Source organism: Brevibacterium permense, from assembly GCF_013280495.1.
Taxonomy (GTDB): domain Bacteria; phylum Actinomycetota; class Actinomycetes; order Actinomycetales; family Brevibacteriaceae; genus Brevibacterium; species Brevibacterium permense.
The window spans coordinates 57,672-113,723 of the sequence record NZ_JABSSX010000003.1; the positions used below are offsets into that span (position 1 = coordinate 57,672).

At 64.8% G+C, this 56,052-nt stretch carries 52 protein-coding genes and 2 pseudogenes (2 of these 54 running past the window's edge); 29 read left to right on the forward strand and 25 right to left on the reverse strand.

Going from position 1 to position 56,052, the window contains the following annotated elements; translation table 11 throughout:
* Nucleotides 1-416, reverse strand: partial view of a LysM peptidoglycan-binding domain-containing protein gene (locus tag HK353_RS05225; RefSeq protein ID WP_173153411.1) — the 5' portion only. It extends 478 nt beyond the left edge of the window; the window shows 416 of its 894 coding nt (coding positions 1-416); the start codon lies at nt 414-416; its stop codon lies off the left edge, out of view.
* Between the two features lie 149 nt (nt 417-565).
* Here HK353_RS05225 and HK353_RS05230 point away from each other — a divergent pair, with 149 nt between their 5' ends.
* Nucleotides 566-1,081 (forward strand): hypothetical protein, encoded by a 516-nt coding sequence (locus HK353_RS05230; protein WP_173153414.1) that lies wholly within the window; start codon nt 566-568, stop codon nt 1,079-1,081.
* A 37-nt stretch (nt 1,082-1,118) separates the two neighbouring features.
* Here HK353_RS05230 and HK353_RS05235 read toward each other — a convergent pair whose 3' ends face one another.
* Nucleotides 1,119-1,340, reverse strand: a complete 222-nt coding sequence (locus tag HK353_RS05235) for a helix-turn-helix domain-containing protein (protein ID WP_025780784.1) — start codon at nt 1,338-1,340, stop codon at nt 1,119-1,121.
* A 159-nt stretch (nt 1,341-1,499) separates the two neighbouring features.
* Here HK353_RS05235 and HK353_RS05240 point away from each other — a divergent pair, with 159 nt between their 5' ends.
* The 3 genes from HK353_RS05240 to HK353_RS05250 are packed head-to-tail and all read left to right on the forward strand — an operon-like array spanning nt 1,500 to nt 3,911.
* Nucleotides 1,500-2,147 carry an SAF domain-containing protein gene (locus HK353_RS05240; protein ID WP_173153417.1) on the forward strand — a complete coding sequence of 216 codons (648 nt, stop codon included), beginning with the start codon at nt 1,500-1,502 and terminating at the stop codon, nt 2,145-2,147.
* On the forward strand, nt 2,147-3,424 hold the full coding sequence (locus HK353_RS05245) for a CpaE/TadZ family protein (protein ID WP_173153421.1): 1,278 nt from the start codon (nt 2,147-2,149) through the stop codon (nt 3,422-3,424). The genes HK353_RS05240 and HK353_RS05245 overlap by 1 nt, the downstream gene beginning before the upstream one ends.
* Before the next feature lie 10 nt (nt 3,425-3,434).
* Nucleotides 3,435-3,911, forward strand: a complete 477-nt coding sequence (locus HK353_RS05250; protein WP_173153424.1) for a DUF6912 family protein — start codon at nt 3,435-3,437, stop codon at nt 3,909-3,911.
* 20 nt (nt 3,912-3,931) lie between these two features.
* On the opposite strand, the gene HK353_RS05255 is transcribed toward HK353_RS05250, so the two are convergent.
* Nucleotides 3,932-4,396, reverse strand: a complete 465-nt coding sequence (locus HK353_RS05255; protein ID WP_173153426.1) for a DUF2505 domain-containing protein — start codon at nt 4,394-4,396, stop codon at nt 3,932-3,934.
* A gap of 141 nt (nt 4,397-4,537) precedes the next feature.
* On the opposite strand from HK353_RS05255, the gene HK353_RS05260 reads away from it, so the two are divergent.
* The gene (locus HK353_RS05260; protein ID WP_342589822.1) at nt 4,538-9,418 is read left to right on the forward strand and encodes an NAD-glutamate dehydrogenase; all 4,881 of its coding nucleotides are present in this window, start codon (nt 4,538-4,540) and stop codon (nt 9,416-9,418) included.
* 203 nt (nt 9,419-9,621) lie between these two features.
* Nucleotides 9,622-11,136, forward strand: coding sequence for a sensor histidine kinase (locus HK353_RS05265; RefSeq protein ID WP_173154366.1), 1,515 nt, complete (start codon nt 9,622-9,624; stop codon nt 11,134-11,136).
* 212 nt (nt 11,137-11,348) lie between these two features.
* Here the strand turns inward: HK353_RS05265 and HK353_RS05270 are convergent, their stop codons facing one another.
* On the reverse strand, nt 11,349-11,597 hold the full coding sequence (locus tag HK353_RS05270) for a WhiB family transcriptional regulator (protein ID WP_009374875.1): 249 nt from the start codon (nt 11,595-11,597) through the stop codon (nt 11,349-11,351).
* A gap of 283 nt (nt 11,598-11,880) precedes the next feature.
* On the opposite strand from HK353_RS05270, the gene HK353_RS05275 reads away from it, so the two are divergent.
* The 4 genes from HK353_RS05275 to HK353_RS05290 all read left to right on the forward strand — a co-directional run bounded on the left by HK353_RS05275 (nt 11,881) and on the right by HK353_RS05290 (nt 15,195).
* Complete coding sequence (locus HK353_RS05275) at nt 11,881-12,432, forward strand: gamma carbonic anhydrase family protein (protein WP_173153429.1); 552 nt, start codon at nt 11,881-11,883, stop codon at nt 12,430-12,432.
* A gap of 127 nt (nt 12,433-12,559) precedes the next feature.
* Entirely contained in the window at nt 12,560-13,984 is a 1,425-nt protein-coding gene (locus HK353_RS05280) for an NAD(P)H-quinone dehydrogenase (protein WP_173153433.1), read from the forward strand.
* Nucleotides 13,985-14,087: 103 nt separating this feature from the next.
* Nucleotides 14,088-14,285 (forward strand): hypothetical protein, encoded by a 198-nt coding sequence (locus HK353_RS05285; protein WP_173153278.1) that lies wholly within the window; start codon nt 14,088-14,090, stop codon nt 14,283-14,285.
* Entirely contained in the window at nt 14,239-15,195 is a 957-nt protein-coding gene (locus HK353_RS05290; RefSeq protein ID WP_173153436.1) for an RNA polymerase sigma factor, read from the forward strand. Before HK353_RS05285 ends, HK353_RS05290 begins: the two co-directional genes overlap by 47 nt.
* 73 nt (nt 15,196-15,268) lie before the next feature.
* On the opposite strand, the gene HK353_RS05295 is transcribed toward HK353_RS05290, so the two are convergent.
* The 3 genes from HK353_RS05295 to HK353_RS05305 all read right to left on the reverse strand — a co-directional run bounded on the left by HK353_RS05295 (nt 15,269) and on the right by HK353_RS05305 (nt 18,960).
* Nucleotides 15,269-17,080: an acetyl/propionyl/methylcrotonyl-CoA carboxylase subunit alpha gene (locus HK353_RS05295; protein WP_173153439.1), complete on the reverse strand. Its 1,812-nt coding sequence runs from the start codon at nt 17,078-17,080 to the stop codon at nt 15,269-15,271.
* 123 nt (nt 17,081-17,203) lie between these two features.
* Nucleotides 17,204-17,932: a Maf family protein gene (locus tag HK353_RS05300; protein ID WP_173153442.1), complete on the reverse strand. Its 729-nt coding sequence runs from the start codon at nt 17,930-17,932 to the stop codon at nt 17,204-17,206.
* On the reverse strand, nt 17,929-18,960 hold the full coding sequence (locus tag HK353_RS05305; RefSeq protein ID WP_342589823.1) for an SGNH/GDSL hydrolase family protein: 1,032 nt from the start codon (nt 18,958-18,960) through the stop codon (nt 17,929-17,931). Before HK353_RS05305 ends, HK353_RS05300 begins: the two co-directional genes overlap by 4 nt.
* Nucleotides 18,961-19,024: 64 nt before the next feature.
* On the opposite strand from HK353_RS05305, the gene HK353_RS05310 reads away from it, so the two are divergent.
* On the forward strand, nt 19,025-20,437 hold the full coding sequence (locus HK353_RS05310) for an AI-2E family transporter (protein ID WP_173153445.1): 1,413 nt from the start codon (nt 19,025-19,027) through the stop codon (nt 20,435-20,437).
* 52 nt (nt 20,438-20,489) lie between these two features.
* On the opposite strand, the gene greA is transcribed toward HK353_RS05310, so the two are convergent.
* A complete protein-coding gene (gene greA / locus HK353_RS05315; RefSeq protein ID WP_173153447.1) occupies nt 20,490-20,984 on the reverse strand; it encodes a transcription elongation factor GreA in 495 nt (164 codons plus the stop codon).
* 250 nt (nt 20,985-21,234) lie between these two features.
* Nucleotides 21,235-21,660 (reverse strand): DUF4307 domain-containing protein, encoded by a 426-nt coding sequence (locus HK353_RS05320; RefSeq protein ID WP_139466807.1) that lies wholly within the window; start codon nt 21,658-21,660, stop codon nt 21,235-21,237.
* A gap of 124 nt (nt 21,661-21,784) precedes the next feature.
* On the opposite strand from HK353_RS05320, the gene mca reads away from it, so the two are divergent.
* Both mca and HK353_RS05330 read left to right on the forward strand, forming a co-directional pair.
* Entirely contained in the window at nt 21,785-22,795 is a 1,011-nt protein-coding gene (gene mca / locus HK353_RS05325) for a mycothiol conjugate amidase Mca (protein WP_173153450.1), read from the forward strand.
* Nucleotides 22,792-23,175 (forward strand): hypothetical protein, encoded by a 384-nt coding sequence (locus HK353_RS05330; protein ID WP_173153453.1) that lies wholly within the window; start codon nt 22,792-22,794, stop codon nt 23,173-23,175. The genes mca and HK353_RS05330 overlap by 4 nt, the downstream gene beginning before the upstream one ends.
* Before the next feature lie 106 nt (nt 23,176-23,281).
* On the opposite strand, the gene trhA is transcribed toward HK353_RS05330, so the two are convergent.
* On the reverse strand, nt 23,282-24,067 hold the full coding sequence (trhA, locus tag HK353_RS05335; RefSeq protein ID WP_173153467.1) for a PAQR family membrane homeostasis protein TrhA: 786 nt from the start codon (nt 24,065-24,067) through the stop codon (nt 23,282-23,284).
* Between the two features lie 103 nt (nt 24,068-24,170).
* On the opposite strand from trhA, the gene HK353_RS05340 reads away from it, so the two are divergent.
* Complete coding sequence (locus HK353_RS05340) at nt 24,171-24,932, forward strand: isoprenyl transferase (RefSeq protein WP_262775752.1); 762 nt, start codon at nt 24,171-24,173, stop codon at nt 24,930-24,932.
* A 211-nt stretch (nt 24,933-25,143) separates the two neighbouring features.
* Nucleotides 25,144-26,451 (forward strand): RNA 5'-3' helicase PhoH2, encoded by a 1,308-nt coding sequence (gene phoH2, locus HK353_RS05345; protein WP_139466815.1) that lies wholly within the window; start codon nt 25,144-25,146, stop codon nt 26,449-26,451.
* A 169-nt stretch (nt 26,452-26,620) separates the two neighbouring features.
* Here the strand turns inward: phoH2 and HK353_RS05350 are convergent, their stop codons facing one another.
* The 3 genes from HK353_RS05350 to glpX form a co-directional block, all read right to left on the reverse strand.
* On the reverse strand, nt 26,621-28,024 hold the full coding sequence (locus HK353_RS05350) for a class II fumarate hydratase (RefSeq protein ID WP_173153473.1): 1,404 nt from the start codon (nt 28,022-28,024) through the stop codon (nt 26,621-26,623).
* Nucleotides 28,025-28,115: 91 nt separating this feature from the next.
* Nucleotides 28,116-28,742, reverse strand: coding sequence for a carbonic anhydrase (locus HK353_RS05355; protein WP_173153476.1), 627 nt, complete (start codon nt 28,740-28,742; stop codon nt 28,116-28,118).
* Between the two features lie 60 nt (nt 28,743-28,802).
* Nucleotides 28,803-29,927, reverse strand: coding sequence for a class II fructose-bisphosphatase (gene glpX / locus HK353_RS05360; RefSeq protein WP_173153479.1), 1,125 nt, complete (start codon nt 29,925-29,927; stop codon nt 28,803-28,805).
* Between the two features lie 198 nt (nt 29,928-30,125).
* Between glpX and HK353_RS05365 the strand changes: the two genes are divergently transcribed.
* Complete coding sequence (locus HK353_RS05365; protein WP_245395811.1) at nt 30,126-30,695, forward strand: DUF4245 domain-containing protein; 570 nt, start codon at nt 30,126-30,128, stop codon at nt 30,693-30,695.
* A gap of 20 nt (nt 30,696-30,715) precedes the next feature.
* On the opposite strand, the gene HK353_RS05370 is transcribed toward HK353_RS05365, so the two are convergent.
* Nucleotides 30,716-30,955, reverse strand: coding sequence for an exodeoxyribonuclease VII small subunit (locus tag HK353_RS05370; protein WP_025778102.1), 240 nt, complete (start codon nt 30,953-30,955; stop codon nt 30,716-30,718).
* 52 nt (nt 30,956-31,007) lie between these two features.
* Entirely contained in the window at nt 31,008-32,315 is a 1,308-nt protein-coding gene (gene xseA, locus HK353_RS05375) for an exodeoxyribonuclease VII large subunit (RefSeq protein ID WP_173153486.1), read from the reverse strand.
* Between the two features lie 91 nt (nt 32,316-32,406).
* On the opposite strand from xseA, the gene HK353_RS05380 reads away from it, so the two are divergent.
* Entirely contained in the window at nt 32,407-33,423 is a 1,017-nt protein-coding gene (locus HK353_RS05380) for a 4-hydroxy-3-methylbut-2-enyl diphosphate reductase (RefSeq protein ID WP_173153489.1), read from the forward strand.
* 72 nt (nt 33,424-33,495) lie between these two features.
* Here HK353_RS05380 and HK353_RS05385 read toward each other — a convergent pair whose 3' ends face one another.
* On the reverse strand, nt 33,496-34,692 hold the full coding sequence (locus tag HK353_RS05385; RefSeq protein WP_173153492.1) for a DNA recombination protein RmuC: 1,197 nt from the start codon (nt 34,690-34,692) through the stop codon (nt 33,496-33,498).
* Between the two features lie 72 nt (nt 34,693-34,764).
* Between HK353_RS05385 and ychF the strand changes: the two genes are divergently transcribed.
* Nucleotides 34,765-35,850: a redox-regulated ATPase YchF gene (gene ychF, locus HK353_RS05390; protein ID WP_173153495.1), complete on the forward strand. Its 1,086-nt coding sequence runs from the start codon at nt 34,765-34,767 to the stop codon at nt 35,848-35,850.
* 514 nt (nt 35,851-36,364) lie between these two features.
* Here the strand turns inward: ychF and HK353_RS05395 are convergent.
* Complete coding sequence (locus HK353_RS05395) at nt 36,365-38,443, reverse strand: AAA family ATPase (RefSeq protein WP_173153497.1); 2,079 nt, start codon at nt 38,441-38,443, stop codon at nt 36,365-36,367.
* Nucleotides 38,444-39,131: 688 nt separating this feature from the next.
* Between HK353_RS05395 and HK353_RS05400 the strand changes: the two genes are divergently transcribed.
* The 4 genes and pseudogenes from HK353_RS05400 to HK353_RS17550 all read left to right on the forward strand — a co-directional run.
* Nucleotides 39,132-39,533 carry a hypothetical protein gene (locus HK353_RS05400; protein ID WP_173153500.1) on the forward strand — a complete coding sequence of 134 codons (402 nt, stop codon included), beginning with the start codon at nt 39,132-39,134 and terminating at the stop codon, nt 39,531-39,533.
* Between the two features lie 125 nt (nt 39,534-39,658).
* Nucleotides 39,659-40,519: a 3-hydroxyacyl-CoA dehydrogenase gene (locus HK353_RS05405; RefSeq protein ID WP_173153503.1), complete on the forward strand. Its 861-nt coding sequence runs from the start codon at nt 39,659-39,661 to the stop codon at nt 40,517-40,519.
* A 182-nt stretch (nt 40,520-40,701) separates the two neighbouring features.
* Nucleotides 40,702-41,181: pseudogene (locus HK353_RS17545) on the forward strand (DUF2254 family protein); the annotation flags it as partial.
* A 112-nt stretch (nt 41,182-41,293) separates the two neighbouring features.
* A pseudogene (locus HK353_RS17550) lies at nt 41,294-41,383 on the forward strand (hypothetical protein); the annotation flags it as partial.
* A 369-nt stretch (nt 41,384-41,752) separates the two neighbouring features.
* Here HK353_RS17550 and HK353_RS05415 read toward each other — a convergent pair.
* Both HK353_RS05415 and HK353_RS05420 read right to left on the reverse strand, forming a co-directional pair.
* Entirely contained in the window at nt 41,753-42,298 is a 546-nt protein-coding gene (locus HK353_RS05415) for a mismatch-specific DNA-glycosylase (protein WP_342589824.1), read from the reverse strand.
* A gap of 239 nt (nt 42,299-42,537) precedes the next feature.
* On the reverse strand, nt 42,538-44,295 hold the full coding sequence (locus tag HK353_RS05420; RefSeq protein WP_173153509.1) for an oleate hydratase: 1,758 nt from the start codon (nt 44,293-44,295) through the stop codon (nt 42,538-42,540).
* Nucleotides 44,296-44,382: 87 nt separating this feature from the next.
* Here HK353_RS05420 and HK353_RS05425 point away from each other — a divergent pair, with 87 nt between their 5' ends.
* The 3 genes from HK353_RS05425 to HK353_RS05435 all read left to right on the forward strand — a co-directional run bounded on the left by HK353_RS05425 (nt 44,383) and on the right by HK353_RS05435 (nt 47,329).
* Nucleotides 44,383-45,105 carry a TetR/AcrR family transcriptional regulator gene (locus HK353_RS05425; RefSeq protein WP_173153512.1) on the forward strand — a complete coding sequence of 241 codons (723 nt, stop codon included), beginning with the start codon at nt 44,383-44,385 and terminating at the stop codon, nt 45,103-45,105.
* Between the two features lie 986 nt (nt 45,106-46,091).
* The gene (locus HK353_RS05430) at nt 46,092-46,253 is read left to right on the forward strand and encodes a DJ-1/PfpI family protein (RefSeq protein ID WP_173153515.1); all 162 of its coding nucleotides are present in this window, start codon (nt 46,092-46,094) and stop codon (nt 46,251-46,253) included.
* 242 nt (nt 46,254-46,495) lie between these two features.
* Nucleotides 46,496-47,329: an aldo/keto reductase gene (locus tag HK353_RS05435; protein WP_173153518.1), complete on the forward strand. Its 834-nt coding sequence runs from the start codon at nt 46,496-46,498 to the stop codon at nt 47,327-47,329.
* 223 nt (nt 47,330-47,552) lie between these two features.
* Here HK353_RS05435 and HK353_RS05440 read toward each other — a convergent pair whose 3' ends face one another.
* Both HK353_RS05440 and HK353_RS05445 read right to left on the reverse strand, forming a co-directional pair.
* A complete protein-coding gene (locus HK353_RS05440) occupies nt 47,553-48,593 on the reverse strand; it encodes a methionine synthase (protein ID WP_173153521.1) in 1,041 nt (346 codons plus the stop codon).
* 17 nt (nt 48,594-48,610) lie between these two features.
* On the reverse strand, nt 48,611-49,603 hold the full coding sequence (locus HK353_RS05445; protein ID WP_173153524.1) for a putative oxygenase MesX: 993 nt from the start codon (nt 49,601-49,603) through the stop codon (nt 48,611-48,613).
* Nucleotides 49,604-49,726: 123 nt separating this feature from the next.
* Between HK353_RS05445 and HK353_RS05450 the strand changes: the two genes are divergently transcribed.
* Together HK353_RS05450 and HK353_RS05455 are read left to right on the forward strand one after the other, a co-directional pair.
* Nucleotides 49,727-50,674: a LysR family transcriptional regulator gene (locus HK353_RS05450; protein WP_173153527.1), complete on the forward strand. Its 948-nt coding sequence runs from the start codon at nt 49,727-49,729 to the stop codon at nt 50,672-50,674.
* Nucleotides 50,675-51,439: 765 nt separating this feature from the next.
* Nucleotides 51,440-52,399 carry an alpha/beta hydrolase gene (locus tag HK353_RS05455; protein ID WP_173153530.1) on the forward strand — a complete coding sequence of 320 codons (960 nt, stop codon included), beginning with the start codon at nt 51,440-51,442 and terminating at the stop codon, nt 52,397-52,399.
* A 311-nt stretch (nt 52,400-52,710) separates the two neighbouring features.
* On the opposite strand, the gene HK353_RS05460 is transcribed toward HK353_RS05455, so the two are convergent.
* Genes HK353_RS05460 through HK353_RS05475 form a run of 4 tightly spaced genes read right to left on the reverse strand, consistent with a single transcriptional unit; the run spans nt 52,711 to nt 54,916 of the window.
* On the reverse strand, nt 52,711-53,205 hold the full coding sequence (locus tag HK353_RS05460; protein WP_173153533.1) for a mycothiol transferase: 495 nt from the start codon (nt 53,203-53,205) through the stop codon (nt 52,711-52,713).
* 45 nt (nt 53,206-53,250) lie between these two features.
* Nucleotides 53,251-53,694, reverse strand: coding sequence for an alternative ribosome rescue aminoacyl-tRNA hydrolase ArfB (arfB, locus tag HK353_RS05465; protein WP_173154372.1), 444 nt, complete (start codon nt 53,692-53,694; stop codon nt 53,251-53,253).
* A 1-nt stretch (nt 53,695) separates the two neighbouring features.
* Complete coding sequence (locus tag HK353_RS05470) at nt 53,696-54,301, reverse strand: 1-acyl-sn-glycerol-3-phosphate acyltransferase (RefSeq protein ID WP_173153536.1); 606 nt, start codon at nt 54,299-54,301, stop codon at nt 53,696-53,698.
* A 33-nt stretch (nt 54,302-54,334) separates the two neighbouring features.
* On the reverse strand, nt 54,335-54,916 hold the full coding sequence (locus HK353_RS05475; RefSeq protein ID WP_173153539.1) for a hypothetical protein: 582 nt from the start codon (nt 54,914-54,916) through the stop codon (nt 54,335-54,337).
* A gap of 47 nt (nt 54,917-54,963) precedes the next feature.
* Between HK353_RS05475 and HK353_RS05480 the strand changes: the two genes are divergently transcribed.
* Complete coding sequence (locus tag HK353_RS05480) at nt 54,964-55,380, forward strand: hypothetical protein (protein ID WP_173153542.1); 417 nt, start codon at nt 54,964-54,966, stop codon at nt 55,378-55,380.
* A 97-nt stretch (nt 55,381-55,477) separates the two neighbouring features.
* Nucleotides 55,478-56,052, forward strand: the 5' portion of a protein-coding gene (locus HK353_RS05485; protein ID WP_173153545.1) for an SDR family oxidoreductase. It continues 112 nt past the right edge of the window; the window shows 575 of its 687 coding nt (coding positions 1-575); the start codon lies at nt 55,478-55,480; the stop codon falls past the right edge of the window.

A 56,052-nucleotide genomic window follows, 5' to 3' on the forward strand; every position in this document is an offset into this window, starting at 1 on the left:
GGCCAGCCGGGATCGGCCGGGGCGGACGGAGTATGCGCAGACGGTGCAGAGACGGAAGGAGCCTGCGTGGACGATGCGGGGTCAGGACCGGGACCAGCGATCGTTGCTGCTTGAGCGGAGTGGACCACGAGGCCGGCCGAGACGATGGCAAGAACGCTCGACGCGAGTATCCGTGGCATCGCCTTGACGACCAATCCGGCAAGCGCCGACCGGAAACGACCGGAGGGAATCACCTGCAGCAGCAGGGCCAGCAGAGAGACGAGCCCGATCCGTGTGAACAGAAACACTCCGGTGCCGATGATGACGATGACGACGACGTCGCTGGTCGACCACGGCTGAGGCAACTGCTCCCACGCAGTGACGAACGAACCGAGCAGAACCAACCACGAACTCGCACATGCAATCAAGAGATACATCTAGACATCCTCCATTGGACATTGAAGATAATGATGCCGTTAGATACAGTTTGGTGTCAATGGATATGCTCTAACTACATCGTTGTAGTTCGGTGCATCTTCATTTCAAGTCTTGAAAGTGGACTACAGCTGGGGCAGGCTTGGCGATTATGGACGATCGCATCGATGCACTCCTGGCGGATATCGAAGCCGCCGACACGGCGGCACAAGCGCACGTCAGAAGAGGCGAATTCGGCGAGGAGGTGACCGGTCAGGCGGCCGAGAGAACTCTGCTCGAACGGATGCGCGGGGCGCTGGGATCGACGGTGCAGGTGACGCTGCCGGGGCGAAGCATCACAGGAACGGCGTGCTTCCTCGGTCGGGACATCATCGTCCTGGCCGGTGCGGAGGCCTCCGTGATCGCGATCAGGGCAGTTCGGGGATTCAGGCTGATCACGAGAGTGCATCGATTCGACGCCGGCGGGCTGGAGAGATTGGGCCTAGGATCGGCGCTGCGCCGCTGGTCAGCCGCCTATGAAGAGGTGTCGATCGATGTCGCCGACAGTGCGGGCAGCATTCGGGGACGCTGCGCACTCGTTGCTTCCGACTATGTCGAGATCGCCGGCAGGATCATTCCCTTCGCGGCGATCAATGCTGTCCACGCTCGGACGAATCCCTTCGGATGACTCGTCCATGATGGAGATCAGAACTGAATCGAGTGGCTCAGTCCTCGATGGAACCGGTCTTGATCTGGTACTCGGTGCGCTCGTACATGCGCTGGATATACGCTTCGATCTCGGACTTCTCGACCCGCCACTGGCCGCGCCCTCCGACTTTGATGGCGCGGAGATCGCCGGAGCGGACCAGGGCCCGAGCCTGTGCGATCGAGACATTGAGCAGCTCGGCCACATCGGTCAGCGGCAGGAAGCGACTTTCGACGGCCATGAGGTGACTTCTCCCATTCCAAATGTCCATCTGCCACCAGATGTCCATCTGCTTGTTGGTGCATTTGGCCAAAAACCTTGCTTTGGCATCGTTTGATGCCCAATATTATCACTGAGAAGCAGTTTCTGTCAGCGAAACTTCTGCGAATCTGGAGATGCAATGGAGCTCTCGAAAAGAATCCGACGCCCCCGCTGGACCGATGCGCGCCTCCTCGTCGGTGCGATGCTCGTCGTCCTCGCGGTCGTCGGAACCTACCTGCTCGTCACCTCGGCGAACTCGACCACCCGGGTCTGGGCGAGCGCACGCGCACTCGTCCCCGGTGAGATCCTCGAACCGGCCGACCTCACAGTGGCCGAGGTCAATCTCGCCGATCTCGGCAAGAAGTATCTCTCTGCCGATTCCGAACTGCCGACGAATACGAGCGTGCGCAGCGTCGTGGCGGCAGGCGAACTGCTGGCTGCCTCGGCAGTGGCGCCAGTGTCAGAACTCGAGGGGCGAGTCGTAGCCATCGACATCGCCGGCTCAGTCCCGAGCGTCGTCGACTCGGGCAGCCTCGTCGACGTCTGGGCGCAGCCGGAGCAGAACGGGCTCGACGATGACGGCGCACAGCCGGAGCAGATCGTCGATTCGGCCCCGGTCGCTCATATCAATCGAGACGTCGGCAGCTTCGGGGCAGGTGACGGCGCCCGCATCGAAGTGTTCGTCGGCTCTGTGGACCTGCCCGGCGTGCTTGCCGCACTCGACGGACGCAGCGTGCTCTCCGTGGTCGGAGCCCCGTCCGTTCCTGCCGATGAAAGCGAGCAGTGATGACACAGGTCCTGCTGGCGGTCGACTTCGAATACGACCTCATCCTCTTCGAGCTGCTCAGTGAGATCAACGACGTCACGATCGTCGCGCGCCCCGCCGACGAGGTGGAGCTGCTGGCACACTGCCGCACCGGCGGAGCCGACGTCGTCATCATCGGCCGCTACTTTCCCGGCCTCGACGCGGAGGTGGTTGCCGCGATCACGGCCTCCGGTGCGAAGGTGCTCGGATTCGGCGACGACGCGCACGCCCTCGAAGCAGTCGGCATCAGCGCAGTCGTCGCAACGGACGCCGACGCGACGGCGATGGCCGCGGCGATCGACGACCTCCGTGCCTCCACCGTGGTCCCGCCGCGCCCGATATCGCCGCCGGGGCCGGTCGGAGGAGCGGGAACGATCATCACGGTCTGGGGGACCGGTTCGTCGCCCGGACGCACTCTCACTGCCGTCAACCTCGCTGATCAGGCCTCCCGTCAGGGCAAGCGCAGCGTCGTCGTCGACGCTGACACGGTCTCCGGCATGGTCGCGTCCACCCTCGGGCTGACAGAGGAATCTTCGCATCTGGCCAGCCTCTGCCGGTCGCAGTCGGACCCGGTCGGGCGCTTCGGCGCGCATGCGGTGCCGCATGCATCGATCCGTGAGAGCTTCCATGCGGTGACCGGGCTGACTCGGCCCGAGAGGTGGCCGGAGATCCGTGCCTCCGTCCTCGAGTCTGTGCTCAAACGCCTGGCCAAGGTCTACGATGTCGTCATCGTCGACGTCAGCGACCGCATCGATCCCGATGACGACCTCGCCGACCCCTTCTACGATCGACACTGCGCCACCCGTGCCGCGCTCGAGGCCGCGGATATCGTGCTCGTCCTCGCGGCAGGGGAGCCGATCGGCCTGCAGCGACTGGTCAAACTCCTCGGCACACCACGGGCCGAGGCGGTTCGCGAGAAGATGCGGCTGGTGATCACGAAGGTACGCTCGAGTGCGGTCGGCCATCCCGCTGAGACGCGGATCAGTGAAGTCCTCGACCGATTCGTCCGGATCACTCCGGACTTCATTCTCAGAGATGACCGGCCCACGGCCGATGCGGCGATGCTCGCCGGCCACACCCTGCACGAGCAGAATCCCCGGTCCGTCCTCGTCGGGGACCTTGCGGCGATGATCGACGAGCTGCTGCCGGGTCGCCGCCGTTCCCGCAGATCCGTCGGAGGCCGTGACCGTCGCGGCGCCGCCCGCCGCGGACGCCCACAGAAAGTCAGGGTGAGCCAGGGGAGCGGACCACAGGACTAGGATGAGGGGCATGGCCATTCGCTGCTACATTCCCACCACCCTGACCGCGCTGCGTTCGACGCTGACCGACGTCCGCGCCGTCGCCCCCGACGCTCAGGGGCGCAGCCTGCGCGGTGAGGAGTTCGAATCCGCTGAATTCGACGCCATGTGCATCGCCGCGGCCCTGGCCGCGAACGCGGTGTTCGCTCCCGTTGAAACCGAGACCGGCGCCGAGGCGGCTCCCGAGCGGCGTGTCATCGTGGCCTATGACGCCCCCGAGCCCAGCCCGGCCGCGCCGCTGACCGAGGGCTTCGAGCTCATCACCCTTGCCGATGTCGACATGGCCCGGGTTGCGAGCTTTCACCTCGATGAGGACGCCGTCTGGGATGAGGCGGTGCAGCTGGCCGAGGACACAGACTCCAGCGCAGCAGAGGACCACCTGGGCGCTTCCGATCTGCTGTGGTACGACTCTTCCGAACTGGAGCAGCTGCTCGGCGACCAGGCCTGAACCGACGCCGGCCCCCGGGATCAGGCGGATTCGAAGCGGCGCAGCCGGTCGCTCAGGCGCTTCTTCAGGATCGGGACCACAGCCTGTTCGATCATCGCCCCGAACATCGGGATCGACGAGCTGATCTCGGCATGAGCGGCCAACTTCGTCACTGACTCGACCTCGCGCAGCTCGAGGACCGCATCGATCTCGACCGGGACGCCTGCGGCGCGTGCAGACATGCGGATCTCTGCCTCGTCACCGAGGACATCCCCGGGAATCATGTACACCTCGACCAGCACCGTGTTGTCGGGAAGCCGAGAGGCCAGAGCCGACGGCAACTCGGCCTTGGGCATCGGGGTCCGCACGGTCATCTCCGTGTCGGGGTCGATGTATTCGGCACTGGCCTCGGAGCCGAGCTTCTCCCACACGTCGGGGTCGGCAAGTTTGGCCAGGAATGTCGACAGATCAACCGAATAGTCATGATTGAGAGTCAGAGATCGCATAGCTCCAGTTTGCCAGCCAATGAACCCTACTTCACCGTAGGCCGCTCGGCGTGCCTTTCTCGATATTTGGGCATAGTGTGGGGAATGACGATTCGACGTCGAATCGCGTGGCGAATGCTCGTTGATCATAGAGGTGAAGCAGTGACTCAGGTCTCAATTTCGAACGTTGCAGAAGAGTGGAGAAAACAGAGGGGGCAATCGGCTCCCGACAACTTCCTCGATGCGTATTATCCGCGGTTCGAAACAGGGGCGACCGATCCCGAGGCCTACGCGGCTGCGGCGGCCCGTCACTTCGCGCTCGGCACCGAATACGACGGGCAGAGACCGGCGATCGCGATCTACAATCCGAGCGTCGACTCGCCGGAGTTCAGCGACAACCACACGGTCATCGCCATCGTGCTCGCCGACATGCCCCATCTCGTGTCCTCGATCGTCAGTGACCTCGCCGCCAACGGCAGGGCGATCCGCCGCGTCCACCACCCGATCATCACAGTCACCGGCAACGGACCGGACGAGAAGATCCTCTCCCCGGCAGAAGCCCCCGCACTCAGTGCGGACACGGCGAGCATTCCGACGGTGTCCGAAGATCCTGCCGGCAGCGAGGACGGCGCCCCACAGCAGCAGTCCTGGATCCGCCTCGAGATCGACCGCATCTCCGAAAGCGACTTCGGTGCACTCGAAGAGCGCCTGCGCGGAGTCCTCGACTACGTGGCCGCGGCAGCGCGCGACGCCCAAGCGATGGCCGCGAAGGCCAAAGACATCGCCGCCGAGCTGAGCGCACACGCGCCGCGCCCGGAACTGGCTTCCGAAGCCGAATCCGCCGCCGCCCTGCTCACCTGGCTCGACGGACACTTCACTTTCCTCGGCTACCGCGAATACGACTACACCCACGACGCCGAGCACAGCAGCCTCGAACCGATCGAGGACACCTCGATGGGCATCTCGGCCCTGCGCCCTCTCGTGAAGTCACCGCTCAGCCGGGCGGTCGCCGACAAGGCGCTGGAACCGCATGTGCTCGTGCTGACGAAGGCGAACTCCCGCTCCCGCGTCATCCGATCCTCGTTCATGGACTACATCGGCGTGAAGACCTTCGATGCCGACGGTGAGATCGTCGGCGAGCGGCGCTTCGTCGGAGTGTTCAAACCCGAGTTCTACAACGACAGCGTCCTCAACATCCCGGTCATCGACAGGAAGGTCGCGAAGATCCTCTCGGCCAGCGGATTCCCCACAGGGTCCCACTCGGCCAACGAACTTCTCGGCGTTCTCGAGAACTATCCCCGCGAGGACCTGCTCCACGAGGACACCGAGGAGATCTATGACGTCGTCATGGAGATCGTCGACATGCAGGAGCGCCGGGAGTCCCGCGTGTTCGTCCGCACCGACCCGTACCAGCGCTTCGTCTCCGTCATCCTCTACCTCCCGCGCGACCTCTACAACACCGACGCCAGAGTGCGCGTGCAGGAAGTGCTGCGCGAGTTCTATAACGCCGAGAGCGTCGACTTCGATGTGCTGCTGAGCGAATCCGCGCTGGCCCGCATCCACTTCGTGGCCCGCGTCGCCCGTGACTGCGAACTGCCGCAGATCGGCGCCGACGAGGTCGAGGCACGCATCGTCGGAGCCGTTCGCTCCTGGTCCGAAGACGTCCACGCGTTCCTCGTCCCCGCCGAGACCGGCGACTCCGGCGCCTCGCATGCCCGGGCCGACCTGTGGGCTAAGGCGTTCCCTCCCAGCTACGGCGAGCACCACACCCCCGCCGAGGCGGTCGCCGACGTCGGTCGGTTCGAAGCCCTCGACGCCGGTCACGGCCCGGCGGTGCGCCTCTACCGTCCCGAACAGAGCACCGACGCCTCCGTGCGCCTCGTCCTCTATCGTCGTGACCGGGTCAGCCTGTCCGAGGTCCTGCCCTTCCTCACAGCTTTCGGTGCCGACGTCGTCGACGAACGTCCCCACGAACTCGACCTCGCCGACGGAACGCATCGGTACATCTACGACTTCGGACTCAGCTTCTCCGAAGAGCTGGCCGATGACGACTACGACCGCATCGCCGAGGCCTTCATGGCCGGCTGGGACGGCAAGAAGGAAGCGGGGGTCTTCGACCGCCTCGTCGTCGCCGGACTCTCCTGGCAGCATGTGACGATCATCCGCGCACTGGGCAAATACCTGCGCCAGGCGGGCTTCACCTATTCCGACGCCTATGTCGGTGAGGTCTACAGCGACAACCCGCAGATCTCGAAGCTGCTCGTCGACTACTTCTCCGCCAAGTTCGATCCCGACGTCGACGACGCCGGACGCGAAGCGACGATGACCGAGATCGACGACGCGATCGAAGCCGCCCTCAGCGAAGTGGCCAGCCTGGACGCCGACCGTGTGCTGCGCTCCTCGCTGGAACTGCTGCGGGCGACCCTGCGCACGAACTACTACATCGACGAATCCGGTGCTCTGCCCACCGCCCTCGTGCTCAAGATCCGACCCGACGAGCTCAGCTTCGTGCCGAAGCCGAAGCCGGCTCTGGAGATGTGGGTGTATTCCCCGCAGGTCGAGGGCGTGCACCTGCGTTTCGGCACCGTCGCCCGCGGAGGGCTGCGCTGGTCGGATCGTCGCGATGACTTCCGCACCGAGGTCCTCGGCCTCGTCAAGGCCCAGATGGTCAAGAACGCGCTCATCGTGCCGACCGGGGCGAAGGGCGGATTCTTCCCCAAGCAGCTGCCGCCGATGAGCGATCGGGACGCGTGGATGGCCGCCGGTCAGGCCGCTTACGAGGTGTTCATCGAAAGCATGCTCGAGGTTGCGGATAACCTCACCTACGGCAGCGACGACTCCAGCGTGGTCGTCCACCCCGACCGTGTCGTCCGCCACGATGGAGACGACTACTACCTCGTCGTCGCCGCCGACAAGGGCACGGCACGGTTCTCCGATGTGGCCAACGCGATCGCCGAACGCCGCGGATTCTGGCTCGGCGACGCCTTCGCCTCCGGCGGATCTGTCGGCTACGACCACAAGGCGATGGCCATCACCTCCCGGGGCGCGTGGAAATCCGTCGAACGCCACTTCCGCGAACTCGGACTCAACACTGCCGCCGAGGACTTCACCGTCGTGGGCATCGGCGATATGAGCGGCGACGTCTTCGGCAACGGCATGCTGCGCAGCGAGCACATCCGCCTCGTCGCGGCCTTCGACCACCGGGACATCTTCCTCGATCCGAACCCCGACGCAGCCCGCAGCTTCGTCGAACGCCAACGGCTCTTCGACCTGCCGCGTTCGAGCTGGCAGGACTACGACCGGGACCTCATCTCCTCCGGCGGCGGAGTCTTCTCCCGATCGGCGAAGTCGATCGACCTCAGCCCCGAGGCCGCCTCGGTGCTCGGAGTCGAACCCGGAAAGCGCAGCCCCGCCGACCTCATGTCGGAGATCCTCAAGGCACCTGTCGATCTCCTTTACAACGGCGGAATCGGCACTTATATCAAGGCCTCGAGCGAGAGCCACGCCGATGTCGGGGACAAGTCCAACGACGCCATCCGCATCGACGGCGCCGATGTGCGGGCGCGGGTGATCGGCGAAGGCGGCAACCTCGGTGTGACACAGCTGGGACGTGTCGAGGCCGCCCTGGGCGGCGTCGAGGTCAACACCGACGCCGTCGACAACTCGGCCGGCGTCGACAGCTCCGACCACGAGGTCAACATCAAGCTGCTCCTGCGCACGCTCCTGCACAAGGGAGCCTTCGCCGCCGAAGAGCGGGAGGCGGTCCTCCACTCGTTCACCGACCAAGTGGCCGACCGGGTGCTGGCGAACAACTACTCGCAGAACGTCGTCCTCGGCGAGGCTCGGGCCCAGACGGAATCGATGTCGGGCACCTATGGCCGGCTGCTGGGCTACCTGGAGAAGAACGCCGATCTCGACCGGGCGGTCGAATTCCTTCCCAACGCCGACGAACTGGCCAAACGCGAGTTCAGCTACTACGTATCGCCCGAACTCGCCGTGCTGCTTGCCTATGTGAAGATGCACGCCGCCGATGAGGTTCTCGCCAGCACCGTGCCGGACGAGGCGTGGATGCGTCGCGAACTCGTGTCCTACTTCCCGGACGCCCTGCAGGAGAAATACGGCGAACTCATCCCCGAACACCCGCTGCACCGGGAGATCGCGACGGCGAAGCTCGTCAACCGGCTCGTCGACCGCGGCGGACTGACCTACATCTACCGGATGTTGGAAGAGACACCGGCGTCGGTGCCGCAGATCGCACGCGTGTTCGTCGTGGTCTCGGAGATCTTCGGACTCGATGACTTCTTCGACGCCGTGTGCGCACTCGACAACCAGGTGACGACCGAGGTGCAGGTGAAACTCCAGCACGACTATGTGCGCCTGCTCGATCGCTCCTCGCGCTGGCTCGTGCAGCAGGCGCCGGACAGCCTCGACGTCGATTCCGGCATCGAGATGTACGGCAAGGTCGTCGAAGCTCTGCGCTCCCGGGTCCCGGACCTGGTCGACGGCTACGACGCAGAGACCATGAAAGCGACGGCGCAGAGCTACATCGACGAAGGTGTGCCGAGTGAACTCGCGTGGCGCTCCGCCGCCCTGCTCGACGAGTTCGTGCTGCTGGACATCACTCAGCTGGCCGCTCGGGCGAACGAATCCGCCGAGGATGTCGCAGAGGTCTACTACGCCGTGAACGAACGCTTCTCCGGCTCGCAGATCCTCACCCTCATCGGTGAGCTCGATCGCAGCGACCGCTGGTCGGCGTTGGCCCGCGGATCCATGCGCGACGACTACTACGCCGCGATCCTGTCGGTGACCGGAACGGTTCTGGCCGCCACGGATTCGCCGATCTCCGGAACCCCGGACGAACGAGCGAAGCAGCGGCTGGCCGAATGGCTCGAACGCAACGAGACTGTCGTCGGGCGGGTGCTGGAGACGACGGAGACGATCCTCGGACTCGACTCCGTCACCCAGGCGCCGCTGTCGGTGCTGCTGCGCTCGCTGCGGTCGATGGTCCGCTCCTCGGCCTGGGAGAGCGAACACAACGGCTGAGGCTGATTCCGGTCGCGGTCGACAACACAGGCGGCCGCGACCGGCAGGGCGACCACGATCGGCCGGTCGGTTAGGATCGTTCGGACACGGTCGCCTCGGCGGGCCCGAATGCCGACCGATCAAGTGGTAGCGTCTGAACATCGACATCTCAGCAGATCCGCGGACAACGCGGGTCTGCTGATCTCACCTTGGAGGAACGTATGGTGCTCAACGAACTGCTCGCGGCCGAGGGCATTACGGATGAGTCAGACGTCGAACACATCCATCTGCTCGTCGGGGACTGGCAGCTGTTGGCGGACCTCTCCTTTGCCGACCTCGTGCTGTGGGTCCCGTCTCCCAGCGGTGCCTACACGGTCCTGGCGCATGCCCGATCGACGACCGGGGCGACACTGTTCAATCGGGACCTGATCGGAGCACGTGCGACCGGTCTGGAGAAGGAGCTGCTCGACCAGGCCAGCAGCACCCGCAGCTCTGTCTCCCACGTTGCCGCGGCTAGAGAGATGGGAATCAGCGCCGGATCCTCCGGCGTTGACATCCTCGCCGAGGCGGTGCCGATCATCCGCAGCGGCGAGGCCATCGCGCTCGTCGTCCGGTATTCGGAGGAGGTCCGACGCAGAGGTTCGTCTCGCCTGGAGAAGTACTACCGGGAGACGGCGATGGCTCTGATGCGCATGATCGTGCAGGGAACGTTCCCCGATCGCGATGCCCCGTCCGGGGCCCGGCACGGCGAACCGCGAGTCGGCGACGGCATCTTCATCCTCGACCGCGATTCGCATGTGCAGTATGCCTCCCCGAACGCCGTATCGCTCATGCACCGGCTCGGCTACGGAGGAGAGATCGAAGGCAGCTATCTCTCCGAGGTGGTCTCGAACCTCAGCGCCGAGCTGCGTCAGGTCGATGAGACGCTCCCGCTGGTGCTCACCGGGCGTGCCCCGTGGCGGACCGAACTCGAAGTCGGGCGCACGAGTGTGTCCCTGCGCGCGATTCCGCTGACGGACGAGGGCGAGCGCGTCGGTGCGATCGTCCTCGCCCGTGACGTCTCCGAGATCCGCCGCCGCAAACGTGAGCTGCTCTCACGCGACGCGATGATCAAGGAGATGCACCACAGGGTGAAGAACAATCTGCAGACCGTGTCCGCCCTGCTGCGGCTGCAGACCCGCCGCATCGACAGTCCCGAGGCCAAGGGTGCGCTGACCGAGGCGATGCGTCGGGTCTCGATCATCGCCGTGGTCCACGATGTGCTCAGCCAAGGCGTCGAATCCGAAGTGGACTTCGACGAAGTCGTCGATAAGGGACTGCGGCTGACTCCTGAGCTGACCAGCCCTCTGGTGCATATCGAACTCAAACGGTGCGGAAGCTTCGGAACCATCTCCTCCGCCGATGCCACCTCCCTGGCCCTGGCCATCACGGAGCTGATCACGAACGCGATCGAACACGGATTCCCCACCGAGAACCTGGAGAGCCTGGAACCGGGGGAGACGCTCAACGGCCATGTGTGGGTGACCCCGGAGCGCAACGGCGACCACCTGAGCGTGACGATCGCCGATGACGGCATCGGGTTGGGAGAGACGCAGAATCCGGGCAATGGTCTGGGCACGCAGATCGTGCGCACCCTGGTCTCGGCCGACTTGGCAGGTTCGATCCAATGGCAGGCGCGCGAAGGCGGCGGAACAGTCGCCGTCCTCGATGTTCCGCTGCGCCCGGACTCCTACGACTGAGCGAGGCCCGTCGGACCGACCCGCAGAGCTGCCAAGCTCCGGCGTCGGTCGATATTCGGCCGGATGCCCGTCCGCACCCACGACTGAGTCCCTTGTTCCGACGACGAACATTCGCCGTCGGAACAAGGGACTCAGTCTTCGGTGCAGGTGTGACTGGTGATTCAGTTATGGCTTCGGCAGTCCAGCGGACCGCCTTCTCAATGGCCGGCGACTCAGCCGGCGCGGCGGGCGCGAGCGGCACGACGCTTGAGAGCGCGACGCTCGTCCTCGCTCAGACCGCCCCAGACTCCGGCATCCTGACCGGATTCGAGGGCCCACTGAAGGCAGGTCTCTGCGACTTCACAACGGCGACAGACAGTCTTTGCTTCCTCAATCTGGAGCAGCGCGGGTCCGGTGTTGCCGATCGGGAAGAAGAGCTCCGGATCCTCATTGAGGCATGCTGCACGGTGTCGCCAATCCATGGTGACCTTTCGACGAATTCAGTGAACGCGGTTGACTACGCCCGAATTCCGGGCGTGCAACTCTCACAGTCAAGGTTCACATAACGCAATTGGGCGCACAAGGGTCCGGCAGTGTGAAATTTCTGACAAGAATTTTCACCATTGTCCTGCTATGAGGGCAATCGCGCAAATCGGTCCGCGATTCGTCTTTTCGGACCTGTCTGAGCCTCTCCGCCTAGACTGTCAGTCACATGCAGACAGCAGGTGAATGCGCACCGACGCCTTGTGAACCAATGGAGGACTCATGACCAACGATCTCGCCAGCCCACGCATCGTCTCCGTCGGCGGACATACACCGCAGATCGATCCGGATGCGTTCGTCGCGGCCGGTGCCACTCTCGTCGGCGACGTGCACGTGAGGAAGGGCGCCAGCGTCTTCTACGGCTGTGTTCTGCGCGCCGAGGCCGCCCCTATCACGATCGGTGAGGACTCGAACGTGCAGGACAACACCGTCATGCACACCGACGCCGGCAAACCCGTCGTCATCGGCGCCCGCGTCTCCATCGGCCACCAAGCGCTCGTCCACGGTGCCGTCGTCGATGACGATGTGCTCATCGGAATGCACTCCACAGTGCTCAACGACGCCCATATCGGCAGCGAATCCCTCGTCGCCGCGGGCGCCGTCGTCCTCGAAGGCACGCAGATCCCCGCACGGTCGCTCGTCGCAGGTGTGCCGGGGAAGGTGCGCCGGGAGATGACCGATGAAGGAGTGGAGAAGCTCCGGCAGAACGCCCAGTCCTATGTGCGTCTGTCGAGCCTGCACAAGGACACCGCCGAGGTGGTCGACCCGAACTGATAGGACCGTAGCCGGACCGATTGCGGACCGGTTCATGACCGACCCTCCAACAGATCCCAAAGGAACCATTCGGTCGATCCCCAGGGGGCCGTTCGCCAGCATCGTAGCGATTTGAGACAATCAGTATGTGAACACTGAATTTGATTCCACTGCAGATCGCGTCGTCATCATCGGCGGCGGCCCCGGCGGCTACGAAGCCGCGCTCGTCGCGGCTCAGCTCGGTGCCGATGTCATGCTCATCGAGCAGAATCGGTGCGGTGGTTCCGCCGTGCTCACCGACGTCGTGCCATCGAAGTCGCTCATCGCCACCGCGGAGATGATGGACGAGATCGAGCGCTCCGACGGGCTTGGAATCCGGATCGAGAACTCCGAGGACACCGATGCAGTTGCGCGCCGAGTCACCGCCGACCTCGAAGCGGTCAACAAGCGCATCCTCTCCCTTGCCGACGCTCAGGCCAACGACATCTACGAAGGCCTCATTCGGGCCGGTGTCAAAGCCATCCAGGGCAAGGCGACTCTGGCCGGTCGCGACCAGGTCCATGTTGTCGAATCCGGCGGCACCGAGTACATCCTCGAGGCCTCGACGATCCTGCTCTCGGTCGGCGCCCACCCGCGTGAGCTGCCCACTGCGCAGCCTGACGGTGAGCGCATCCTCACCTGGACTCAGCTGTACGACCTCGACGAACTGCCCGAACACCTCATCGTCGTCGGCTCCGGTGTCACCGGTGCCGAGTTCGCTTCGGCTTATCGGGCACTGGGCACCGAGGTGACCCTCGTGTCCTCGCGTGAGAAGGTCCTGCCCGGCCAGGACGAGGACGCAGCCGATGTGCTCGAATTCGTCTTCCGCAACAAGGGCATGAATGTCCTCTCCCGCTCCCGCGCCGCCTCGGTGACTCGCACCGACGACGGAGTCGAAGTGGTGCTCGCCGATGGTCGCCGTGTCGAAGGATCCCACTGCCTCATGGCCGTCGGTTCGATTCCGAACACCGAAGGTCTCGGCCTGGAGAAGGCCGGTGTCCGCGTCAGCGAGTCCGGACACATCGTCGTCGACGGCGTCTCGCGGACCTCGCGGGCCGGAATCTACGCAGCCGGTGACTGCACCGGTGTGCTGCCGCTGGCCTCGGTGGCGGCGATGCAGGGACGGATCGCCATGAACCACGCGCTCGGCGACGCCGTGCAGCCGCTCAAACTGCGCAATGTCGCATCGAACGTGTTCACCGCACCCGAGATCGCCACCGTCGGCTTCACTCAGCAGAACTACCGCGAGAACCCGACGGACATCGATACCGTGATGCTGCCGTTGGACACGAACCCGCGCGCCAAGATGCTCGGCATCGAGGACGGCTTCGTCAAGATCTTCGCTCGGCGCGGGTCTGGCTCCATCCTCGGCGGAGTCGTCGTCGGTCCCCGAGCCAGTGAGCTCATCCTGCCGATCACCATGGCAGTGGAGAACCGGCTGACCGTCGATCAGCTTTCCGCCTCCTTCGTCGTCTACCCCTCGGTGAGCGGTTCGCTGACCGAAGCGGCACGGAAACTCCACCGTCACCTCTGAACCGTCGATCCGACGATCGCAGGAAAGTTTTTCTCCGCAGCTGTCGATCCGGTCGCTCCTCGACCGTCATCGTGGTGTCAGGCCGCCCGGCATGACATGAGGAATGACGAAGGAGAACGACTTGAAGTACGCACTTCTGCTCATGGGACGCACACAGGATCCTGACTGCGGTGAGGACGGCGGAGCGGACCCAGAAGAATTCATGGAATTCGACCAGGAGATCAGCGAGGACGACTGCGGGCGGCTGCTCGCTGATGGCCACGGCGAAGAACCGTGCCATCGATCTCATCCGCTCCGATGAGGTGCGCACCCGGCACCTCGCCCGCCTGCGCATCGAGGACGAACGCATCGTGCTCATCCTGCGCTTCCTCTCGGGGCTGACCACCGCCGAGGTGGCCGCCGGGTTCCTCATCGAGACCGCGACGATGCAGCAGCGGATCGTCCGTGCCAAGCAGCGGATCCTCAAGACCGGGATTCCTTTCGGCCGCCCCGCGCCCGCTGAACTCGGTGACCGGTTGCCCGGAGTGCTGCGCGTCCTCTATCTCATCTTCACTCAGGGCATCAACGCCACGGCAGGACCCGCACATACTCGAGTCGATCTGCAGCACGAAGCCATCCGGCTGGCCCGACTGCTCGTCGGATACCTGCCCGAGCAGACCGAAGCCCGTGGCCTGCTGGCTCTGCTTCTGCTCACACGGGCACGTGAGACCGCCCGTGTGACGCCGGATGGCCAGCCGGTGCCGCTGGCGGAGCAGGACCGCAGCCTGTGGGACTCACGCCTCATCGCCGAAGGGATCGGACTCGTCGACGTGGCCGCCGGCGAACCGGGAGCCGGGGCATTCACCATCCAGGCTGCGATCGCGGCCCTTCACGCCGACGCCGCGCGATTCGTCGACACTGACTGGAAGCAGATCCTCTTGCTCTATCGGGTGCTGTCCGGCCTCGATCCGTCGCCGGTCGTCGCTCTCAACACCGCGATCGTCCTCGGGCGGGTCTCGGGCCCCGAAGCGGCCATGAGCGCCCTGGACCAACTGGCCGACGATACGAAGCTGCTGCGTTACCGGCCCTTCCACATCGCACGGGCGATCACCCTCGACGAACTCGGTCGCACGGCGGAGGCAGAGGACGCCTATGCCGCCGGTCTGGAATGTCCCGGCAATGATGCCGAATCCGAATACATCACTGCCCGGATCACCGAGCTTAGACGGTGATCCGGGCAGGGACTTCTGTGCTCGTGACTCCTGACCTCAGGCCGCAGCGAACGGAGGCAGGCACCGGACCGGTTCAGCCGGCGAAGCGGATGATCGCCTCACCGGACTTCACCGAGGCGCCTGCGTCGACGAGCACCTCGGAGACGGTGCCGGAGTGACCGGCCTTGAGCGGCTGTTCCATCTTCATGGCCTCGATGACGGCCAGGGTGTCACCGGCTTCGACGGTGTCACCGGGGTTGACGGAGACGGAGACGATGGTGCCCTGCATGGGAGCGTTGAGCGCATTCGAATCGTCGGCGATCTTCGCGCCCTTGCGGCTGCTCAGCCCGCGCTTGCGCCGCGGCACGCTGGGGCTGGGGACATGACCGAGGTCCGAGATGACGTCCTTGGGGACCGAAACGGTCATGCGGCGGCCATCGACCTCGACCACAACGCTGAAGCTGTCGGTTGCAGTACTCATCTGTTCTCCTAGCTGTGGATCGACAAGCGGATTGACGAAAGCGGTTTCGAGCCAGTTGGTCCAGACCTTGAAATCGGTGGCGAAGGCCTGTTCGTTCACGAGCACCCGATGCAGCGGCAGCAGCGTCGAGACGCCCTCGATGCGGTATTCGGACAGCGCCCGGCGTGCTCGGGCCAGGGCCTCATCACGGGTGGCACCCGTGACGACGAGCTTGGCCAGCATCGGGTCGAAGTCCGTGCCGACGACGCTGCCTTCGCCGATGCCCGAATCCAGACGCACTCCGGGACCCGAAGGCGCGCGGTAGTTCTTCACTGCGCCGGTGGCGGGGAAGAACGTCGTGGGGTCTTCGGCGTTGATGCGGAACTGGAAGGAGTGACCGCGCACGGCGGGGAATTCGTCGGGCAGGGCCTCGCCCGAAGCGATGCGCACCTGCCAACCGACGAGGTCGACTCCGGTGACTTCCTCGGTGACGGTGTGCTCGACCTGGATGCGCGCATTGGCTTCCATGAAGATGATCGTGCCGTCCTCGCCGAGGAGGAACTCACACGTCGCTGCGCCGACGTAGCCGACGTGGGCGAGCAGGCGTGCCGAGGCTTCGGAGACGATGCGCTCCTGCTCGGCGGTGAGGAACGGAGCGGGCGCCTCCTCGATGATCTTCTGGTTGCGGCGCTGCAGAGTGCAGTCACGCGTGGACACGATCCGCACGTTGCCGTGGGCATCGGCCAGGCACTGGGTCTCGAGGTGACGAGGGCGCACGATCTGCTTCTCGATGAGGCACTCACCGCGCCCGAAGGCACTCTGCGCCTCGCGGGTCGCCGCAGTATAGGCGGCCTCGAGATCCTCGGCAGCGGCGCAGGCGCGGAAACCACGCCCGCCTCCACCGTGGACGGCCTTGACGACGACGGGGAATCCGATCCGGTCGGCCACCTCGGCGGCTTCTGTCAGATCGGCCACGGCGCCGTCGGAACCGGGCGCAACCGGAGCGTCGACGGCTTCGGCGACGGCACGGGCTCCGGACTTGTCACCGAGGAGCTCGATCGCCGCCGGGGGAGGACCGACCCAGATCAGCCCGGCATCGATGACGGCCTGAGCGAACTGCGCGTTCTCGGCCATGTAGCCGTAACCGGGGTGGACGGCATCGGCGCCGGAGCGCTTGGCCAAGGCGAGGATCTTCTCGATGTCGAGATACGTCTCCCCGGCTCCGGACCCGTCCAGCAGCCACGCGTCGTCGGCGAGTTCGACGAAGTCGGCATCGGAATCGGCGCGGGTGTACACGGCGACGGCTTTGATGCCGAGGTCGTGGGCGGCCCGGATGATGCGCAGAGCGATCTCACCGCGGTTGGCGATGAGGACTCGGCGGACGGCCCCGGTCGGAACAGTGGTGCTCAGTGCCGAGGTCGTGGAGTCGGAGAGGACTGTGGTCATGGTGCTCCTTTGTACGATCACAGAACAATTTAGAGAACAGCACCAAGGGTTTGTAGGACAGCGATAAAAAATTGGGACGAGAACTTCAATGTCCTCGGGCGTGTCACCGAACCAGAGACGAGTCTACCGCTTGAGAGCCCACAGATCGGGCCAGAACAGGCCCATGTCGGTGACCAATTCGCGCACGACGGGCAGGCTGAGGCCGAGCACGGTGAGGTGGTCGCCGTCGAGCCGGTCGACGAAGGCCCCACCGTAACCGTCGATGGTCAGCGCCCCGGCCACGTGGAAGGGCTCTTCGGTGGCGATGTACGCTTCGAGCTCCTCCGTGGTGGGTGAGCCGATGAGCACCGAGGTGGCCGACCGCTGCGAGCGCAGGGCGCCGAGTTCGAAGGGCGCCGAGTCGGTTCGGGCGGCATCATCGCCGCGGCCGTCATCTGAAGCCCGGTCGACTGCGCCGTTCGCCTGCTGCGCCCGCGTGAGCACGGCGACCGTATGGCCCGAATGCAGCTGTGTCCACTGGCCGGCGATCGCCGACCACACGGCGCGAGTGCGTTCGGCCGTTCCCGGTTTGCCGATGGCCTGTCCGTCGAATTCGAGCAGGGAATCCCCGGCGATGACGACCACGGTGCCCGCGCCGTCAAGAGTCGGGGGAGCAGACGCGGTGATCCGGTCGATGACCGCACGAGCCTTCGCCTCCGACAACGCTGTGGTGAGTTCGCCGACGGAACCGGTGAAATCGTCCTCGATGGCACGTTCGTCGACCTCGGAGACGATGATGACCGGGTCGATCCCGCCGTCCCGGAGGATCTGGCGACGTGAAGGGGACTGGGAGGCGAGGACGACAGGGATCACGAGGCTGCTTCCGAACGATTCGGGATCGGTTCGGGGCTGGCGTCTTCTGTCACCGCTGGTTCTTCGGCAACTGGCTGCGCCTCGGCACCGGTCCGCGCCTCGACATCCGAATCGTTCTGAGCCGCAGATTGCGCCCCGGTGCCGGGGACCAGTTCGTGACGGCGCGCGGTTTCGCCCTTCTCCGGGATGTCGAGGCTGCGGTCGACGACGACCGGTGCATCGATGCGTTCGGCGATCGCGGCCAGCAGCGTCGAGGACAGCTGCGCATAGCCGAGTTCGCTGGGGAATCGGCCCGAGCCGTTGAGCAGAGACCGGCGTGTCGTTCCGCTCAGCGATCCCGTCGACCGCAGCGGAACCGCACGCGCGGCCAGGGCAGCCAGCCATTGAGAGCCGGCGAGGACCCGAGAGGTTCGGCGCAGCGACGTCTTGAGCGGATCGCGCAGTCCCGGCAGACCACCGAGATTGGGGCAGACGAGAACGAACACGGTGTAGCGGCCCTCGCGTTGGAGCCGGTTGATGGCCTGGTTGAGCACGGGCACGCCGATGGTCGCCTGGATCGGGTGGATGATGTCGCCGGTGCCGATCGAGATGATCGCGAACCGGCGGTCGTCGCTCCAGCGGTCCGAAAGCTGACGGGAGAGCCACGGCGAACGCAGGACTTCGTCGACCTGCCGGTGCAGATCATCCGACAGCGCCGAGGGGCGAGCGGTTGTCTGGACCCGGACGGTGGTGCCGAGCATCCGCGCCAGGCCTCTCCCGATGAGAGTCGGGGGCGCCTGCCCCGGGTCGACGTCGACCCCGCACAGCCAGGAGTCTCCGATGATGGCCAGCGCCGCGGAGTCGCCATCGTCGTTCTCACGCGGGGCGGCGACCGCCTCGGTGAAGGTGGAGAAGCGACGGTTCTTGTCGTCGTCGAAGGAACGGCGCAGCGATCCGGCCTGGTGGCGAAGCAGTCCCGCCGCCGAGGCACCCGCGCCGACGACCGTCGCACCCATGGTCGCCAGCGTATAGATCAAGCGTCTTCCCACTGATTTCCCTCCTCCGGCGTCATCATTGCACCTTTGTCAGTGCATCAACAACTATTGTTGAGTCATGAGCGAAAACGATCAGCAGCATCCTCCGAACCGATTCCGAGGGGCATGGGAGGCGTTCCGACGCGGACGCGGATCCTCTCACTCCGAGTCCGAACCCGACGTGACCACATCGCAGGCGGTCAGTCCCGAGGAGATCGCACTCAGCCGAATCGAAGCCGAGGCCAAACCGTATGTGGCTCCCGGTCTCAAGCTCGCCGCTGCGTGGTCGTGGCGGTCGATCGTCGTGCTCGTGGCGATCGGTGTGGCACTCTGGCTGCTGTCGAAGATCTCCAGCGTCGTGCTGCCCGTGCTCATCGCCCTGCTGCTGGCAGCGTTGCTCGCGCCCCTGACCGGATGGCTGAAGAAGAAGGGCGTGCCTCGAGGCGGGGCCGCCGCGATCTCCTTCATCGGGTTCATCGTCGTCGTGCTCGGACTCTTCGGCCTCGTCGGTCAGCAGATCTATTCCGGCATGCCCGACCTCGTCAAACAGGTCATCGCCGGTGTGTCCGGAATCAGCGGATGGCTGGCTTCGAGTCCTTTCGGCATCGATGCTTCGACGATCTCGAGCTATATGAACGATGCGATCGATACTGCCACGAAGTTCTTCCAGAACAACAGCAGCCAGCTCCTCGGCGGGGCATTGGAAGCCACTTCCTCGGTGGGCACCTTCCTCACCGGTATGGCCGTGTGTCTGTTCGCGACGTTCTTCTTCCTCTACGACGGGCAGAACATCTTCAGGTGGGTGATGAACCTGCTTCCGGTCCCGGCCCGTCCCGTAGCCACCGGTGCCGCGCTGAAAGGGTGGACGACTCTCGTGCAGTACGTGCGGGTCCAGATCCTCGTCGCCGCCGTCGATGCGATCGGCATCGGCATCGGCGCTGCGTTCCTGGGAATCCCGCTGGTCATCCCCATGACCGTGCTCGTCTTCCTCACCTCGTTCGTCCCTGTAGTCGGCGCCATCGCCTCCGGCGCGGTGGCAGTGCTCGTGGCGTTGGTCTCGAACGGTCTGGTCAGCGCCGTCATCATGCTCGCGGTTGTCATTGCCGTCCAGCAGATCGAAAGCCAGGTCCTCCAGCCGTTCCTCATGGGCAAGGCAGTATCGGTCCATCCGCTGGCTGTGATCCTCGCAGTCACCGGAGGCGGCTTCCTCTTCGGCATCGTCGGCGCTCTCTTCGCCGTTCCCCTGGTGGCCGTGCTCAACAGCGTCGTCAGCTATATCGTGCGCACGAACGCCGGTGATTCGGACGAGGACGAAGCGGAGGACGACGCCGAGGGCGACCCGGACGAACGCGAGGCCACTGCAGTCCTCGAGACGGCGAAGGAACGGCTCACCGATGCCGTCCACGAGTCCGCGGAAGTCGAGCGTGCATCAGGTTCCGGTTCGAGCGACTCCGGCGAGTCAGGAACGAAGGGTTCGCCTGATCCGAAGTGAATAGGTAAGTGGGCGGGTGCGATCGCACCCGCCCACTTCTGTTCGGTCTCGATCAGCCGGTGAAGGCTTCGACGGAATCGACCTTGACCTCGATGGTCTTGCCGTTCGGAGCCTCGTATGAGGTCTTGTCTCCGACCTTGACGCCGAGGACAGCCGCTCCGAGCGGCGACTTCTCCGAGAAGACGTCGATGTCGGAGTCTCCGGCGATCTCGCGGTTGCCCAGCAGGAATCGCATGGAGTTGCCGGCAACGCTGGCGGTCACGACGGTTCCGGGTGCCACGGTCTTGCCGTCGCTGTCGCTGGAGCCGACCTTCGCATTCTGCAGCAGCACTTCGAGCTGGCGGATGCGTGCTTCCTGTTTGCCCTGCTCATCACGCGCTGCGTGATATCCGCTGTTCTCCTTCAAGTCACCCTCGTCGCGGGCGGCTTCGATCTTCTCAGCAATCTCTGCACGACCCGGTCCGGAGAGATGCTCGAGTTCCTTCGACAGGCGGTCAAAGGCTTCCTGGGTCAACCATGTCTCTTCCTGGGTGACTTCCTCGGTCATGACTTCTCCTTCTTCGGTCGGTGCACTGACGGGCGTGTCAGGCAACGAAAAAACCGGGCGTATGGGCACGCCCGGAAGTTGAATGAAACTACAGTGTAACGCATCTGCGGAGAAAAACGATGAGTTCGATCACGTCCCCGGCCGTGAGGCGGAGGTTCGCGGCCGCAAGATGTGTTCCCGTGCGAGAACTATTCGAAGAGACTCGTGCGACCGGGTTCCTGTGCTTACACCAGGCGGTGGAAGGTTCGGCCTATTCGAACCAGCAGGAGTCCACGTGGCCGGAGGCGGCCAGCTGAGTTGTGGCCAGGTCCACGTCGATGCGCTTCGGCGAATTCGGATCGGCGTTCGGATCGGCGGGAACGGTGACCTCGGTGAATCCGACGATCGCTTCCTGCTCATTCGTGGCCTGGACGATGCAGTGCACGTCGCGTTTCTGATCAGGAAATATTCCGACGCTGACGCGCGTTGAAGAATCGTCGACAACCGAATAGTCAAGAGTGCGCGGTGTTGTGGGATTCGTCTGCGGGCGGAATGCCCAGACAGCGATGACGGCGACCACCACGGCGAGGACGATGACGGCGATGATCTTCGCCCGACGACTCAGCTCTCGCTTGGGTCTGCTGGTCCGGCCGTAGCGATCATCATGCAGTGGTGGTGCCACTGTTACCTCAGTCATTGAATTCCTCTTTAAGTACTTCGCGCACTAACCTAGAGTAGTCGATCCTCTGCCGGCGATCATGTCAGTCGCAGCGCCGGCAGCAGGTGGCCACCAGGCTGAAATCGAAAGGGACATTTAGGATATGACTTCGCTTCCGTACCATGGGCTGCGCCTGTTGGCCGTCCATGCCCACCCCGACGACGAATCCTCCAAGGGTGCGGCAACGAGCGCGAAGTACGCTTCACTGGGTGCCCGGGTGCTCATCGCCACCATGACCGGTGGCGAGGCCGGCGATATCCTCAACCCTGCTCTCCTGCAGAGCCCGAAGGCCAGCCGCGACATCGCCGGTCTCCGTCGGGAGGAGATGGCGACCGCTGCCGCAGCCCTCGGTGCCGAACATGTCTGGGTCGGTCACGTCGACTCGGGACTGCCCGACGGCGATTTCGACAACCAGACTCCTCCCGGATGCTTCTATCGGGTCCCCGACGAGGTGGCGATGCTTCCCCTCGTGCATATCATCCGCACCTTCCGACCTCAGGTGGTGACCACCTACGACGAGCTCGGCGGATATCCTCACCCCGACCACATCAAGAACCACGCCGTGACCATGGCCGCCGTCGAAGCCGCCGCAGATGCGACCGCGCATCCAGAGCTCGGCGAACCGTGGCAGGTGCAGAAGATCTACTTCAACCAGGACCTGTCGGCGAAGAAGTGGATCACGATCCACGAGAAGATGCTCGAGGCGGGACTCGAGTCCCCGTTCGCCGACCACCTCGAGGATTTCAAGAAGCGTGACAACCAGCGCCACAATTGGCTGAGCACCCGCATCTCCTGCTCCGAGTTCTTCTCTGCCCGCGATCGTGCGCTGCTCTCCCACGCCACTCAGATCGACCCCGAAGGCGGCTTCTTCTCCGCGTCCCGTAAGGCCGCTCGCACGTACTGGCCGACCGAAGAGTTCGAACTGGCTCTCGACCTCACCGGCCGAGAACCGCTGAACCGGGAACTGGACTTCCAGGAGACCGATCTGTTCGCCGCCGTGACCTTCGATGACGGTCGTCGCGTTCCCGACGAGGGGATGCTCCCGGACTCGCCGCCTGCCGACGACCTCGACGCTGATTACGCCGTCCCGACCGAAAGCGACACCCGCGCATGATCTTCGCGTCCTCTCCAGCCCCGACTCCGGACGGAGGCACACCGGACCCGGATCTGGTGACGCCTGGAACCATCGGCTTTCTGGCCACCCTCGCCATTGTCATCCTGACGATCTTCCTCATCCGGGACCTCATGCGTCGTGTCCGTCGGGTGCGGGCGCACTCGAGCGCCAGCGACGCCTACCCGATCCCGCTGCGCAGGCATGTGGTGCCCAACCAGTCGAAGCTCTCGGGGCCGGAGGTACCCGAACCGGAGACCGCTGAAAGCGACTCCGACGCAGCCGTCGATACCGGAGCATCCGATGCGGATCGCCGAGGCGGCTCGACGGAAGTGCCGACCGATTCCTCCGCATTCTCCGACGAACGGCATGAACGAGGCTGAGACTCTGAACCCCGAGGCCCTGAGGTCCTGAGCCCACAGACAACGGCGCGATCACCGATCGGTGATCGCGCCGTTGTCTGTCAGTGCGGATTCAGATGAATGGGGCTCAGTAGGCTGCGACGGCGGCGATGATGAGCGCGGCGAGGTGGCAGCCGTAGCCGAGGATCGTGAAGATGTGGAAGATCTCATGGAAGCCGAGCCACTTCGGTGAGGGATTCGGCCGCTTGATCCCGTAGATCACCGCTCCGGCGATGTAGCACACGCCGCCGAGGACGACGAGGAGACCGACGGCGAAGTTCGTGTCCCAGATCTGGGGAATGTATCCGACTCCGGCGACGCCGAACCCGACGTAGATGGGGACGAAGAGCCACCTCGGCGCGGTGGTGAAGATCGTACGGAAGGCAGCGCCGAGTGCGGCGGCACCCCACAGCACGGACAGCAGGAGGACTGCCTGGTCGGTGCGGAGCATCAGCACTGCCAGCGGTGTGTACGTGCCGGCGGTGATGAGGAAGATATTCGCGTGGTCGAGCCGCCGCAGGACGAGGCGGACGCGAGTGCGCCAGCGGCCGCGGTGATAGACGGCGGAGGTGCCGAAGAGCAGCATGCCGGTGACGGCGAAGATCGCGGCGGCGATGCGCGACTCAATGGTCGGGGAGATGATCACCAGTGCCAGGCCGCCGATCATCGCCAGAGGGAACGCCCCAGCGTGGAACCAGCCGCGCAGCTTCGGCTTGACCTGACCCGCCAACTTCGTCAATTCGGCGCGCAGTGCTGAGCGGCGACGGGCGATGCGGTGGTCATCGACGGGCGGAACATCATCCGCACCTGCTGAACCGACCGGCCCGGAGCCGTCGGGAACGACCGGAGAGGAATCGGTGAGCGAAGCATTCATAGCTCCATAGTAGCCAGCGGACCTGAGGCCTCATTCAGCATCGTCGGCTAGTAGTCTGTACAGTATTCGAACCGACCGACGACCCATGTGGAAGAGGACAGCTGTGGCGCGACCCGTGAACCTGCTCTATCGGCTGTACGAGCGACGGCTCAAACGTGAGCTCGACAAGTCGGTTCCGGTTCCACGACACGTCGGAGTCATCACCGACGGCAACCGCAGGTGGGCCAAGGAGTTCGGTGCGACGACCGCTGACGGTCACCGCGCCGGAGCGGCGAAGATCGTCGAGTTCCTCGGCTGGTGCCACGAGATCGATGTGGAGATCGTCACTCTCTACGTTCTGTCCAAAGAGAACCTCGCCCGCTCGGCAGAAGAGGTGTCGATCCTCATCGAGATCATCTCGGACCTGGTGGAGAAGATCGCCGCACTCGACGGCGTCGGCGTCCAGCTCGTCGGTGACCTCGACATCGTTCCCCCGGATCTGCGGGCCCGCCTGGAAGCGGTGACGACGACTGAGGACTGTGGAATGCGCGTCAACGTCGCCGTCGGCTACGGCGGTCGGCAGGAGATCGTCAATGCGGTGAAGTCCCTGCTGCGCACACGGACCGACGACGGCACGGACCTGGAGTCGATCATCTCCGAACTGTCGCCGGAGCAGATCGGCGAACATCTCTACACCAAGGGCCAACCCGATCCCGACCTCATCATCCGCTCCTCGGGAGAGCAGCGACTCTCCGGTTTCCTCATGTGGCAGAGCGCCTATTCGGAGTTCTACTTCTGCGAAGCCTATTGGCCGGACTTCCGCCGTACGGACTTCCTCCGAGCCGTGCGCGACTACGGTCTGCGGCAGCGGCGCTTCGGCAAATAGGCCGTGCCCGCCGCCAGTGAGACCTACCGGCCGTCTGACGGCGGAATCCCGCATTCACTCGAAGTTCATGACCCCGACTTGCCCGAGCACGCGTGCCGCTACCGTCTGCGGGAGCGAACCGGGTTAGGTTGGCTGTAGTTGGTCGACACCAACCCGAGATCGGGGGATGTCAGAACCGGATCTCGGCGGAACTCACGCCTCAGAGGTCCTCATGGCTGAAAAAGTCCACACCTACGTTCTCGACACCTCGGTGCTGCTGTCGGATCCCGGAGCGCTTCTGCGCTTCGCCGAACACCACGTCGTCATCCCGCTCATCGTCGTCTCCGAACTCGAGGGCAAACGCAATCATCCCGAACTCGGATTCACGGCTCGCAAAGCCCTCCACATCCTCGACGACTTCCGATCCGACTACGACCGATTGGACCAGCCAATTCCGGTCGGTGATGCGGGCGGAACGCTGCGGGTCGAGCTCAACCACATCGACGCCTCCACGATGCCGGTCGGCTTCGACCGGACGGAGAACGACACCCGCATCCTGGCCGTGGCCCGCAACCTCTCTGCCGAAGGCTGTGATGTGGTCGTCGTGACCAAGGACGTGCCGATGCGAGTGAAAGCATCGGCCCTGGGGCTGCACGCGGAGGAGTATCTGGCGGAGCTGGCCGTCGACTCCGGGTTCACCGGGATGAGCGAGCTCGGCCTCGACGACGAGCAGATGAGCGAGTTCTACGACTCGGGGTCGGTCGTCACCGAGGATGTCTCCGACGAGGTGGTCAACACCGGTGTCGTCATCACCTCACCGCGCGGATCCGGCCTGGGACGTGTGCGCAGCGGCAACCGAGTGTCGATGGTGCGCGGGGATCGTGACATCTTCGGCGTTCACGGGCGGTCGGCGGAACAGCGGATCGCCATCGACATGCTGCTCGACGATGCACTGGGGATCGTGTCGATGGGAGGGCGAGCCGGAACGGGGAAGTCCGCGCTGGCCCTCATGGCAGGCCTGCAGAAGGTGCTCGAGGAGAACAAACACTCGAAGATCATGGTCTTCCGCCCCCTCTACGCAGTGGGCGGGCAGAACCTCGGCTACCTGCCCGGCAGCGAAGGTGAGAAGATGAACCCCTGGGCGGAGGCCGTATTCGACACCCTCAGTGCGCTGGTGAGCAAGAACGTCATCGACGAGGTGGTCAACAGGGAGATCCTCGAGGTGCTTCCGCTCACGCACATCCGCGGACGGTCCCTCCACGATGCATTCGTCATCGTCGATGAAGCGCAGTCGTTGGAGCGCAATGTTCTGCTGACCGTGCTCTCACGCATCGGAATGAACTCGAAGGTGGTGCTCACCCACGATGTCGCCCAGCGCGACAACCTGCGAGTGGGCAGGCACGACGGAGTCGCCGCGGTGATCGAGAAGCTCAAGGGCCACGAACTGTTCGCGCATGTCACGCTGACGCGGTCGGAGCGATCGGAGATCGCCGCCCTGGTCACCGATGTGCTCGAGGAATTCGACCCGTTCCGGTCCTGAGCCGCTGCTCTGGTCGCCGACCGCTGACGTTACCGCCGATGTCGCGTGCTGTTCGGTGACCGGTCGACGCTGGGGTGGGCGGTCGACGGGACTCGAAATGGGCCGCCAATACGAAACGGCGCCCGGACGAAATCGTCCGGGCGCCGTTTCGTTCTGTCAGATCGGAGGCTTACTTGTAGCTGCCGATCATCGTGGTGACGTCGAGGGCCTTGTCGAGGTCCGCCTCGGTGATGGAGCCGTTCTCGACGAAGCCGAGAGCGATCGTCGCTTCCTTGACGGTCATCTTGTTGGCCACGGCGTGCTTGGCGATCTTCGCGGCCGCCTCGTAGCCGATGACCTTGTTCAGCGGGGTGACGATGGAGGGGCTCGCCTCGGCGAGGAAGCGGGCACGCTCCTCGTTGGCGGTGAGCCCGTCGATCATCTTCTCGGCCATGACGGTCGAGGCGTTCGCGAGCAGGCGAATCGACTCGAGCAGGTTCGAGGCCATGACGGGGATGCCGACGTTGAGCTCGAACGCGCCGTTGGTCGACGACAGGGCCACGGAGGTGTCATTGCCGATGACCTGTGCGGCGACCTGAATGGTGGCCTCGCAGATGACCGGGTTGACTTTGCCGGGCATGATCGACGAACCGGGCTGCAGGTCGGGGATGGCGATCTCGCCGAGGCCGGTGTTCGGTCCCGAACCCATCCAGCGCAGGTCGTTGCAGATCTTCATGTAGCCGTAGGCGATGGTGCGCAGCTGGCTGGAGGCTTCGACGAGTCCGTCGCGGTTGGCCTGGGCCTCGAAGTGGTTGCGGGCTTCGGTGATCGGCAGTCCGGTCTCCTCGGCGAGAATCTCGACCACGCGGGAGGAGAAGCCGTCGGGGGTGTTGATTCCGGTGCCCACAGCGGTTCCGCCCTGCGGGACCTCTGCCACGCGCGGCAGGGAAGCCTCGATGCGCTCGATTCCGTACCGGACCTGAGCTGCGTAGCCGCCGAACTCCTGACCGAGAGTCACCGGAGTGGCATCCATGAGGTGGGTGCGTCCGGACTTGACGATCGAGGAGAACTCCTTCGCCTTCTTCTCCAGCGAAGTCGCCAGGGTGTCCATGGCCGGGATGAGCGTGTTGACCAGGGCCTTGGTCACGGCCAGGTGCACCGAGGTGGGGAAGACGTCGTTCGACGACTGCGAGGCGTTGACATGGTCGTTCGGGTGGACGTTGATTCCGTCGGCTTCGAGCGCCTTGGTCGCCAGCGAGGCAAGGACCTCGTTGGCGTTCATGTTCGACGAGGTTCCCGAACCGGTCTGGAACACGTCGATCGGAAAGTGGGCGTCGAATTCGCCTGCGATGACCCGATCGGCGGCGTTCTGGATGGCTGTGGCGCGGGCTTCGTCAAGCACGCCGAGTTCGGCGTTAGCCTTCGCTGCGGCCTTCTTCACCTGAGCCAGTGCGGCGATGTGAGCGGATTCGAGGGTCTTGCCCGAGATCGGGAAGTTCTCGACGGCACGCTGGGTCTGTGCGCTGTAGAGGGCGTCCTTGGGGACTTTGACCTCACCCATGGTGTCGTGTTCGATGCGAAATTCTTCGGTCATTGTTGTCCTTTTCGTTGGGTGCCGGGGAAATGATTGCGGAGCTCAGGCTCGTTGGGAGACTGAACGGCTGACCACCGAGGTGGCCGGTCGCTCAAGAAGCATAGGTGGAGACCGCGGCCTCGTCGCCTCCGTACTGGGCGACGACCGTGGTGTGGCCGTCGTGGAGTTGGTAAGTGAGTCCGACGATGATGAGTCGGCCCTCATCGACAGCGGTCTTGATGATCGTGGACAGCTGCATGATCTTGTCGACCGTGTCCATCGTGTTCTGACCGACGGTCTCGTTGATCGTGGTGCGCCCGTTCTTTCGGGCCCGGGCCACCGTCGGCAGGATGCGGGCGACGACGTCGGAGATGAATCCCGGGGGAGTCTCACCCGAGTCGTAGGCGTTGTAGGCGGCGGTCACGGCCCCGCAGCTGTCGTGGCCGAGCACGACGAGCAGGGGAGTGCCGAGCATCTCGACTCCGTATTCGAGCGAACCCAAGGTGACCGGGTCGACGACCTGTCCGGCATTGCGCACGACGAACATGTCACCGAGGCCGACATCGAAGATCATCTCCGCGGCGACTCGGGAATCCGAGCAGCCGAAGAGAGTGACGAACGGGGTCTGGCTGTCCGACAGCGACTCACGTCGTGCCGTGTCCTGGTTGGGGTGCTGAGGGACATCGTCGACGAAACGCTGGTTTCCCTCGAGGAGTCGCTTCCACGCCTGATTGGGCATTGCTTTCGCACCTGCTTCCGAGTTGTGTGCATCGCGCCCGGGACCGGGTGCGTTTGGAGGTCAGACCAGTCCGCGGCGTGCGGCTTCTTCGGCGGCCTCCACGTAGGAGTGGGTCTTCGCAGCCTGGTGCTCGGCGAAGACCTGACGGACGGTTCCCGACTTCGACCGCATCACCAGGGAATGCGTGGTGACGTGACTGCCCTGGAATTTCACACCGTCGAGCAGATCGCCGTTCGTGATGCCCGTGGCGACGAAGTAGCTGTTGTCACCGGTGACGAGGTCGTCGGTGTTGAGCACCTTGTTGACGTCGAGGCCGGCCTTGGCGGCGGCTTCGCGTTCGGTGTCGTCCTGCGGCCACAGACGGCCCTGGATGACTCCGCCGAGTGCCTTGATGGCGCAGGCGGTGATGATGCCCTCGGGGGTGCCGCCGATGCCCATGAGCATGTCGACGCCGGTTCCCGGACGGCAGGCGGCGATGGCTCCGGCGACGTCGCCGTCGGTGATGAGCTGGATGCGGGCTCCGGCGGCGCGGATCTCATCGATCATCTGCTGGTGGCGGGGGCGGTCGAGGATCATCACCGTGACCGAGGCGGGATCCTTCGTTCCCTTCGCCTTGGCGACGCGGCGGATGTTCTCAGCGATCGGCAGCCGCAGATCGACGGCGTCAGCGGCATCGGGGCCGGTGACGAGCTTCTCCATGTAGAACACGGCAGAGGGGTCATACATCGCACCGTCTTCGGTCACGGCCATGACAGAGATCGCATTGGGCATGCCCAGAGCGGTCAGGCGGGTGCCGTCGATAGGGTCGACAGCAACATCGCAGTGCGGTCCGCCGCCGTCGCCGACCTGCTCGCCGTTGAAGAGCATCGGAGCTTCGTCCTTCTCGCCTTCGCCGATGACGACGGTGCCGGCCATGCGGACGGTGGAGATGACATTGCGCATCGCGGCCACGGCTGCTCCGTCGGCTGCGTTCTTGTCGCCGCGGCCGACCCAGGGGGCGGCAGCGATTGCTGCGGCCTCGGTGACTCGGACGAGCTCCAGAGCCAAGTTGCGGTCGGGAGCATCCGACTCGACCTGAGCCTTCTGTGACCATGAGTCGGTCACTGCGACAGGCGGAGCCTCCTCATCAACTCGTCCTCGGTCATGGTGAGATTTCACGTCAACAGGCTCTTTGGAGTCACTCATGCTTCCAATTGTGCCACCCCTGTGATCGGGGTCGCGACAGCGGTGTGTGCTTGTGGCCGCAGTCACGTCCTCGGACCGGAATTGGCCCTTCGCGCGCGAGCCGAGGACAATGACGGTGTGAATGTCCGAAATGCTGCCGACGAGACGGGTGCTCAAACGGTCGTCGACAAGACGACGCCGAGTCCTAGGGGAGAGTCCATGGCTGATGAATCCGGAGTGATGCTGCCGGGGTCCCGGGAAGAGATGCGCTTCCTGCGCAAGAACTCGAACTGGGTCAATATGGTCATCGCGATCCTCGCCTGTCTCGCAGTCGCCGTCGGGATCCTGTTCCTCGCCCCGCAGCCCGAAGTCGACTCAGAACGTGTCGTCGACTATCAGGGGATCGCCGAGCAGTCACAGGGCAACGCCGAGTTCGACCTCATCGTTCCGCAGATCCCGCGCGGATGGACGTCGAACGAGGCCAGCCTCGATCGTATGGGCGACTCCGAATACACCTCGTGGTATATGTCGTTCATCGGCCCCGACGACCAGTGGGTGAGCATCGAGCAGGCGGAAGCGAGTTCGAACTGGGCGAAGCGGAAGACCGATGAGGCTGTCGCTGCCGAGAAGGTGACCGTCGGCGGTGCCGACTTCCAGGTCTACCGCACTGAAGAGGCGAAGGAATACTGGGTCACGCGCAAGGGCGATATGTATGTCGTTCTGAGCGCCACGGCTGCGCCGGACACCGTCAACAGCTTCGCCGATCAGGTTGCCGCCGAACTCAAGTGATCCCAGGCTGATCCGAAGTTCTATTCGGTGTCGTCCGAGGTCTCCTCACGGGCCTTGTCGAGGCGTTCCCGTGCTCCGTCGAGCCAAGCCTGGCACCGGTCGGCCAGAGCCTCGCCACGCTCCCACAGTCGCAGTGACTCTTCGAGCGGCAGGTTGCCGGTCTCCAAACGCTTGACGGTCATGACGAGTTCTTCGCGCGCCTGCTCGTAGCTGAGCGTGCTGATGTCGGGCTGGTCCTGTTGGGTCGTCGGTTCGGTCATCGGTGTCTCCTTCGCAGAGTGTGTGGAACGTGGACAGAGTGTGGAGTAGTAGTCAATCGTCGGTCGTCGAATCGTCAGCCTCCGGAGTGACCTCGGTGATATCTGCGTCGAAACGACCACGAGCGACCCGGACATGGACGGTGTCGCCGGCGGCGACTTCGGCGGCATTGCGGACGGCCTGACCTTCGTCGGTCTGCACCACGGCGTAGCCGCGCTCCAACGTCCGCAGGGGAGAGAGGGACCTGGCTTGGGAACGGAGATGCTGGATCTCGTTCTGAGCTTGGATGAGCAGTCCGTTCGTCGCCTGCAGACTGCGGCGGCGGATCATCGTCAGTTCGTTCTCATGCGCGGTGATCATCGTCTGCGGTTCGGCGAGCACCGGCCGTGATCGCACGGCGGTGAGCATCTCCTGCTCGCGGTCGAGGATGCGATTGACGGCAGCATCCAATTCGGCGCGGGCACGCAGCAGATTCATGCCTTCCTCGGCGACATCCGGAACGATCCGCTTTGCAGCATCCGTGGGCGTTGACGCCCGCATGTCAGCGACCTCATCGAGGATGGGCCGGTCCGCCTCGTGCCCGATCGCCGAGACGACCGGTGTCTGCGCGGCGGAGACGGCACGGACGAGGGCTTCGTTGGAGAACGGCAGGAGGTCTTCCATGCTGCCCCCGCCGCGGGCGATGACGATGACATCGATCTGCGGGTCCGCATCGAGCTCGGCGAGGTTCTTCATCACTCCCGGCACGGCATCCGGGCCTTGCACTGCACAGTTGCGGACTTCGAATTCGGCGGCAGGCCACCGCAGGTGCACATTGCGGATGACGTCCTTCTGCGCATCCGAATCCCGTCCGGTGATCAACCCGATCCGGTTCGGCAGGAACGGCAGGCGCAGCTTCCGGTTGGGATCGAACAGCCCTTCGGCCCCTAGCTGCTTCTTCAGTCGTTCGAGGCGGGCGAGGAGTTCGCCGAGTCCGACGGCGCGGATGTCGTTGGCCCGCATCGTCAGCCGACCGGTCTTCGTCCAGAAGTCGGCTTTGAGATTGGCGACGACGTGGCTGCCCTCAGTGAGAGGAGCTCCGGTGCGGTCGAGGACGTTCTTCCAGATCTGGACCGGCAGTGACATCTCGACGTCGGTATCGCGCAGGGTCAGGTAGCTGGCCTTGCCCCGATGGTTGAGTTCGACGACCTGCCCTTCGATCCACACGCTCGACATGCGGTCGATATAGGACTTCATCTTCGACGACAGCAGACTCAGCGGCCACGGATTCTCCGCCGTGGTCTCGGCTGCGGTGGCGGCGAGCTCCTTCGGCTCGGCCGTTTCGCCGAGCGTGCCGGGAGTGCCGGAAATTCTTTGCGCCATTTAAGTCCCCTTCCGACTCCCAAGCCTAACGAACGGCACTGACGCAGCCCATTCCTGGCCGCAGTCGATGCCTCCGGCTTAGACTGAACGGGTGAGCGTCGTTTCAGTACCTGCCCCGACCATTCCGCGCCGGCGTCTGGCACCGGGCGAGATCCGCACTCCGGTCAATGCTGACAAGAGGGTGCTGCTGGCCGCACCGCGCGGCTATTGTGCCGGCGTAGATCGTGCCGTGATCGCCGTTGGGCGCGCCCTTGAGCACTTCGGCGCACCGATCTATGTTCGCAAGGAGATCGTGCACAACCGACATGTCGTCGAGACCCTGTCCGAACGCGGGGCCGTCTTCGTCGATGACACCGATGAAGTCCCGGAAGGCGCTCGGGTCGTGTTCTCCGCTCACGGTGTCTCACCGGCTGTGCACACCGAGGCTGCCAAGCGTTCGCTGTCGACGATCGATGCGACATGTCCGCTGGTGACGAAAGTCCACAAGGAGGCCATCCGGTTCGCCTGGGACGGCTTCCGCATCCTCCTCGTCGGCCATGCCGGACACGAAGAGGTCGAGGGCACCATGGGCGAGGCGCCGGAACACATCACACTGGTGCAGAGCCCGGAAGAGGCCCGCACCATCGAGGTTCCCGATGCCGAGAAGCTGGTGTGGATCTCACAGACGACCTTAAGCGTGGACGAGACCATGGAAACAGTGGAGATCCTGCGTGAGCGCTTCCCGCACCTGCAGAATCCACCCAGCGATGACATCTGCTACGCGACACAGAACCGGCAGGTCGCGGTGAAGAAGATCGGGCCGGACGCGGATCTCGTCATCGTCGTCGGGTCGGCGAACTCCTCGAACTCCGTTCGCCTCGTCGAAGTCGCCCTCGAACACGGGGCGAAGGCTGCCTACCGTGTCGACTTCGCCCGGGAGATCGACGAGACATGGTTCCACGACGTCGCCACGGTCGGAGTCACCTCCGGAGCGAGCGTTCCGGAGAACCTCGTCCAAGACGTGCTGCAGCTGCTGGCCGACTACGGATTCGACACCGTCGAAGAGGTCGTCACCGCCGAAGAGGACCTGATCTTCTCGCTGCCGAAGGAACTGCGCAAGCTCGGCTGAGCTGAGCAGTTCCGCTACGCGGCGCGATGGGGAGTCCCACGACTCAACGGAGTCGACAAACGCTGTCGATTCTCAACTTGTCCCCGTCTGCCGACCGCCCAGATGAGTCGGACCACGATCATCGAAGTCCATGGCCCGCGGCCGACTGAGTTCCTCGGCGCTGATGCCGCGAGTGCGAGTATCGAGTTCGGCCACGGCATCGAGTTCGTCGGCGACGATCCCGGTCGACGGGAACTTTCTGGCGGTGACGAGGAACCGGGACTCCAAGGACGAGACGAACCGGTTGTAGTCCTCGACGGAGCGGTCCAGGCTGGCCCCCATCCGTGACACATGAGTCACCAGAGTCCCGATGCGTTCGTAGAGTTCCGTGCCCAGCCGCAGCACCTCGGCCGCGGAGGTGGACATATCCGCCTGCCGCCAGTTGAGCGCCACGGTCTTCAACAGCACCAGCAGAGTCGCTGGTGAAGCGAGGACGACGTTCTTGCCCAGTGCATGATCGATCATCTTCGGGTAGCTTGCCGCGGCTGCGGAGAGCAGACCGTCGGTGGGCACGAAGCAGACGACGAAGTCGGGGGAGGCATCGAACGCCTTCCAGTACTCCTTCGACGCCAGGGCATCAACATGGCGCAACAGAGCGCGGGCATGGTCCTGACCGCCCGTGCCGGAGTCGGCCGCCTCGACGGAGTCCTTGTTCATCCGTGCCGACAACGGTGTCTTCGCATCGATGACGATCGTGCCGCCACCGGGCAGATGGACGACCATATCGGGGCGGTGGCGCTTGCCGTCCCGGTCGGCGCTGACCTGCGTGTCGAAGTCGACGTGGGGGAGGAGGCCGGCATATTCGACGATGCGTTTGAGCTGGACCTCGCCCCAGTCTCCACGGTGGGTCGTCGAATTCAAAGCGGTGGCCAGTGACCCGGTCGATTCCTGGAGGCGGAGGTTCTGTTGGCTGAGGTGCCCGATCTGGGAGTTCAGTCGGGTGATCTGTTCGATCTGGGTGCGGTCCTGGGAGCGCAGGTTCTCCTGGAGATTCTTCACGCTTGCCGCCAACGGCCCGATGGCGGCAGTGATCTCACCGGCCATCTGCGCATCGGCCTCGAGGTCTTCGGTGCGCTCGGACAGGAGGCGTGACGTGGTCTCGGCGCGAGTGAGTCTCTCGAGATAGCGGGAACGGGTGAGACTGCGGCCGAGCAGGAATCCGAGCGCGGCGGCGAGCACGATCGCCACGATGAAGGCGATGATGACTGCGGATGCGGGGAAAGCATTCATGGTCCCAGGGTGACAGAGGGCACTGACACGAGAATTCGAGGACCACCTCGGCGACGGCTAGACTTGGATACCGTGGCTTTGACTATTGGAATCGTGGGACTGCCCAATGTCGGCAAGTCGACCATGTTTAACGCACTGACCAAGAACCAAGTTCTCGCGGCGAACTACCCGTTTGCGACGATCGAGCCGAACGTGGGCGTGGTCCCTCTGCCGGACGAGCGACTCACGCGACTGGCGGAGATCTTCGACTCCGAACGCATCCTCAATGCCACCGTCGACTTCGTCGACATCGCTGGAATCGTGCGCGGCGCCTCCGAAGGGGAAGGCCTGGGCAACCAGTTCCTCGCGAACATCCGCGAAGCCGATGCCATCTGTCAGGTCATCCGCGGATTCGTCGACGACGATGTCGTCCACGTCGACGGCAAGATCAGCCCAGCCGATGACATCGATACGATCAATACCGAGCTCATCCTGGCTGACCTGCAGACTCTCGAGAAGGCACGGCCGCGGATCGAGAAGGAAGTCAAGGGCAAGCGCGCTCCTGCCGAGCAGCTGACCGCGATCGATGCCGCCACCGAGATCCTCGAAGGCGGGCGGACGCTCTACCAGGCGATGCAGGCCGACAAGTTTGATGTCAGCGCCCTGCGTGAGCTGCAGCTGATGACGGTCAAGCCCTTCCTCTACGTGTTCAACGTCGACGACGAAGTGCTCGCCGATGAGGATAAGAAGAACGAGATGCGGGCACTGGTGGCTCCCGTCGAGGCGATCTTCCTCGACGCGAAGTTCGAGTCCGAACTCGCCGAACTCGACGAGGAGGAAGCCCGGGAGATGCTCGAATCGACCGGCCAGGAAGAGAGCGGACTCGATCAGCTCGCCCGAGTCGGCTTCGATACCCTGGGTCTGCAGACCTATCTGACGGCCGGGCCCAAGGAATCCCGTGCGTGGACGATTCCGAAGGGTGCCACCGCCCCCGAGGCGGCCGGAGTCATCCATACCGACTTCCAGAAGGGCTTCATCAAGGCCGAGATCGTGTCGTTCGAGGATCTCGATGCGAACGGTTCGATGGCTGCCGCGAAGTCCGCCGGCAAGGTCCGGATGGAAGGCAAGGACTACATCATGGTCGATGGCGACGTCGTTGAATTTAGGTTCAACGTGTAGTCGAGGCCTTGTCGACGAACTGCCGCGAACGGTGATCACTGTGTCCGAGACCAGGTGATTTGTACCGTGGTGGTGTGAATTGATCCATGCTTCATGATATTGATCAGGTGGCCGTCCTTGGGCATCATCCCGCCGCCAGTCCTTTCGACAAGTGCATCAGCGAAATCCTTAGAGTGAGTGCGTTCGAGTTGCGCAAGGTGGAGTTTCAGACACTGTGCCGAATGATCGTCTTCACGGCGGGGTGAAGGACGTGGACTCGATTGTTGGGGGGAGAGTCGGCTAGCTAGTAGCCAATTGCGCAGAGATTCCGATTACTTCGGGGCACTTGATCGCGATCACCCGGTAGTTCGTGCGGTTCGTGAAGGCTGGATGCGGCGACAGCGGTCTCGTGGCCGTGCGCGTCTGGTCGCTGGTCTATCCCGAAGCCTATTCGGTTATGGATGTGCTGAGCTTTCGAATCGCCGCCTAACATCTCGAAATGAAGAGCCAAACAATGAAGTTTCTGGGTGCCGCATCAGTTGTATATCCTAGAGAATATGCCTTGGAGTTCCTGCACTACATCGTCAGCATCTTCGGCGTGGAGTTCGCGTAGAGCTTCAAGATTTGTGGTTCTCTCGCAGAACTCAATTGCCGTCGCGACCTTGTCTCTGCCCACGTTCGTCCGGCAGTAGGTCTCGAGGTCGCCCCGGCGCAGAACGAATACATTCTCTTCGGCGAGAGACGAGATTACGGTGTCGCGTGCAGAAGAGATCTCCTTCGAGGACGGATTTGCGAGTTCGTTCAGCTTGGCATCACCATTGCCAGCGTCGAAGAGCTCACTCAGCGTCTCATCCAGGAGTCGGGCAGCGTTATCGCTAGGAGCGTCGCGCCAATTAGACAGGTGGGACTGCGCGGCAGACCACAGCTCGCTGGCATTTCGGCGACTGGTGATGCTCCGCACTGTCTTGCTATTAGGCTCGCTAGTATCAGAGATCATTTCGCTGATCAGTCCCATCAGCCTCGAGTGCGCGGCTCGGGTCTCCGCATCTCGGGTCAGTTGCTCAAAGCCGCGCACGAGGGCATCCAAGTCGGTGATGACATGGATCGGGATCTTGGAGCTGGAGAAGAACTCCCTGTAGCGGTTGATGTTTCCCTTGCCGTCGATCTTGACGAACATGATGTTCTTGTCGATGTCGTCCCAGTCCTGATTGATCAGTCGCGCCAGATGTGGATAGGTGAAAGTGTCGCTGTCACCTTCGACCAGGACGACGCGCTGCGCAAAGAATGCGGCTTCGTTGTTCTCGTGTTGCACGATCTGGTAGGCGTCCCGATGACCGATCGTGAGGTCAACGGGTTGCGCGGTTACCCCATCATCGGTCTTCTGGAGCCGAGCGAAGCCCTCCGTCCCAGGGCGGAAGAACCCTGGAGAATGGGTCGTGACCAGCACCTGGTGCTCGTTCGAGAAGGTGCCCAGGGCCGCCATAAGCTGGCGCTGAGCACGCGGGTGCAGGTAGAGCTCCGGCTCTTCGAAGAGCAGGACATAAGAGGGGCGCGGGGATTCTGATCGCGTATCGTCGCTCAGGCCGGTGCTCCGAATGCTTGCGTACGCTCGGAGCAGGGCAAATAGGACAGTCCGTTTGAGGCCATCGCCCTTGCTGGAAATGGAGCCCTCGTGCCCGTCGTCGACGCGTAGCTCGGCACCGGATAGCAGCATGGATAGCGTCGGTGCGGGCACGTCCATGCGGAGTGAGACGCCGGGAAAGCTCGCGCGGACGAACTCTTCGATCGTCGATTCAATGCGCTGAACGGCCTCAAGTCGGGCGTCGACTTCCAAGCCGTCGTCATTCAGAGAACGGTTGAGTTTCTGATACACGGAGCGGAACTGATCGTTGATGTCGCTGAACTGGTCCGCTACTTCATCGAAGAGCAGTTCGAGAAGCTTGCTAAAGGCTGACGTCCCGGTAGATTTCGCCTCCACGGAGGCATCCTTCACGGCTTCGATGTAGATCACGGACGGGAGGAGCGGCTTGACGGACTGTGCGATGCCCGTGGGGTATGCGGTGGGTGTCTCTTCTAGTTCCTCGGGTGGAAGCTGCTCGACCAGTTCAGTCCACGCGTCTTTGACCTGCTGCTGAGTCGGCGCTGCGGGTAGTGCGTCTTCCATCGGGGGCAGTAATTTGACGGCCGCTTGACGGAGCTGGGCGCCCTTCTTTCCTTTGATGGTCGAAGCCAGTGATTCTTGGCTCCATGACGGGTCGCTCGGGCCAAGCTTCAAGTACCTAGATTCGGCTTTCCCGTCGATTTCCTGCGTGCGAACGATCGTGAGCACGCCGTCCCTGAGCATTTCGCGTACCCGGTCTCGATGCGTCTCGTTCACCCTTCGAAGATCTTCCTCGTCGATCCCCTCGATGCTTAGTTCGACGCTCGCCGGAAGTTCTGGGTTCCGGAAATCCTCTCCGCTGAGCTTCTTGTCTTCTAGGACGTACTGGATCGCATGGAGCACGGACGACTTCCCTGCGTTATTCTCGCCAATGAGGCACCCGAGCTGGGGTAAGGGGAGCTCGGTGTTACTGTGGGCGCGGAAATTCTTGATTCTGACATGGGTGAGGCGCACGGGAAGCTCCTAGTTTCGGATCTGCTGGCGGTATCGAAAAGATGTGCGTCCGGCTCGCGTCTTCAGCCGCATCATCAATGACAGGGAGTAATCTAGCCTACCAAGCGAGGGGACCGACGATCAGGCACCGACGCCTCGCACGCCATTCGGCCGGCGTGGGCGAACAGCTGGCCGACGCGGCCTAGGCGTAGTCACCGACCGGGGACGAAGGAACGGGCCTCTGGACTGCACGATGGGTGGTGCCTAAGCAACCCGGGCCTACACCCGTGTCCACGAACCGGGGGTAGGCCCCAGTGTCTCCTGGCGTGCCTGCGGTCAACTTTCTTCCAGAGTGTGTGTGCGAGGCAGTTTCATGGACGGCGCACTCTGAACTCCTGGCAGATCGCTGGGTCCAGAGGTTATTCGGCTACGGAACGCGGTTGAGTTCCGGTTCAACGTGTAGGGAGCCGGCCTGACCAGGGGTTGTGTTGCTTGGGCCCTGCGGGTAAGGGGTCTGAGTGTTCCGATCCAACGTCTGGCGATAGGTCCATAGATGCCTTCTGCGGCCCGAACACGTCTCTCGTTGTCGGTGGCCATAGCTCAGATTCCGATGGACCTGCTCCACTGCGAAGGGACCACGATGGGGCGGACATCGCGGTGGTCGCCGCGCGTGAGTTGTGGGACGCCGGCCTCACCACCCCCGGCGCACATGCGCGCCTCGACGCACCGCCAGCGCGTCGCCGTGCTGGGCCGCGCCGGCTACCGCCGCTACGACGAGAGCACTGCGACCTGCCTGGGCCGCATGCCCGAGCAGCTGCTCGCGGACTACGGCGGTGACCTGCGCCGGCTGCGTGCAGCGGGGCACGCGGAGCCCGCGGCCCTGAGCCGCCTGCTGCGCGCCTTTCCCGGCATCGGGCCCGCCGGAGCGCAGATCTTCCTGCGCGAGCTCCAGGGGATCTGGTCCCTCCCGCCGGTCTTCGATGCCAAGGCGCTCGAGGGCGCGCGCCGGGCGGGGCTGCCAGCCGAGCCCGAGGCGCTGGCCGGGCTGGTCGCGCCCGCCGACCGGGCGCGGTTCGCCGCCGCGCTCGTGCGCCGCGCGCTGCGGAAGTAGCCCGGGACGCGAGGGGAGCGGGCGCCGGGCCCCGCCCTTGCCGAGCGCGGAAAAATGAGTACACTCAAAAATAGTCGCGCAGGTTGCGCGGCTGCCGCCCCGGCGGCCCATCGAGGAGGAACACCATGAGCGACATCGCCCGCGTCACCGTGCTAGGCGCCGGAGTGCTCGGGGCCCAGATCGCCTACCAGACCGCTTACTCCGGCTTCGACGTCACCGTCTACGACATCGGCGACGAGGCCCTTAGCGCCGGCCGCAAGCGCGTGGACGCGCTCGTCACCGCCTACCGGGCCGAGGTCGAGGGCGCCACCGAGGCCAGCACGCAGGCAGCGCTCGAGCGCCTGGCGATGACGACGGACCTCGCGCAGGCCGCGGGGAATGCCGATCTCATCATCGAGGCCGTCCCGGAGCGCCTCGACATCAAGAGCGAGACTTACGAGAAGCTCGCGGCGCTCGCCCCCGAGCACACGATCTTCGCGACGAACTCCTCGACCCTGCTGCCCAGCGACATGAAGGACTTCACTGGGCGGCCCGACCGCTTCCTCGCCCTGCACTTCGCCAACCAGATCTGGAAGTTCAACACCGCCGAGGTCATGGGCACAGCGGAGACGAGCCCCGCGGTCTTCGACACGGTCGTGGAGTTCGCCCGCGCCATCGGCATGGTGCCCATCCCCGTGCTCAAAGAGCGCCCCGGCTACGTGCTCAACTCGCTGCTCGTGCCCTTCCTCAATGCGGCCCTCGACCTGGCGGCGGGCGGCTACGCACAGCCAGAGGACGTCGACAACGTTTGGCGGATCGCCACGGGCGCGCCCATGGGACCGTTCCAGATCTACGACGTCGTGGGCCTCGGCACCGCCTACAACATCCTCTCGAGCGGCGATGACCACAGCCAGCGCCTCGCCGCCTGGCTCAAGGAGCACTACATCGACCGCGGCCGCATGGGCGCCGGCGCGGGCGGCGGCTTCTACGACGACCCGCAGGGCTGAGTCCCGCCCGCTCTGTGGTGGAGGTGGGCCGCGCTCGGTAGGCTCGACCTGCCGCGCCACGGGTGCGGCGGGCGCGCCGCCGGGCGGCCCGGTCGCGAGGAGGTCCGTGTGGGTGCAACGCTGAGGGACGGCCATTCCGAGGCGGGCCAGGCCCGTCGGGAGACCGCAGCCGACCGCCGCGAATGAGCGGCCATGTTCCGCCACGTCCGCGTGCCCACGATGTGGGGCATCCCCCTGCGCCTCTTCCTGCTCGCCCTCGCCCTCGGCGCCGTGCTGCCTGCCCTCGACCGCGCGCTCGCGCCGCCGCTGCACTACCCGTAGCTCGACGCGGGGCCGTGGGCTCGCTGCTGGGCATCATCTCCGGGGCCGTGGTCACCTTGGCCAGCCTCGTCTTCAGCGCGCTGACGGCCGCCATGAGTCTGAGCGTCACCGCCCTGTCCGTGCGCATCTCGCCGGTCTTCTCGGCCGATCGCGTCATCCAGTGGGGGCTGGGCTGCTTCGTGGGCACGTTCGCCCATGCGCTCCTCATCGCGCTCTCGATGGCGGTGGGCGGGGACGCCTACCGCCCCTGGGCCTCGACCGTCGCGGCGGTGGCCATCACCGTGGGCTGCGGCGTCATGTTCATCACGGTCGCCGTGCGCGTGTGCCGGCTGCTCAACCCCGGCGCGCTGCTGCGCCACCTCGCCGCCGAGGGCCGCGATTCCACCCGCTACGAACCGGCCCGCTTCCACACCCGCGCCGCGGAGCTCGCCACCGGCACCGCCACCGGCACCGGTGGGCCGAGCCCAGCGCCGCGCGCTCGAATCGGCGCTGGCGTTCGGCGAAGCGCTCTCGCCCGCCAGCGGGCACTTCGGCGCGATCCGCGCCATGGTCGACATCGCGCTCAAGGCGCTCTCGCCCGCGGTCAACGATCCCGGCCGCGCAGCTGGGCCGACTACGTGGCCGCGGCCACCGACGAGATCCGCCAGTACGGCACCGGCAGCGTCCAGATCCAGCGGCGGCTGCGGGAGCTCTTCGACACGCTCGCCGGGCAGTGCGAGCTCCAGCAGCGAGCGGCCCTGCTCGAGCGCCGCGCGGCGCTTCAACGTGGGCTCGAGCGCTGGTGGCCCGATCTGCTCGACCGCAGACTGGCCGGCTGCGCGGATCCGCAGGGCCTGGGCCGGGCGCTCGGAACAGCGGCGTGCGCCGAGCAGGCCCCCGAGCCCGAGGCTCCGCTGGCCTGAGCGCGGCGGTTCAGCCCCGCAGGGAGGCAGGCGGGGCGCCGGTGGCCGCCCACACCTCCCGCCACTTCTGCGCCAGCGTCGCGGCGGTCTCATGGGCGTTGAGCCCGCTGGGGTTGGGCAGCGCCCACAGGGCCACCCCGTCCGGCCACCCCGGCACCCACGGCGCCCCGGACTCATCGGCCACCGGCTGCACCCCGAGCACCGCATCGGGACGGTCGAAGGCCTGACGGAATGCGGTGATGCCCACCACCGCGACGGCGCAGGGCCGCAGCACCGCGGCGCGCCGGATCAGGCGCCGCCCGCCCGCGCGCAGCTCTGCGCGGGTCAGCTGGGCGGCGCGCGCCGTGGTCCGCCCCACAAGGTTGGCTATCCCGATCCCGCGCTCGGCCAGCAGGCGCTCGTCGTCCGGGCTCAGCCCCCGCGAGGCATCGACGGTGCGGGGGAGGATGCCGGCCACGGCGAGCGAGGGCCAGAAGCGGTTGCCCGGGCGCGCGAAGGGGGCGTTGACCGTGGTCGTCCACGGGCTCGGGTTGATGCCCACGATGAGCAGGCGCACCAGGCCCGCGGCCTCGGCATCGCCGGGCAGCGGCAGTACGTCGTCGCGAGCCGGGCCGCCCGCCGCCGCGGCGAGCTGGGCCGGCGTGGGCCGCGCACCGGCCAGCGGCGAGGGCCGGCGCCAGGGCCGCTAGGCGGCGGGCAGGCGGGATTCGGAGCCGAGGGGAGCGGTGGGCGACATGGGAACAGCCTAGGCGCGCCTCGGGGCCGGGCCCCAGGCGCACCCGCGGTGGGCGGGGCTCAGATGAGACCGTGCTCCTCGAGGAGCTGGCCGATCTCCCCGTGCTCGAGCCTGCCGCGCAGGTAGCCGCGCAGAGCGGCCGGGCCGGGCATCTCCACCTTCTTGCCGTCGCGCATGCGCGCCGAGGCCTCGAGCAGATCGCGCACATCGTACGTGGAGCCCCAGGTCTCCGGCACGCCACGCTCAACGTCGAGGAGTTCGTAGGCGGCCTCCATGCCGGTGCGCACCGAGTATTCGGTCGTGAAGATCGTGTCGCGGCCGGTCTCCGCGAACTGCCCGAGGAACGCGAAGTTCGCCGCCCCCTCCGGCACGACCTGCGGCCGGTCACCCGCGCGGCGGGGCATGAAGAAGCTCGTCACATAGGGCATCATGACCGGCACGCACCGGGCGCCGGTCGCCGCGAGCTCGGGGATCTCCTCGACGGGCACGCCGAGGTGGTAGAGCCACTCCTGGGTGATCTCCTCGCCGGTGCACTGCGCCAGGGGCTTCTTCACGTAGTCGCCGTCGACGTCGACGAACAGCCCGTAGACCCAGACAACGATCTGGTCCTTCGGCTGCTTCTTGAAGTGCGGCTGGCGGTTGACCGTCCAGCTCAGCAGCCAGGCGGAGTCCTCGGCGGTGACGATGCCGCCGGTGACCACGCGGCCGCTGAACGGATCGCGCTGGGCGATGCGCTCGATGTAGGCCGGGATGCGCTCATCGAGCGTCGTGACGGTGGCCGATTCCCACTTCGTCTCCTCGATCGAGGAGCAGAAGACCTCCGGGCGCCCGAACGCCGGGTCCTTCTTCGCGATGCGCTTCCACAGGTCCCAGGCCGGGGCCGGGCCCTCGTTGAGGGCTGCGGGCGTGTGGTGGTCGCCGTCATCGGAGTTGTCCACGAGCGAGCCGATCGTCATGAGCGCGAGGTCGTGCTCGCCGAGCTCGATGGTCTCCTCGGTGCCGTCGCGGCGGCAGCGGATCGCGGTGGCGCGGATCTCGCCGTTGCGGTGGGCGAAGTCCGCATCGAGGACCTCGGTGCCGGAGCGGAAGACGACGCCGTGCTCGCTGAGGTAGTGCATGAGCGGCAGGACGAAGGACTCGTACTGGTTGTACTTCGTGAACTTCAGTGCCGTGAAGTCGGGCAGCCCGCCGATGTGGTGGATGAAGCGGTGGAGGTAGAGCTTGAACTCGAGCGCGGAGTGCCACTCCTCGAAGGCGAACATCGTCCGCCAGTACATCCAGAACGGCGAGTCGAGGAACTCGCGGCCCATCACCTCGTCGATGCGCTTGCCCTCCATCTCCGCACGCTCGGCGAGGAAGATCTTTAACAGGTCCTTCTGCGCCCGCTTCGGCAGGTCGAAGCGGCCCTCGTGGCCGGCGTCCTCACCCCGGCGCACGGTGGCGCGGCGCAGCGAGTAGTTGGGGTCGTCCTTGTTGAGCCAGTAGAACTCGTCGAGCACGGAGGCGTCCTCGAGCTCCAGGGAGGGGATGGAGCGCATCATGTCCCACAGGCACTCCATGTGGTTCTCCAGCTCCCGGCCGCCGCGGATGACGAAGCCCTTCTCCGGGACGTCGAGGCCGTCGAGCGCACCGCCGGCGATCTCGCCCTTCTCGAGGATCGTGACGTTGGCGCCGGGGACCCCGGCGTCGCGGATGAGGAAGACGGCCGCCGCGAGCCCGGCCAGCCCGCTGCCGACGATGTAGGCCTTCGTCTCCTGCGCGTGCTGTGCGGGGCGGGGACGCGCGAACGCCTCGTAGTTACCTGCCGTGTGCTGCATGATCCATCCTTCCCGTCGCGTGCCGGATGCCGATCACCCGGCCTCAATATTGAGTGTACTCAGAATTGAGTCGACTACAATGGCCGCATGGAAACTCGGGATGACACGGAGCTGGCGCCCTCGGCGACGCTGGGCAGGCGCGAGCGGGCGAAGGCGGAGAAGCGCGCCCGCATCCTCGCCGCGGCGCGCGCACTGTTCGAGGAGCGCGGTTTCGAGCGGACCTCGATGAGCGAGGTCGCGCGCGCGGCGGATGTGGCCGAGGGCACTGTCTTCCAGTACGCGGCGACGAAGGTCGAGCTGCTCATGATGGTCGTCGATGCGCTCTGGGGAGCCCACGAGCGCGCGACGACCACCCCTTCGCTCTCTGCGTTCGTCGCGCCCGGCGCCGCGACGGCGGGCGGGGAGACCGCGGACCGGATCGCGGAGCTGATCTCGCCGCTCGTCACCGCGATGCGGCGCTGGTCTGAGCTTGCGACGTGGGTCGCCCGCGAGATCCTCTTCGGTGCGGACATGCCGCATCGCCGGCGGGTCCTCGACCACGTCGATCGTCTCGAAGAGCAGATCGCCGCGCGCCTGCAGGACGGCCGGGCCGACGCTTCCGGTGCGATCGGAGCGGCGCGGGACGGTGCGACAGGCACTGCCGGCGAGGAGCCCGGTGCGGCTGCGGCAACCGGCGCCCGGCTCATCGTCGCCGGGGTGCTGGCCGAGCTCAACCGCTCCCGGCAGGGGCGCATCGACGGCGAGGACGTCGATGTTGTGCTCCGCAGGCTCATCGACCTCGTGGTGGCGGGGGCGGGCGCCGCGCGGTGATCCGGAAGCCGTCCGGGCCGTTCGGGCCGCCGCTGGTACCGGCCGGCGCCGCCGCGATTGCCCACCGCGCGGCCGGCAGGCGCGTGCCCGCCGCGGTCGTGTAAGGGCCCCACGGTCAGGTCCTCGCCCAGTAGGGCGGGGCGATGGCGCCATCGGAGAACTCCACTGCCGGAGATGTCGTTGTCCTCGTAGACCCCTGCTGGAGTCCATCCTCTAGCCTTGATGAGCGCCTCGGCGTCCTCCCTGTGGCGGTCCACACCCAGGCGACGGTTCTCGCGATCCTGAGAGATCCGCAGGTAGACGGAGGCCCGCCGAGGCTCAGCACTCATGGAGTCAATCTACGTCAAAGGTTATTCGGCTACCGAACGTGGTCGAGTTCCGCTTCAATGTCTAAACCCCAGTTCAGAGGCCTAACTCGTGCTACAGAATCACGTAGCGACACGCCGTCTGGTAGCACTTCTGTAGCACGGCGGAGAGGAGAAGAACATGGCTCGCAATGAGGAGCTGGGCAATCGCAACAGGAACCCCGCCGACGAGTACTACGGTTACAAGCTGGTCGAGGTGCGCATCGACCTGGAGCCGTCCCAGATGCACTGACCGGCGACGACGGTACCCGTCAGCAGGCGAGGACTATTCTTCGCAGACCCCGCTGATCATCCGGTTCGGCGAAGAGTTCGCCGCGTGTCCTGTGAAATGTTCGATGCCTCTCGACAGGCGATCAGCAGGCGAAGAACCTCGAGCTCGCGGTAGGCTAGCCCGTGTAGGTCCTCGCAGGGGGAGAGCACGACGACCAGGCTAAGGTGGCGGGGAGCGTCTTGAGGCATGCCCAGAGCCGTGACGCGCAGGTAGCCGCCGGGTTCGGTTGGCGCGGGCAGCAAGAACGAGGTCTGCGGCCCGCCGAGTATCGCGCGGGGCCGCGGCCAGTACTGGCGAGCGGGGGCGTAAGGCGGGGTGGTGGGGCAGTCCGGGCAGGGCCATGACGTCTCGTGACCGGCTGGACCCTGACCTCATTCCCCAGCATCCGCACCGACCTGCGCAACACCGGCGCGAATGTGGTGGACCACGAGGCGGCCCGAAACGGGAACCTGGCCACCAGCCGCTCACCCGATGATCTCTTCCCTCTGTTCCGCCGTGGGAGTATTGTTTAGTCCACCGACGCCGGAAACTGCTCGTGAGCAGCCCGGTACGCCACATGGCGCAGGCGGGGCTGACTAGCAGCTCGACACCCGGCACCTCGGTACCAAGAACAAGCAGCACGGCTGCGTCCGGGCCGTCTTCCAACTCGACCGATGACCCACGCAGTAAGCCAGCACCGGTCGCGGACGCGCTGGCCCTTCGAGGATCTCAGCCCACGTCCCACCTCAGGACAACCAGAAGGAAGTGATCGCGGATGCGACGGATAACGCTGCCGAGCGGGGAGTCCATCCCTGTGCTGGGCCAGGGCACCTGGGGCTGGGGTGAGGACCCCGGCCGCCGCGGCGACGAGGTCGCCGCGCTGCACGCCGGCCTCGAGCTGGGCATGACGCTGGTCGACACCGCCGAGATGTACGCCGACGGCGGCGCGGAGGAGGTGGTCGGTGAAGCATTGGCGGGTCGCCGCGACGAGGCATTCGTGGTCAGCAAGGTCCTTCCGTCCCACGCCTCCCGTTCCGGCACGATCGCGGCCTGCGAACGCAGCCTGAAACGCCTGGGCACCGATCGGATCGACCTCTACCTGCTGCACTGGCAGGGCAGGTACCCGCTGCAGGACACCGTCGCGGCCTTCCAACAGCTCGTCGAGGACGGGAAAATCCGATACTGGGGCGTCAGCAACTTCGACCACCGGGCCCTCGCCGACCTGCAGGACGTGCCGGGCAGCAGCGGGCTGGCCACCGATCAGGTGCTGTACAACCTGTCGCGGCGAGGACCGGAGTACGACCTCCTGCCGTGGTGCGCTAACCACCAGCTGCCGGTCATGGCGTATTCGCCGATCGAGCAGGGCCGCATCCTTGACGACACGACGCTGAACGACGTCGCGGCGCGTCACAGCGTCAGCGCCGCGGCGGCCGCCATCGCCTGGGTGCTGCGCCGCGACTCGCTCTGCACGATCCCCAAAGCTAGCAGCCCGCAGCACGTGCGAGACAACGCCACAGCACTGGACGTGGAGCTGACCCGCGAAGACCTGGATGCTCTGGACCGTGCGTTCCCGCCCCCGAGCGGACCGCGACCACTAGAAATGCTGTGACCCTGACCAAGGGCGCAGCCTCTGCCGAAGGTTCCGCTTCAACGTCTGAGGCAAGCGCTGATAGGTGGGCGCTCTCCGTCCTGCCCGGCCTCTGCGGCAGAGGCTGGTGCACTGTGGCAACGACAGCTCGAGCTGTCACTGTGCTTCCCGGGCTCAGAACGCCCGAATCATTGCCCAGAGGCCCGACGGCCCGGGACATGTGCGGGATGGAGTGCGGCCGCGGTCAGCCCCCTGACGAAACCAGCTCCTCGCGGACGATCGCTGTTCCCGCACTCAAGGCGCTCATCTTCGCGAGGGCGACGTCGCGCGCGAAGGGGGCCATGCCGCAGTTCGTGCTCGGAATGAGCTTGTCCGCGTCGGCGAACTTCAGTGCCTTGCGCAAAGTGGCGGCGACCTCCTCCGGTGTCTCGATGGTGTCATTTGCCACGTCGATGGCGCCGAGCATGACCTTCTTGCCGCGGATCAGTTCGATGAGGTCCATCGGGACATGGGAGTTGTGGCATTCGAGCGAGACGATGTCGAGGCTCGAGCGCTGCAGGAGCGGGAACGATTCCTCGTACTGGCGCCACTCGGACCCGAGGGTCGTTTTCCAGTCGTTGTTCGCCTTGATCCCATAGCCATAGCAGATATGCACTGCGGTCTCGGACCGCAGACCTTCCGCTGCCCGTTCGAGCGCGGCGACTCCCCAGTCCTTCATCTCCTCGAAAAAGACATTGAATGCGGGCTCGTCGAACTGGATGATGTCCACCCCCGCCGCCTCCAGATCCTTAGCCTCCTGATTGAGGACCGTGGCGAATTCCCAGGCCAGCTTCTCGCGGCTCTTGTAGTGGTCGTCATAGAGTGTGTCGATCATCGTCATCGGCCCCGGCAGCGCCCACTTGATCGGTTGATCGGTCTGCTGGCGGAGAAACTTCGCATCGTCGACGAAGACCGGTTTCTCACGGCTCACGGCGCTGACGACTGTGGGTACGCTTGCGTCGTAGCGATCGCGGATCCGAACCGTCTTGCGCTTCTCGAAATCGACTCCGCTGAGATGCTCGATGAACGTCGTCACGAAATGTTGGCGGGTCTGCTCTCCGTCGCTGACGATGTCGATGCCGCGGTTGGTCTGCTCATGAGTCGAGATGCGCAGAGCATCGTGCCTGCCCTCGGCCAAGGCATCGCCCTGGAGGTTCCAAGGGGACCAGAGAGTTTCGGGCTGCGCGAGCCAGGACGGCTTCGGCAGGCTGCCGACGATTGAGGTGGGCAACAGCGGCTGAGTCATCGTTTCTTCTCCTGAAGTCATGCGACTGGGACGGGCCGGTCGGAAGCCCACTGCTCGAGAATCTCTCGGTGCGGGTTGACGAAGAGCTCCTCCGTGAACTTCCCCTGTCTGATGCCGAGCTGGTTGCGCTCGACGCGATCATATGAGACAGGCATCTCCGAGAAGTCGTGCCGGTCCAGCGTCGGCCGGTAGACCTCTCCGGCGGCGGTATTCGCGTTGTAGATCTCGGGCCGATAGATCTTCTGGAAAGTCTCCATCGTGCTGATCGTGCCGATGAGCGCCAGATCGGAATAGTCGCCGAGGAGGTCGCCGCGATGGTAGAAGGCCAGCGGTGCGACGCTGCCCGGTGGCATGAAGTACCTCACCTGGAGTCCCATCTTCGCGAAGTAGTCATCTGTCAGCGAGTAGTCGTCCTGCTGGTATTCGAACCCGAGAATCGGGTGGTGATTCTCGGTCCGACGGTACGACTTGCTCGTGGAAACGCTGATGCAGATCACGGGTGCCGTGTGGAATCGTTTCCGATAGGCAGCAGAATCGAGGAAGTGTTGGAACAGTTTGCCATGCAGATCACCGAAGTCATCGGGGACTGTGAACTCGGTTGCGGCCTCATTGACAGCCGGCAGCCGCACACTGAAATCGAAATCGCGGACGAAGGACGAGAAGTTGTTTCCCACGATCCCGGGGTGATGTTTTCCGGTCAGTCTGTCGATGATCTGGATATCCAGGACTTCGAGCAGGGGGAACTCCTGTTCCCGGCCGCCAGTGGTGAAGTGAAGTCCTCCGGAGACGATGTCGAGTTCGAGGTCATAGCGATCCCGGTCGGGATTGTCCCAGGACGCGAGTTCGTTGAAGCGGCGATTGATGATGCTCAGAGCAGTGCGGAGGTTCTGCCGACGGTTCTCGCCCCTGGCGAGGTTGGCGAAGTTCGTCGTCGCTCGGGTGCTCTCCGATGGCGAGTAGTCCTCGTCGAATCGAGTCGTGGTGATGCTGAATGAGAACTCAGGTGTCATGGACGTCCAATTCGGTGGGTGTTCGGCCGGTTGCGGTCGCTTGCATGTCTGTGATCCATCCTGCCCGTCCCCGGCGGTCATCAGGTAACTCGGGGGAACTATGGATTCCTATAGTCTTGGACTATGTCTCGAGGCCTGAAGAACATCACGCTGCTGCAACTCCAGTACTTCATCGAGGTCGCCTCGGAGGGGTCGATCACCGCCGCCGCCGATCTTCTCTATGTCTCCCAGCCGACCATGTCTGCCGCGATGAAGGACCTGGAGACTCGTGTGGATCGCGCTCTGCTCATCCGATCCGCCCGCGGGGTGACTTTGACTGACGACGGTGTGGAGTTCCTCGGCTATGCCCGGCAGGTCGCCGAACAGGTGGAACTGCTCGAACAGCACTACTTAGGGCGCCCACCGTCACGGCGTCTGCTCGGAGTCTCGGCGCAGCACTACTCGTTCGTCGTCGATGCTTTCGTTCGGATGGTCAAGTCCAGCGATGCCGCCGAGTACGAGTTCTCACTGCGAGAGACGCGTACCTGGGACATCATCGAAGACGTTCGCACGCTCCGCAGTGAGCTCGGCATCCTCTACCGCAACGACTTCAACAGGAAGGTCATCGACAAACTGCTGCGAGATTCCGGGCTCGCGTTCCACCCGCTCTTCCTCGCCTCCCCGCACATCTTCATCTCTCGTACGAACCCACTTGCCTCCCACCGCCGCGTCACCCTTGACGATCTCGCCGCCCTGCCTCGGCTCACTTTCGACCAGGGGGCGAACAACTCGTTCTCCTTTGCCGAGGAGATTCTCTCCACCCTGTCGAGCAAGCAGGAGATTCGGGTCTCTGACCGTGCGACCATCTTCAACCTGATGATCGGACTCGACGGCTACACCATCTCGACGGGCATCATCAGCGACGATCTCGATCCGGCCATCGTCGCGATTCCACTCGAGGTTGAGGAACGCATCGAGATCGGCTGGATCGATCATTCGGGGATCCCTCTGACCGAACAGGCGCAACGCTACCTTGACGAAGTTCGGGCCGTCGTCGGCGGTTTCGGCATTGCGCTGCTCGATCAGCCGTGACCGAGGATAGCGCCGAGGCGGTTCCCTCGACCCGCGAAGGCCGTCAGTTCGTCTGTTCGCAATCCGGATGCGATCGTCGGGACTGTCCGTGCACAGTGATCTGACCGCCCCCGAACGGGTAGCCGACGCCACCGTCCCGCTCACAAAAACTCAATTCGCGCAGGTACGGACTCATGCCGACCGTCTCTGCCGTCGGCGATCCCGCTGACCGGATGCAGGCTGCAGACCGAGCCATCACAGCGGCACTCTTGCAGCGCGCGACTTCGGCAGGACTCCTGGCAAACCGGGTTCTCGATGAGATGCGCCCTCGCCGGCCACCGACCTGAACCGTCGCCGTTCGTTTCGAACGATTCGTTCACGACCCTTCGTCAATGTGAGGTCCGGTGAGATCCTTGTCTGAGATAGAGTGACCCCTGACCTCTGCAGGTGACCGCCACCATGAGCTCTGCTGCAGAGGGAATCTCAACCCGAAAGGTCGGAAGGCGAGGACCGAAGATGACAGCCTGCAAGAGTTCGTCACGCTCTTCGGCGCAACTGCGCGTCGCCAAGACAGTTCGGGCAACGGTCCTCATCCTCGCGCTCGTGCTCGGTGCGATCGCTACGGTCATCGGCCTGGCATCGCTCATTCCCGGGCTTGGCCCAGTCAGTTCCGCTGCGGCTCGGTTTGCGCCGACGATTGCGCCGATAGTGACTGTGATCGGAGCGATTGTGCTCGGGTTCGGAATCGTTTGGCTGCGCCGAGGCCGTCGATGGACCGGAGCTGCAATGACAGGATTCGGAGTGGTGGGCACGATCGCGAATCTGGCGGTCGTCATTGTGCTCCTCGTTGCCATCACCTCGGCCGGTGGTTCGGTGAACTTGTTCACTGCGACGTTCGGGCTCTCGGCGATCGACTCGGCATCGCCTGATCGCAAGGAAGTGTACGACAAATCCAGCTCAGGCGATGACCTCTCCGTATCGATCTACGAACCTGAGAGAGCGAAGGGTTCAGCTCCGACGATCATGTACGTCCACGGAGGCGGTTGGATCGCAGGCGAACCGGACGCAGCGAGTTCAGAGCTGCGCGAACTCGCTGATCGCGGCTACCTGGTCGTATCGGTCGAATACGAACTCGCCACCCTGGATAACGCAACCTGGCAGAGCGCACCGTCGCAGGTCGCCTGCGCGGCAAGCTGGATTCAGACCCACGCAGACACGATCGGTGCAGATACCGATCGTCTAGCATTCTGGGGCGAGAGTTCGGGCAGCAACTTGGTCGCCAATACCGCCGGTGCCGCAGCTCAAGGCGAGGCCGAATCGTCCTGCGGTGGGACGGTTCCGGTTCCGGCAGCGGTCATTGCCGACTACCCCGCGTTCGACGTGACGGGCCTCTATGAGAACGCATCCACCGGGCCCGGTGCGGGATCCGGCACGCGCCTGTTCGCGACCAGCTACACAGGTGGCACACCAGAGGAATATCCGGAACGCTACTCAGCGGCCGATTCCGTCACGCATCTGAAAGCACCCGCACCGCCGGTGCTCATGATGACTGCGATGCGCGATGACGTCATCACCCCATCAGACCAGCTCGAATGGGCCGAATCGGCCCGAAGCCGCGGAGTCGACGTCAGGACCGTGAAAGTTCCCCTCGCCAATCATGCATACACGCAGAAGGCGAAGAACTCAATCGGCAGCCAGGGACACCTGAGCATCGCAGAGGCCTACTTATCCGAGCAACTTCGCTAGCCACACGTCTGTTGTTGATCTCGGCCGCCCTGTCGGGGAGGGGTGCCGTATCGAGGTCGAATCCTCGGCTTTTCCCGCGCCCTCATTGACCGCTGACCGCTGGCGTTCCATGGCCGAAGGTCACGCTTACAAGATAGCCGGATGCATCGTCGGCTTTACCGCCGACGGCGCTCCAACCGGTGCTACAACCGTCTGGTCGGCGGGCCCCGGGCGCCCCGGCGTCATCGAACACCGCCGCCGTCGCCATCTACTGTGCGGCTGGGATGAGCATCCTCGACGAAGTCAGAGACTTCTGTCGACCCTGAACCGCTTCAAGCAGTCGCACCCGCGATGAACGCCGCCTGCGCGACATGTTGGATCGCATCATCGATGATCGAGACCATGCGAACGCCGCGAGTGACTGCAGGGGTCCAGTTCTCGTCGACGATCTCATCGAAATCTTCCTCGGACAGCGTCCCCACGTAGTCAGTGAACGCGTTCAATGTGTCGTGAAGATAGTCGACGAGGAGCTGCTGATCGTCCACGCGGATCTCGGCTGCCTGTTCCGGGGTGTGGCCGAGACCGAAGCCGTCGCCGGCATCCCCGAGTCCGAATCGATCCCGGAAGTCCCCCCACCGCTGAGGACGGCCGGTGAGGTCCGAAAGCTGCACATCGACCTCGCGGCCGCTGTGCCAGAGCAGCCAGGCGACGGAATTCGGATGACCGCCCAGATGGCTGTTGAGCTGTTCGGGGGAGAGATCAGGCAGGGCTTGAGCCGCCTGGAGGGGACGCTGGGACAGGTCGGTGAGAATGTCGATGCTGTTCATGTCGCCCATTCTGCTCTTCACGGCAACCGCTGTCACCACCGGGGCTCAATCGAGACGGGGCCTTCGACGGTTGCGTTTGATCTCCGAGCGCCGCTGTTCGGTCCGGACTCGGCGACGACGGGAATTGCGGGACGGCTTCGTTGCTCGCCTCTGCACCGGCGGAGCCAACGCTTCACGCAGCAGCTGCGCCAGCCGCGTACGTGCGTCCTGACGATTCTTCAGCTGCGACCGCTGCTTTTCCGAAGTCACAGTGACCACGGTGCCCGACAGACGTGGTGTCAATCGACTGAGCACTCGCTCGCGTTGAACCTCGGTGAGGAAACTTACAGCGGCCAGGTCGAGGCTCAGCTGCACCCGTGAATCGGAGGTATTGACGTGCTGGCCACCCGGGCCGGATGACCGGGAGAACTGTTCGGACAGGTCGGATGCGGGGATGACCAGCCCGGCGGGGATCCCCGGCCCTGCGGGGACGCGCAGATCACCGTCCATCTCAGTTCGGCTCCGCTTCGCCTTCGCGATCGTCACCGGCGGAGTCTTCTTCGCGCAGCCTCGGCGTGATCTGCAGGTGCGAGCGGATTCCACGCTTGTCGGCGTAGAATTCGCGGATCCGATCCATGTCCGCAGCGATGTCGCCGGTCATCTCCAAGGTCGGGCCCAGCCCCGTCGTCCGGGTCGCGGTATCCAGGTAGCCCAACGTGACTGGCATTCCCGTTGCCATCGCGATGCGATGGAACCCGGATTTCCAATGAGTGTGTCCGCTGCGGGTGCCGTCCGGGGTGATGACGAGCGCGAAGACCTCACCGTCACGCATCCGGTCGACCACCTCGGTGACGATCTTGCTCGGATCCGACCGATCGACGGGAATCCCACCGAGTCCCCGCATGATCGGCCCCCGCCAGCCGGTGAACAGGGAATGCTTACCCAGCCAATGGACGTCGACGCGCATGCGCCACGCGATCGCGAGCATGACGACGAAGTCCCAGTTCGAAGTGTGCGGAGCGCCGACGAGGATGGTCGGACGGTCCGGAGCGGGCTCGGTCACGAGGTTCCACTTGCTGAAGGACCAGAAAGCGCGAGCGAGGAGGGGTCGGATCATGAACCCAACGGTAAGGCAAGAGGATGTGTGGGCCTATCGGTGTCCATGAACGTGTGGTGCGAAACGGGCTTGAGCGGCTCTCAGCACCGGGAAGAGCCGGCGGTGGGAGAGGACGAATCCGGTTCTGACAAGCACTCGCGGATTGAGCCCGCGTCCGATGAGTCGGCGGGTTGCCTCTTCGGTGAGCATATAAGCGAGCACCTTCGGGCCTGGAGACACCGCCGATTCGAAGACCACGGACTCGATATCGTGCCAGGGCAACAGAGTCCCGGGCAGAACCTCACCACGCCGGGCCAACTCGACGCCGGTGGGGGAGACGACGAGGGATTCGTGCCTGCGCAGCCTCACGAATACGCCGATCGGTGCGACGACGAGGCATCCGATGATGCCAGCGACGATTGCCCACATGCGCAGGTTCGCAACGATGACCCACGGGCTGCCTCCGTCATCGAGAGTTGCAGTGACAATGTAGACGAAGAAGACGAGCAGACCGACTCCGAGCGGGACCGCGATGGCCAAAGCAGTGAAGACGTTGCGTTTCGAGGAAGGGATGACGACCTGCTGTCCACGCTCGAGCCGGCGCACGACGGCGGCGGGAGAGAAATCGTCGGTCATGGTCGCCAGAATACCTGCGGCAGGCGGTAGGCTCCGATACGCTCGCCGTGGCGATCGACGGCCCCGGACTCACCCTGCCCGGTCGAGTTCTCTTCGCTGCATCCGTGTCGACCGGTCGCGTGGTGCGTCACCTGCGGCAGGAAGAGGGCACGATCTCCATCGACGAAGGCGAACCGCTCGCTGCGGAATCCGAATTCCTCGTCTCCGCCGACGCTTCCGCGGACAGCGACGAGATCGAGAATGGAGAGACCGCCGACGAGGTGGAGATCGACGGAGATCTGCTCATCCAACGCCTGCCCGTCCCCGCCGGAATGCGCGAAGACACCGATCTCTTCGCGCTCACCGGCACCGCCTTCGCTCGCTCGTCCGGTCGCGAGTTCGGTGAGTCCCAGTCGCCGACCGGTGACCCCGCAGCTTTGGCACCGGCCAAGCGCGGATTCTTCACCCGACTCTTCGGCCGCTGACCCCCAGTGCCTTGGTCGCCTCGCCGCCTGTCGGGAATATTCACCGCCGAGGTAACGCTGTACCGAGCACCAATCATCACCGACAACGGAGGTAGATATGTCTGATTCAGCTCGTGTCGTCATTCTCGGCGGCCATGGAAAGATCGCACTTCTGGCCGCGCCCAAGCTCAAGGCCGCAGGCTTCGCCGTCGACTCGGTGATCCGCAACCCCGACCAGTCATCCGATGTCGAAGCCGCAGGGGCCAACCCAGTCGTCCTCGACATCGAAACCGCCGACACCCAGGCGCTCGCCGACCTGTTCGCAGGAGCCCAGGCTGTCGTGTTCTCCGCCGGAGCCGGCGGCGGCAGCCCGGAGCGGACGAAGGCCGTCGACCTCGAAGCAGCCAAGCGATCCATCGACGCCGCCGAACAGGCCGGGGTCAAGCGCTTCGTCATTGTCTCCTACGCCAGCGCCTCCGTCGACTCGGACCGCGTCGACCCGGAGAGCTCCTTCTACCCCTACGTGCAGGCCAAGAGCGGTGCCGATGAGCACCTGCGAGCAAGCTCGTTGGACTTCACGATCCTCGGACCCGGCGGTCTGACCCTCGAGCCCTCCAGCGGCAAGGTTCTCATCGCCGATGCGGCCGGCGACCTCGATGGTCAGACGCCGGCCGACGATGTGCGGGTGACCTC

Bases quoted from the DNA above. Each gene is read 5' to 3' on its own strand.
- HK353_RS05230 (WP_173153414.1), top strand. From the start codon at position 566: ATGGACGATCGCATCGATGCACTCCTGGCGGATATCGAAGCCGCCGAC.
- HK353_RS05235 (WP_025780784.1), bottom strand. From the start codon at position 1,340: ATGGCCGTCGAAAGTCGCTTCCTGCCGCTGACCGATGTGGCCGAGCTG.
- HK353_RS05240 (WP_173153417.1), top strand. From the start codon at position 1,500: ATGGAGCTCTCGAAAAGAATCCGACGCCCCCGCTGGACCGATGCGCGC.
- HK353_RS05245 (WP_173153421.1), top strand. From the start codon at position 2,147: ATGACACAGGTCCTGCTGGCGGTCGACTTCGAATACGACCTCATCCTC.
- HK353_RS05250 (WP_173153424.1), top strand. From the start codon at position 3,435: ATGGCCATTCGCTGCTACATTCCCACCACCCTGACCGCGCTGCGTTCG.
- HK353_RS05255 (WP_173153426.1), bottom strand. From the start codon at position 4,396: ATGCGATCTCTGACTCTCAATCATGACTATTCGGTTGATCTGTCGACA.
- HK353_RS05270 (WP_009374875.1), bottom strand. From the start codon at position 11,597: ATGGATTGGCGACACCGTGCAGCATGCCTCAATGAGGATCCGGAGCTC.
- HK353_RS05275 (WP_173153429.1), top strand. From the start codon at position 11,881: ATGACCAACGATCTCGCCAGCCCACGCATCGTCTCCGTCGGCGGACAT.
- HK353_RS05285 (WP_173153278.1), top strand. From the start codon at position 14,088: ATGACGAAGGAGAACGACTTGAAGTACGCACTTCTGCTCATGGGACGC.
- HK353_RS05290 (WP_173153436.1), top strand. From the start codon at position 14,239: ATGGCCACGGCGAAGAACCGTGCCATCGATCTCATCCGCTCCGATGAG.
- HK353_RS05295 (WP_173153439.1), bottom strand. From the start codon at position 17,080: ATGACCACAGTCCTCTCCGACTCCACGACCTCGGCACTGAGCACCACT.
- HK353_RS05310 (WP_173153445.1), top strand. From the start codon at position 19,025: ATGAGCGAAAACGATCAGCAGCATCCTCCGAACCGATTCCGAGGGGCA.
- greA (WP_173153447.1), bottom strand. From the start codon at position 20,984: ATGACCGAGGAAGTCACCCAGGAAGAGACATGGTTGACCCAGGAAGCC.
- HK353_RS05320 (WP_139466807.1), bottom strand. From the start codon at position 21,660: ATGACTGAGGTAACAGTGGCACCACCACTGCATGATGATCGCTACGGC.
- mca (WP_173153450.1), top strand. From the start codon at position 21,785: ATGACTTCGCTTCCGTACCATGGGCTGCGCCTGTTGGCCGTCCATGCC.
- HK353_RS05330 (WP_173153453.1), top strand. From the start codon at position 22,792: ATGATCTTCGCGTCCTCTCCAGCCCCGACTCCGGACGGAGGCACACCG.
- trhA (WP_173153467.1), bottom strand. From the start codon at position 24,067: ATGAATGCTTCGCTCACCGATTCCTCTCCGGTCGTTCCCGACGGCTCC.
- phoH2 (WP_139466815.1), top strand. From the start codon at position 25,144: ATGGCTGAAAAAGTCCACACCTACGTTCTCGACACCTCGGTGCTGCTG.
- HK353_RS05350 (WP_173153473.1), bottom strand. From the start codon at position 28,024: ATGACCGAAGAATTTCGCATCGAACACGACACCATGGGTGAGGTCAAA.
- HK353_RS05355 (WP_173153476.1), bottom strand. From the start codon at position 28,742: ATGCCCAATCAGGCGTGGAAGCGACTCCTCGAGGGAAACCAGCGTTTC.
- glpX (WP_173153479.1), bottom strand. From the start codon at position 29,927: ATGAGTGACTCCAAAGAGCCTGTTGACGTGAAATCTCACCATGACCGA.
- HK353_RS05365 (WP_245395811.1), top strand. From the start codon at position 30,126: ATGGCTGATGAATCCGGAGTGATGCTGCCGGGGTCCCGGGAAGAGATG.
- HK353_RS05370 (WP_025778102.1), bottom strand. From the start codon at position 30,955: ATGACCGAACCGACGACCCAACAGGACCAGCCCGACATCAGCACGCTC.
- xseA (WP_173153486.1), bottom strand. From the start codon at position 32,315: ATGGCGCAAAGAATTTCCGGCACTCCCGGCACGCTCGGCGAAACGGCC.
- HK353_RS05385 (WP_173153492.1), bottom strand. From the start codon at position 34,692: ATGAATGCTTTCCCCGCATCCGCAGTCATCATCGCCTTCATCGTGGCG.
- HK353_RS05400 (WP_173153500.1), top strand. From the start codon at position 39,132: ATGCGCGCCTCGACGCACCGCCAGCGCGTCGCCGTGCTGGGCCGCGCC.
- HK353_RS05405 (WP_173153503.1), top strand. From the start codon at position 39,659: ATGAGCGACATCGCCCGCGTCACCGTGCTAGGCGCCGGAGTGCTCGGG.
- HK353_RS05420 (WP_173153509.1), bottom strand. From the start codon at position 44,295: ATGCAGCACACGGCAGGTAACTACGAGGCGTTCGCGCGTCCCCGCCCC.
- HK353_RS05425 (WP_173153512.1), top strand. From the start codon at position 44,383: ATGGAAACTCGGGATGACACGGAGCTGGCGCCCTCGGCGACGCTGGGC.
- HK353_RS05435 (WP_173153518.1), top strand. From the start codon at position 46,496: ATGCGACGGATAACGCTGCCGAGCGGGGAGTCCATCCCTGTGCTGGGC.
- HK353_RS05440 (WP_173153521.1), bottom strand. From the start codon at position 48,593: ATGACTCAGCCGCTGTTGCCCACCTCAATCGTCGGCAGCCTGCCGAAG.
- HK353_RS05445 (WP_173153524.1), bottom strand. From the start codon at position 49,603: ATGACACCTGAGTTCTCATTCAGCATCACCACGACTCGATTCGACGAG.
- HK353_RS05450 (WP_173153527.1), top strand. From the start codon at position 49,727: ATGTCTCGAGGCCTGAAGAACATCACGCTGCTGCAACTCCAGTACTTC.
- HK353_RS05455 (WP_173153530.1), top strand. From the start codon at position 51,440: ATGACAGGATTCGGAGTGGTGGGCACGATCGCGAATCTGGCGGTCGTC.
- HK353_RS05460 (WP_173153533.1), bottom strand. From the start codon at position 53,205: ATGAACAGCATCGACATTCTCACCGACCTGTCCCAGCGTCCCCTCCAG.
- arfB (WP_173154372.1), bottom strand. From the start codon at position 53,694: ATGGACGGTGATCTGCGCGTCCCCGCAGGGCCGGGGATCCCCGCCGGG.
- HK353_RS05470 (WP_173153536.1), bottom strand. From the start codon at position 54,301: ATGATCCGACCCCTCCTCGCTCGCGCTTTCTGGTCCTTCAGCAAGTGG.
- HK353_RS05475 (WP_173153539.1), bottom strand. From the start codon at position 54,916: ATGACCGACGATTTCTCTCCCGCCGCCGTCGTGCGCCGGCTCGAGCGT.